The 57,671-nt window shown below is 60.1% G+C and carries 46 protein-coding genes and 2 pseudogenes (2 of these 48 cut by a window edge); 19 read left to right on the top strand and 29 right to left on the bottom strand.

The window, feature by feature from the left end; translation table 11 throughout:
• A protein-coding gene (locus tag BLQ41_RS01690; RefSeq protein ID WP_090176073.1) for a TcdA/TcdB pore-forming domain-containing protein crosses the window boundary here: on the top strand, positions 1-5,767 show its 3' portion. 1,310 nt of this gene lie to the left of the window's left edge; the window shows 5,767 of its 7,077 coding nt (coding positions 1,311-7,077); its start codon lies beyond the left edge, outside the window; the stop codon is at positions 5,765-5,767.
• 92 nt (positions 5,768-5,859) lie between these two features.
• Here the strand turns inward: BLQ41_RS01690 and BLQ41_RS01685 are convergent, their stop codons facing one another.
• Complete coding sequence (locus tag BLQ41_RS01685; RefSeq protein WP_090176070.1) at positions 5,860-6,507, bottom strand: hypothetical protein; 648 nt, start codon at positions 6,505-6,507, stop codon at positions 5,860-5,862.
• A gap of 257 nt (positions 6,508-6,764) precedes the next feature.
• On the opposite strand from BLQ41_RS01685, the gene BLQ41_RS01680 reads away from it, so the two are divergent.
• The gene (locus tag BLQ41_RS01680) at positions 6,765-7,592 is read left to right on the top strand and encodes a hypothetical protein (RefSeq protein ID WP_090176068.1); all 828 of its coding nucleotides are present in this window, start codon (positions 6,765-6,767) and stop codon (positions 7,590-7,592) included.
• 66 nt (positions 7,593-7,658) lie between these two features.
• On the opposite strand, the gene BLQ41_RS01675 is transcribed toward BLQ41_RS01680, so the two are convergent.
• The 14 genes and pseudogenes from BLQ41_RS01675 to gcbA all read right to left on the bottom strand — a co-directional run bounded on the left by BLQ41_RS01675 (position 7,659) and on the right by gcbA (position 26,232).
• A complete protein-coding gene (locus tag BLQ41_RS01675; RefSeq protein WP_090176065.1) occupies positions 7,659-8,255 on the bottom strand; it encodes a MarC family protein in 597 nt (198 codons plus the stop codon).
• 64 nt (positions 8,256-8,319) lie between these two features.
• Positions 8,320-11,097, bottom strand: coding sequence for a hybrid sensor histidine kinase/response regulator (locus BLQ41_RS01670; protein WP_090176063.1), 2,778 nt, complete (start codon positions 11,095-11,097; stop codon positions 8,320-8,322).
• Positions 11,098-11,196: 99 nt separating this feature from the next.
• Positions 11,197-12,492 carry a phosphoribosylamine--glycine ligase gene (gene purD / locus BLQ41_RS01665; RefSeq protein ID WP_090176061.1) on the bottom strand — a complete coding sequence of 432 codons (1,296 nt, stop codon included), beginning with the start codon at positions 12,490-12,492 and terminating at the stop codon, positions 11,197-11,199.
• 151 nt (positions 12,493-12,643) lie between these two features.
• On the bottom strand, positions 12,644-14,251 hold the full coding sequence (gene purH, locus BLQ41_RS01660) for a bifunctional phosphoribosylaminoimidazolecarboxamide formyltransferase/IMP cyclohydrolase (RefSeq protein ID WP_090176058.1): 1,608 nt from the start codon (positions 14,249-14,251) through the stop codon (positions 12,644-12,646).
• Positions 14,252-14,332: 81 nt separating this feature from the next.
• A complete protein-coding gene (gene fis, locus BLQ41_RS01655; protein WP_007907419.1) occupies positions 14,333-14,653 on the bottom strand; it encodes a DNA-binding transcriptional regulator Fis in 321 nt (106 codons plus the stop codon).
• The gene (gene dusB, locus BLQ41_RS01650; RefSeq protein WP_056746229.1) at positions 14,650-15,660 is read right to left on the bottom strand and encodes a tRNA dihydrouridine synthase DusB; all 1,011 of its coding nucleotides are present in this window, start codon (positions 15,658-15,660) and stop codon (positions 14,650-14,652) included. Before dusB ends, fis begins: the two co-directional genes overlap by 4 nt.
• Positions 15,661-15,845: 185 nt before the next feature.
• Positions 15,846-17,060 (bottom strand): DUF3426 domain-containing protein, encoded by a 1,215-nt coding sequence (locus BLQ41_RS01645; RefSeq protein WP_090176056.1) that lies wholly within the window; start codon positions 17,058-17,060, stop codon positions 15,846-15,848.
• Between the two features lie 30 nt (positions 17,061-17,090).
• On the bottom strand, positions 17,091-17,969 hold the full coding sequence (gene prmA / locus BLQ41_RS01640; RefSeq protein ID WP_090176054.1) for a 50S ribosomal protein L11 methyltransferase: 879 nt from the start codon (positions 17,967-17,969) through the stop codon (positions 17,091-17,093).
• A 205-nt stretch (positions 17,970-18,174) separates the two neighbouring features.
• Positions 18,175-19,533, bottom strand: coding sequence for an acetyl-CoA carboxylase biotin carboxylase subunit (accC, locus tag BLQ41_RS01635; protein WP_090176051.1), 1,359 nt, complete (start codon positions 19,531-19,533; stop codon positions 18,175-18,177).
• Between the two features lie 17 nt (positions 19,534-19,550).
• Entirely contained in the window at positions 19,551-20,012 is a 462-nt protein-coding gene (gene accB / locus BLQ41_RS01630; RefSeq protein WP_090176048.1) for an acetyl-CoA carboxylase biotin carboxyl carrier protein, read from the bottom strand.
• A 46-nt stretch (positions 20,013-20,058) separates the two neighbouring features.
• The gene (aroQ, locus tag BLQ41_RS01625) at positions 20,059-20,511 is read right to left on the bottom strand and encodes a type II 3-dehydroquinate dehydratase (protein ID WP_020797556.1); all 453 of its coding nucleotides are present in this window, start codon (positions 20,509-20,511) and stop codon (positions 20,059-20,061) included.
• Between the two features lie 131 nt (positions 20,512-20,642).
• Positions 20,643-22,388: a protein-disulfide reductase DsbD gene (locus tag BLQ41_RS01620; RefSeq protein WP_090176045.1), complete on the bottom strand. Its 1,746-nt coding sequence runs from the start codon at positions 22,386-22,388 to the stop codon at positions 20,643-20,645.
• Between the two features lie 174 nt (positions 22,389-22,562).
• Positions 22,563-23,069 (bottom strand): annotated as a pseudogene (locus BLQ41_RS31280) (methyl-accepting chemotaxis protein); the annotation flags it as partial.
• 1,492 nt (positions 23,070-24,561) lie between these two features.
• Positions 24,562-26,232: a diguanylate cyclase GcbA gene (gene gcbA, locus BLQ41_RS01610; RefSeq protein ID WP_090176039.1), complete on the bottom strand. Its 1,671-nt coding sequence runs from the start codon at positions 26,230-26,232 to the stop codon at positions 24,562-24,564.
• Positions 26,233-26,519: 287 nt separating this feature from the next.
• Here gcbA and BLQ41_RS01605 point away from each other — a divergent pair, with 287 nt between their 5' ends.
• The 6 genes from BLQ41_RS01605 to BLQ41_RS01580 all read left to right on the top strand — a co-directional run bounded on the left by BLQ41_RS01605 (position 26,520) and on the right by BLQ41_RS01580 (position 33,268).
• Positions 26,520-27,587, top strand: coding sequence for a DUF2333 family protein (locus BLQ41_RS01605; RefSeq protein ID WP_090176036.1), 1,068 nt, complete (start codon positions 26,520-26,522; stop codon positions 27,585-27,587).
• 3 nt (positions 27,588-27,590) lie between these two features.
• Positions 27,591-28,148, top strand: a complete 558-nt coding sequence (locus BLQ41_RS01600) for an NUDIX hydrolase (protein WP_090176033.1) — start codon at positions 27,591-27,593, stop codon at positions 28,146-28,148.
• A gap of 270 nt (positions 28,149-28,418) precedes the next feature.
• Positions 28,419-28,790, top strand: a complete 372-nt coding sequence (locus BLQ41_RS01595; protein WP_090176030.1) for a translation initiation factor Sui1 — start codon at positions 28,419-28,421, stop codon at positions 28,788-28,790.
• Between the two features lie 218 nt (positions 28,791-29,008).
• Positions 29,009-30,922 carry an arginine decarboxylase gene (gene speA, locus BLQ41_RS01590; RefSeq protein ID WP_090176027.1) on the top strand — a complete coding sequence of 638 codons (1,914 nt, stop codon included), beginning with the start codon at positions 29,009-29,011 and terminating at the stop codon, positions 30,920-30,922.
• 232 nt (positions 30,923-31,154) lie between these two features.
• Entirely contained in the window at positions 31,155-32,459 is a 1,305-nt protein-coding gene (locus BLQ41_RS01585; RefSeq protein WP_090176025.1) for a type VI secretion system Vgr family protein, read from the top strand.
• On the top strand, positions 32,456-33,268 hold the full coding sequence (locus tag BLQ41_RS01580; RefSeq protein ID WP_090176022.1) for a DUF4123 domain-containing protein: 813 nt from the start codon (positions 32,456-32,458) through the stop codon (positions 33,266-33,268). The genes BLQ41_RS01585 and BLQ41_RS01580 overlap by 4 nt, the downstream gene beginning before the upstream one ends.
• 39 nt (positions 33,269-33,307) lie before the next feature.
• On the opposite strand, the gene BLQ41_RS01575 is transcribed toward BLQ41_RS01580, so the two are convergent.
• Entirely contained in the window at positions 33,308-34,657 is a 1,350-nt protein-coding gene (locus BLQ41_RS01575) for an MATE family efflux transporter (RefSeq protein WP_090176018.1), read from the bottom strand.
• Between the two features lie 162 nt (positions 34,658-34,819).
• Entirely contained in the window at positions 34,820-35,113 is a 294-nt protein-coding gene (locus BLQ41_RS01570) for a hypothetical protein (protein ID WP_090176016.1), read from the bottom strand.
• Positions 35,114-35,257: 144 nt separating this feature from the next.
• Here BLQ41_RS01570 and BLQ41_RS01565 point away from each other — a divergent pair, with 144 nt between their 5' ends.
• The 5 genes from BLQ41_RS01565 (at position 35,258) to BLQ41_RS01545 (ending at position 39,771) form a co-directional block, all read left to right on the top strand.
• The gene (locus BLQ41_RS01565) at positions 35,258-35,563 is read left to right on the top strand and encodes a MazG-like family protein (protein WP_090176013.1); all 306 of its coding nucleotides are present in this window, start codon (positions 35,258-35,260) and stop codon (positions 35,561-35,563) included.
• Positions 35,560-36,309 (top strand): methyltransferase domain-containing protein, encoded by a 750-nt coding sequence (locus tag BLQ41_RS01560; protein WP_090176010.1) that lies wholly within the window; start codon positions 35,560-35,562, stop codon positions 36,307-36,309. The genes BLQ41_RS01565 and BLQ41_RS01560 overlap by 4 nt, the downstream gene beginning before the upstream one ends.
• A 12-nt stretch (positions 36,310-36,321) precedes the next feature.
• The gene (locus BLQ41_RS01555; protein WP_090176008.1) at positions 36,322-36,942 is read left to right on the top strand and encodes a DUF4136 domain-containing protein; all 621 of its coding nucleotides are present in this window, start codon (positions 36,322-36,324) and stop codon (positions 36,940-36,942) included.
• A gap of 55 nt (positions 36,943-36,997) precedes the next feature.
• Positions 36,998-37,555, top strand: a complete 558-nt coding sequence (locus BLQ41_RS01550; protein WP_090176005.1) for a DUF4136 domain-containing protein — start codon at positions 36,998-37,000, stop codon at positions 37,553-37,555.
• 233 nt (positions 37,556-37,788) lie between these two features.
• Positions 37,789-39,771, top strand: a complete 1,983-nt coding sequence (locus BLQ41_RS01545) for a pilus assembly protein TadG-related protein (protein WP_090176004.1) — start codon at positions 37,789-37,791, stop codon at positions 39,769-39,771.
• Here BLQ41_RS01545 and BLQ41_RS01540 read toward each other — a convergent pair.
• Entirely contained in the window at positions 39,741-42,509 is a 2,769-nt protein-coding gene (locus BLQ41_RS01540) for a PAS domain-containing sensor histidine kinase (protein ID WP_090176001.1), read from the bottom strand. The genes BLQ41_RS01545 and BLQ41_RS01540 overlap by 31 nt on opposite strands.
• On the bottom strand, positions 42,506-42,946 hold the full coding sequence (locus BLQ41_RS01535) for a TadE/TadG family type IV pilus assembly protein (protein ID WP_090175999.1): 441 nt from the start codon (positions 42,944-42,946) through the stop codon (positions 42,506-42,508). Before BLQ41_RS01535 ends, BLQ41_RS01540 begins: the two co-directional genes overlap by 4 nt.
• Positions 42,947-43,021: 75 nt before the next feature.
• Here BLQ41_RS01535 and BLQ41_RS01530 point away from each other — a divergent pair, with 75 nt between their 5' ends.
• The 3 genes and pseudogenes from BLQ41_RS01530 to BLQ41_RS01515 all read left to right on the top strand — a co-directional run bounded on the left by BLQ41_RS01530 (position 43,022) and on the right by BLQ41_RS01515 (position 46,097).
• Positions 43,022-43,492, top strand: a complete 471-nt coding sequence (locus BLQ41_RS01530) for a prepilin peptidase (RefSeq protein ID WP_090175996.1) — start codon at positions 43,022-43,024, stop codon at positions 43,490-43,492.
• A 123-nt stretch (positions 43,493-43,615) separates the two neighbouring features.
• Positions 43,616-44,392 (top strand): response regulator transcription factor, encoded by a 777-nt coding sequence (locus BLQ41_RS01525; protein WP_090175993.1) that lies wholly within the window; start codon positions 43,616-43,618, stop codon positions 44,390-44,392.
• A 1,334-nt stretch (positions 44,393-45,726) separates the two neighbouring features.
• A pseudogene (locus BLQ41_RS01515) lies at positions 45,727-46,097 on the top strand (DUF6124 family protein).
• Positions 46,098-46,196: 99 nt separating this feature from the next.
• Here the strand turns inward: BLQ41_RS01515 and BLQ41_RS01510 are convergent.
• From BLQ41_RS01510 to cpaB, 8 genes are read right to left on the bottom strand one after another with little or no spacing between them, the layout of a single operon-like run.
• A complete protein-coding gene (locus BLQ41_RS01510) occupies positions 46,197-46,466 on the bottom strand; it encodes a DUF3613 domain-containing protein (protein ID WP_090175988.1) in 270 nt (89 codons plus the stop codon).
• Between the two features lie 13 nt (positions 46,467-46,479).
• Positions 46,480-47,193, bottom strand: coding sequence for a tetratricopeptide repeat protein (locus tag BLQ41_RS01505; protein ID WP_090175985.1), 714 nt, complete (start codon positions 47,191-47,193; stop codon positions 46,480-46,482).
• A 10-nt stretch (positions 47,194-47,203) separates the two neighbouring features.
• Positions 47,204-48,094 (bottom strand): type II secretion system F family protein, encoded by an 891-nt coding sequence (locus BLQ41_RS01500; protein ID WP_090175982.1) that lies wholly within the window; start codon positions 48,092-48,094, stop codon positions 47,204-47,206.
• Entirely contained in the window at positions 48,091-48,975 is an 885-nt protein-coding gene (locus BLQ41_RS01495; RefSeq protein WP_090175980.1) for a type II secretion system F family protein, read from the bottom strand. Before BLQ41_RS01495 ends, BLQ41_RS01500 begins: the two co-directional genes overlap by 4 nt.
• A gap of 10 nt (positions 48,976-48,985) precedes the next feature.
• A complete protein-coding gene (locus BLQ41_RS01490) occupies positions 48,986-50,266 on the bottom strand; it encodes a CpaF family protein (protein ID WP_090175977.1) in 1,281 nt (426 codons plus the stop codon).
• Positions 50,263-51,453 (bottom strand): AAA family ATPase, encoded by a 1,191-nt coding sequence (locus tag BLQ41_RS01485; protein ID WP_090175975.1) that lies wholly within the window; start codon positions 51,451-51,453, stop codon positions 50,263-50,265. The genes BLQ41_RS01490 and BLQ41_RS01485 overlap by 4 nt, the downstream gene beginning before the upstream one ends.
• Complete coding sequence (locus BLQ41_RS01480; protein WP_090175972.1) at positions 51,450-52,718, bottom strand: type II and III secretion system protein family protein; 1,269 nt, start codon at positions 52,716-52,718, stop codon at positions 51,450-51,452. The genes BLQ41_RS01485 and BLQ41_RS01480 overlap by 4 nt, the downstream gene beginning before the upstream one ends.
• A gap of 21 nt (positions 52,719-52,739) precedes the next feature.
• Positions 52,740-53,687, bottom strand: a complete 948-nt coding sequence (cpaB, locus tag BLQ41_RS01475) for a Flp pilus assembly protein CpaB (protein WP_090175969.1) — start codon at positions 53,685-53,687, stop codon at positions 52,740-52,742.
• Positions 53,688-54,013: 326 nt separating this feature from the next.
• Here cpaB and BLQ41_RS01470 point away from each other — a divergent pair, with 326 nt between their 5' ends.
• Both BLQ41_RS01470 and BLQ41_RS01465 read left to right on the top strand, forming a co-directional pair.
• On the top strand, positions 54,014-54,226 hold the full coding sequence (locus BLQ41_RS01470; RefSeq protein ID WP_090175965.1) for a Flp family type IVb pilin: 213 nt from the start codon (positions 54,014-54,016) through the stop codon (positions 54,224-54,226).
• 72 nt (positions 54,227-54,298) lie between these two features.
• Positions 54,299-54,712 carry a response regulator gene (locus tag BLQ41_RS01465; RefSeq protein ID WP_090175962.1) on the top strand — a complete coding sequence of 138 codons (414 nt, stop codon included), beginning with the start codon at positions 54,299-54,301 and terminating at the stop codon, positions 54,710-54,712.
• Between the two features lie 91 nt (positions 54,713-54,803).
• Here the strand turns inward: BLQ41_RS01465 and BLQ41_RS01460 are convergent, their stop codons facing one another.
• Positions 54,804-55,658 (bottom strand): MaoC family dehydratase, encoded by an 855-nt coding sequence (locus BLQ41_RS01460; RefSeq protein WP_090175959.1) that lies wholly within the window; start codon positions 55,656-55,658, stop codon positions 54,804-54,806.
• 2 nt (positions 55,659-55,660) lie between these two features.
• Positions 55,661-57,013: a 3-oxoacyl-ACP reductase gene (locus tag BLQ41_RS01455; protein WP_090175957.1), complete on the bottom strand. Its 1,353-nt coding sequence runs from the start codon at positions 57,011-57,013 to the stop codon at positions 55,661-55,663.
• A 218-nt stretch (positions 57,014-57,231) separates the two neighbouring features.
• On the opposite strand from BLQ41_RS01455, the gene BLQ41_RS01450 reads away from it, so the two are divergent.
• Positions 57,232-57,671, top strand: the start of a protein-coding gene (locus tag BLQ41_RS01450) for an acetyl-CoA C-acetyltransferase (RefSeq protein WP_090175950.1). The gene runs 838 nt beyond the window's last position; only the first 440 of its 1,278 coding nucleotides appear in the window; its start codon is at positions 57,232-57,234; its stop codon lies beyond the right edge, outside the window.

The raw sequence follows: 57,671 nt of genomic DNA, 5'->3' as shown, positions 1-57,671 counted from the left end.
TCTCGATGCAGTGACGCAGCGGGCCGTCCAGGACGGGGTCCCTTTGTCCGATGATCGGGCGATGGGCAAGATCGCGCGGGACGTTGCGCTGCAAACGTTCGGCCCATTGGACAGGTTGCCCGAACTTGAAGAAGTGGCTATCGAGTTCTTGATGAAGGGTGTCGTCGGCTATTTTGGTGATGGCTTGCTGCCGGACGGTGACAGCACTATCTATCTCACCGGGCCCGCAGCGGTACGCCTCGCAATGGCGGATGCCTTGCAGATGCCTTACACCGCCGGACTGGTTGAACAATGGAACGCCGAGGCGTTACTCGCCGATAGCGTCAACCGCTTTACCGAAGAGGAGCAGGACCACTCCTGGAAAGAGGCCGAGGGCAATGCTCACAAATGGCTCGCCGAGGAAAAAAAACGCTGGAAGGCCGGGGCGTTCAAGGCGCGCTACGCCGGGGATCTGGTGCAGTTGCTCGACTATCAAAGCATTGATTTCGAGGAAGGCTGGCCGGTTATCGAAGGTCGCCACGTGCTGATCACCGATGTGTTGCAGCGCCTGGCCGATCATCTCGGCAAGCCGTTCCTGGAGGCCATGCGTCAACGCCATACCGGCAGCGTGACATTCGATCGATGGGTGTCCCTGAGCTTCGATGACCGGCAACTGATCATCGCGCAGCAGGCCAGTGTGCGGCCGCCGGCTTCGCTCCCCGACCCCGACACGCGAGATCTGGCGGTGGGGGAATTGCTCAACCGGATCGCCAGGGAGTCGTTGCCTATCGGTCAGGTGAATCCGTTGCAACGCCTGATGCTGGGGGCATTGTCGGGGGCCAGGATGCTGGATAACCGAAGCTTCGACGCCGTCAGCGCCAAGCTGGAAAACCTCGCCAATACGGTGGCGGAGCTGGGGCCGTCCCTCGCTTATTCGGCGATAGAACATGCAATGTTCAATGTGCACAGCCCCGCTTTCGAGGCCGGGTTGAGCAGCGTTACCGAGCACTCGCCGAGCTTCGTTGAAACGGCTACGCAGCTCCGGCAGCAAGCGCTTGCGCAGGACCTGACGCTGTATCAATGGGGCCAGTCAGTCTCCCGGATTCAGCAAGTGGCGAAGCTTGAATACCGGACCCGGATTGTCGAACGCGCAGAGGAGGTGCTGGGCAGTTTCGACGAAGGCTATTTCAAACTGGTGCCGCAGGATTTGTTGCTTGAAGGAACCGGCGACCGCGTGGCCGGACGTTGCCTGCCCTTGGCCTTGAGCATGGCCGGTGCGATCACCAAGGGCGGTCAGGCGGGCAATACGTTGCGCGAGCGGTTTTATCTGGGCGTCATCGCCCCCAATGACAGCGATTCCAAATCCTTCTTGAGCATGCTCGAGGAGCTTCGCGGCATTCAACTCAGCGAGATCGGCATGGCGTTGCCTCGCGCTGATCTGGCCGGTGTCGTGGCACGACTGGAGGCGCAACCCACGACCTGCACCTTGATGCTCAACACTGACAGTCATGCGATGTTGGTCGCCAGAACAATCAATGGTGAGCAGAGCACCTGGCATTTTTTCGATCCGAATTTTGGCGTCTTCGAATTCGATGGAGCGGATTCGTTCAGCAAGGCGCTGACCGCTTTTTTCATCCAGCACGAAATGGCCAGGAACTACTCGGCGTCCTTCGTCGGGGGCCACCCGCAGTTTGATCTGATCGCACTCGATGGCCAGGCACTGAACCGGAAGCAGTTCCATTCCGGCCTCCCGCTTTCCAGTCTGTTTGAACCCGGGCCGCTGCCGGAGCTGATGACACCCCCGCTGCGGCAACGGTTGGCCAGCGGTCGTGGCCAATCCCTGGTGAACAATGCCGCGCTGGGGCGTTCATTGCTGGAGCTTGATGCGCAGGGGTGGGGAGCGCAGATTGCGCAGGCGACCCGCCAGTTACAGACGCAGCATCAACTGTCAGCGGATACCGTACCGTTGTTTGAAACGCTGCACGTCACGCCGACCGGCGAGTACACATTGAGTCTGGTCAATCCCAAAGCCGAACAAGCCATTACGGTTGTCAGCACCGGCGATCATCGATTCATCGGGATCAAGCAATACCTGTCCCGGGTGTTCGAAACCCTGGGCGGCCGCCAGCCCGTCAACGAGGTTGATCCCACGGAGGCCGGCAGCGTCCACACTCTCAACGCCGGTTTTACCGTTCAAGCCTTGATGAACGCGTTGCGTCATCACGAAGGCGCCGCCAGCGAAGAGAACAATGCCCTGACCACGGCCATTCGCCTGCATGCCTATGTGAACCATGCCCAGTTGGTGCATGGCAATGTGGTGGATGTGTTGGGTGTTATCCAACTGGTCCGGCAGGCGCTGAACGACGAGAAGATTATTGCTCGAACCAGTGCTCCGTTAGTGCGCGGGGCGCTGGGGCATATCGGCAATGAAGGGGTGGGAACCGTGCTGGGGTTGGTGAATGTCGGGTTCGATATCTATCAGTTGAACCACGCGGCCAATGACATTCAAAAGGCGCAGTTTGGCACTCAGTTGGCCTTCGATTCCGCCAGCGCGGCACTGGCTGCCGCGGGCATTGGCGCCGGTCTGGTTGGGGCCGGTACGGCTGCGGCGGTGTTGGGCGGCGTGAGTGTCATTCTGGGCGGTCTGGCCGTGGGCGTTGCCGCGCTGGCCGAAGGGTTCGCCGCCATCGCAGAAGAAGCCAAACAGGTCGGGCTGTTTTTTGACCGCCTCGAAAAAGCTTACCGACAGGGCGGCTATCACCTGGACGGAGCCTCCAATACCTGGATCGCTCATCCACTGCCGGGATTCGCCGAACTGGACCTGCGCGCATCGACCGTGCGCTTCGACAGCCCGAGATTATTCCCGTTACGTGACCACCTGGGTGTCCCGGATTTCGATGTCGATTATGAGCGCGCCATCAATATCCGTCAGGGGCTTGGACTGCCCGGCACGGCTGCGTTCAAGCCACTGGCCGGCCAGACGATCGTGCTGCCCTGCACGCCCAAAACCTGGTATGGCTACGATTACACGTTGTTGCCTTTTGTCACGACCCGCCATGACGCCGGGTTTGATACGGCGCGTCGCCTGGAGCAGAAAGACAGCGATGGTCGATTGCAGTTTCTGTTTTCGTTTTATTCGTTTCCCGGCGAATACGTGATCAGTCGGCTGAACCCGGTCTACAAACCCACCGTGTTCAACGTCCGCCTCGACCGCCTCGACCGCACGTTGGTGGTGCCAGTGCTGCCCAAGGTGTGGCACGACCTGATTACCTACCGTATCGAAGGTGCCGGCGCCCAGTGCTCCGTCCTGCTCAACCCCGGGGTCAGCCTGGAGCTCGATGCGCCGGGTAATGGCGTCATGCGCTGGGTGATTGAGGCCCGCTGGCTCGACGAAGAGGCTCTCCAGATAACACATGCCGACCGATTCTCGGTCGGCATGGTCGACGTCAAGCTGACGGGGACCGCCCGGCGCGAAGTGCTGTTCAACCTGGCGGGCAACAAGGTGATGCGACTGGACCAGAACACCCTGCAATTGGTGTTGATCGAGGAAGAAGCCGACGTCACGCTTGATGAGCAGGCATTACTCGATCACTTCAAGATGCTGGCTCAAGCGCACAGGCTGGCGATGCCTTACACCCCGGTCCACGGGTTTGTCGTTCCCTTTGAAAAGCCGGACGAGCCCAGGACTGTCGTGGCTTTTTACGACGCGGTTCAGGATCGTTTTCTGTATATCCGTAACAACGACGTGTTGCTGGCCGACGAGGTAATGCTGGGCACCGTCGTGCAGGGCTGCGCCTACTTCTATCATCCCCAGGGTTATGAAATCTGGCAGGTCGACGCGACCACCGGCACGCTCATCCAGCGCTATCGCTTGTGGGTGACCAATGCCGATACACAGATCACCGGCGTTACTCTCCTGGCCAGCGGTGCCATTCAGATCGTCCAGAAGGTGTCGCGCCAGGACGGCACTCATGATGAACTTGTCTTTCTGATTCACGAGCAGAGGGCGTTGCTGTGCTCCATCACCCGCAACCTCGACCCTGCGTTAGCGAGATTGTTGGCGGGGGATACGCTGGCTGACTGGACGCCAATCCTGGGCGACTTTGTGCCGCCCAAGGCCAGCCATACGGTTGATTGGCAATTTGCGGCTTTGGTCTCTGTTTGCTGGCTGATTGAGGCCGATGTACGGGATCTGGTGTGGGTTCGCGACAGGGATCGCAGGATCATTCGCGCACCTGCCCGTGGGCACCGCGCACGAGGGTGGCCGGATTCGATCAAGACGCTGGATGACCTGGTGCTGATTGCCCCTGCCGGCGCCGATGCCGACGTGATGGTCATCTTTGATAAGACCCACCGCACTCTGGTGCGCCAGCAATGGTCAGTGGCAGGTGATCGCGGGCAATGGGTCAACATGCACATCGCGCCAACGGGGTTGAAGGAGGTGATTGCCCTTGATTCGGGTTATGTCGCCCTCACCGATACCGGACTGTTTTTTAATCTGAACGAACAAGGTCATCTGCAGTTCGGCGGGCTGGCCGACGTCTGGTTCCGGGATCGCCCGCAGTGGTGGTCGGCATTGCCCGGCATTGCGGTGCAGTACCCGGTCTCACGCTTTGCACTGTTGGGTTTGAGCAGCACCCCAGGCAACGCGAAGCTGTGCGCCTGGTATGTGGGCGATCGGCTCCTGCTCTCGAGCCTGGGCCATGGAAAACCGGTGCGATTGCTCAATGTCACCCCGGATGGGCAGGCTGTCTGGTTGTTTGATCTTTCAACGGGAGGCGTGTATCGGCAGGACTTCATCGACGTCGCGGTTCTGGATAAGGCGTTCGCCGAGGGTTCGCAACAGGTGTCCGCGACGACAGTGCCGGCAGCGCAGCAGGAGTGGGATTCGTGGCGCTTTGCCGAGGTGACGGTCGACGGCGCGGGCCTGCGGGCAACAACGCCTGAAGGCATCGAGCTGGCCTTGGATTATCGGGAGCCGGCGTTGGTTACCGGCGTCGACAGTCATTGGGTTGCCAGCCGTAACGGTGACTTGAGCGAGGCCTTGCTGGCGCTGGCGAACGAGCAGCGATGCGCCCCTTTTCTAACCGTTGCAGCGCCCGACAGCCACCAATGGTTCGTGGTTAAAACCGGGCGATTGATCAGCGTCCCGAATATCGACTTGAGCTCAGCCTACGAGTTGATAGGCACTCAGAAGCAAACCAGTGTGCTGCTGCATGAACGGCCAGAAGGACGCTTGAGCAGCTATCCGCAAAAGGGCCATGCCGGGCCGCTCGACTATGTCCAGCGAACGGCCGAAGTGCAGGTCATCGACGCTCCGGCGAGAAGTCAGGACCTGCTGCCGTTGCTTGCCGATGATGTCAGCATCCTGGTCCTCAGGATGGGACAAGGAGAAGTCGCGAGTCGGCTCACCCAGGCGATCTGGTTGAAACTTGAATCGGTGATTGTCGATTGCCGCTATGCATTGGGCCAGCCGCCTTTGATTCCAGGCAAGTTGATCTGGGATATCAAGGTCGCCGATCAGTTATGGGCGAGCCTGGTGGATGAGCACTTGGTGATTGTCGATGCGGACAGCGGGCACAGTTTGATATTCCGGGATGTGCACGGCGGCGATGTGAGTGGGCGTGGCGATGTGTTTCTTTCTATGGAGGGGTATGTATCTTGCGCGGTATCTACTCTGGTCGCCGCGCTGGTGGTGCAAAAGGATGACTCGCAGAGTATCGCGCTGAAACAACTCTTGTCGTTGAGCCGTGCGCCGTCGATGCCGGCGCTTTCAGCGCTGGCTTGAAGGTGCGGATGTAGGCTCCTTTCCACCAAGATGTGAAAACGCCCCTATTGGGGCGTTTTTGTTTGTGGAGAACAACAGCACTTTCCAGCCGTTTATGGCTGCCTCCTCCTCAAAGCAAATCGTTTCATGATCTTGTCGCGAAGTTTAGTCGCCATGAGTGCCCTTTTTGTGTCGAGCACATTTCTATCCAGTTTAAGAAACGCACTCTGCTGCACGAGCTTTGCTGATTGATTGTCCCAAGGCCAAAACAAAAAACGACTTTGTTGGGTATTGGCGACCAGCTCAAGATTAAAAATGGCCATGTGAAGATTCCCGCTTGAGTCGTAGCGAGATGGCGCTACCTGGAAACGCCGCCCTTTAAGACTTTCCTCGTCCAGTGACAGTACGGCCGGCTGATCGGACACCAACGCATCCAGGGTGTCGATCATGGCATTACCCTGTCTGGGGTTCATGGTATGCGCGCGCTGCACCAGAAAATCGGCAATGCTCCCGGAGACAGTGACGCGGGTGCGGGTCGTGATGGCCCCTTCATGGAGCGACCAGCCCAGAAACATCAGTGTGCGCACATATTCATCCAGCCAGCTTTGTGAGTTGCCAAAGCGATTGTGAGCGAGGTCAGCCGAACTTGTTGAAAGACGTGTGCAGTCAGTTAAATCGTCATAGTCTTGCAAGGATAGTTCGTCGATACAGGAAATAAGATTGTGGTGTGTCACCACGCCAGAAGGTGTTTCGTTACGCATAAGTCACTCTTGATTAACATGAATAGTTTGAAGTGTGCGAGCAGTATGTCGCTGATGCAGATTACAGTCGGCTAAGTAGGTGTGGGCATGAATGTGCTGTGATTATGTTTCTTGGTTTTAAATTGTTGTTGGTGCGGTGGGTGCGAAGTTGTTGTACATATACGGAATTCAAATTCGGTTTGTTGATGCGTGTGCGGTGCGTTAGATTTCAGAAGTGCCCCAGGGGCCTATATAAATCTACGAAAGGAATAATGAATATGGACGTTATGGAAAGTACTGTAAGTGTCGAAGAAAGCACCGCCTTGGTAAAGGCGCGCATTAATAAGCGCCGGTTATTACAGCCAGCGGTTGGTCGGGTTAAACGGATGGCGGTAGCCACCGATAGCGGTCATCCCACCAAAGAACTGGATGCGGTGGTATTGGCCGAGACCCTGGTGGGTTATGGGGCAAACATCTCCCTTGAGAACATGGCGATTATTGAAAACCTGATCAAGTTTTCAAAGCTGGAGGCGAGCTACGAAGTTCCAAGTGGTAACCCCAAAGATTGGTATCTCGCTTTTCTGAAATGCATGGATGAAGCAGGCTGTTTAGTCGCCGATTCTGGTTACACCTCCTATCAGAAGAGCGCGCATCAGTTAACAATGGATAACATCGTTACCGATATCGTCAAAGTCGGGCTTGATGCGGCGAAAGCGGCGCTGCCCGCTGCTGCAGTTCTCGGTGCGATTGCCGACACCGCATTGGGTGCCCTGAAAAAAGAACCTGAAGCCATCAAGTTGTTCAGCAGTGAAGTGATCAAAAAGAACGGGGTCAGGCTCGCGGTAATGCCTTGTGATCAAATGACGAACGGTATCATTCTCACTTCGTTGACTTCGATTGACTACATCGATGGCAGCAATAAAAAAGAGCCTCTATTTTTCGACTGGAAAACGTCGAATGCGGATATTTTTCGTGGCAGCGCGTACATGACCTTTAATCCAATTCGTTACGCCGAAATAAAGGATGATCTGGAAGAATACCTTGGGCAGTTTTACAAGGCCGCACTGAGCAAAAGGTTTCAACGACGCAAGAACGCAATCAGCTAAACAAACAGGGCCAATGGTGTCATGCCATTGGCCGCTTTTTCAGCACGCGCAGAAGACACTGTGGGCTCAGGGAACCAGATAGCCCTTGACCCCGGTAAAGATGATCTGAGCTGCAAGCGCACAGACAAACAAACCCATCAACCGGCTGACGATCTGCAAACCCTGGTCACCGAGAATCCGCTCGATCCGGTTCGACAGGTAAAGCACCACGCCAACCGTAAAACTGGCCAAGGCAATACTGAGAATCGCCGTGAGCTTGTCGTCCCAATGGGGCTGACTGATGCCCATCACCAGCAAGGCGCCGATGGTCCCGGGGCCGACTGTCAGGGGAATGGTCAGCGGGACGATCGTAACATCCTGCTGCACATTGTCGGTTTGTACCGCTGACTTGCCTTGGGCCATGCCCAATGCCGAGATGAACAGCACGCTGCCGGCACCGATGCGGAACGCGTCGACGGTGATGCCGAAGACGCTGAAAATCACGCGCCCGAACAGGTATAGCAAGATGCTGGACACCAGTGTGGCGGTGGCCACTTTCCAGGCCAGGCGCCGTTGTTCCTTGCGCGAATAGCCGCGGGTCAGACTGATGAAGCAGGACAACACGAAGAACGGGCTATAGAGCACCAGCATCTTCAGGTAAACGCTGAATAACACATGGAGCATGGTGCAGGCTCACAGTCTGGGAAAGTCGAGGGGGAGTCTATCAGGCGTTACGAGGTCTGTCGGCTCAGGTGGTTTGAGCCGTTGCCCGGTTTTGCTGATCCCGCTCCGCCACCCAGTGCTCAATCAAGTCGCGCAGCTGCGACAGCTCGACCGGTTTCGCCATGTGCCCGTCCATGCCAGCCTGGCGCGCGCGCTCCTTGTGTTCGGCGAGAATGTGCGCGGTCAATGCCACCACTGGTGTCCGAATACGCTGATTGCCGACTTCCCAGGCACGTAACTGCTGCGTCGCCGAGAACCCGTCGAGGATCGGCATTTCACAGTCCATCAACACCAGGTCATAGCGCTGGGCTTTCATCGCCTGCAAGGCTTCTTCGCCATTGCTGGCGGTGTCCGGTTGCAGATTGAGCTTGCCGAGCATGCCGCGAATCACTTTGGTCGAAATGCTGTTGTCCTCCGCCACCAGGATGCGGAAATCGCTTGGGACCTTGACCGGAAGCATCGGGCCGATTGGCGAGTTCTGCGACATGGCCTGGCCTTTGTTACGCTGGTTGAGCTCGTCCGCCAGGGTGGTCTTGAGGGTGTAGCCGGCCACCGGTTTGGCCAGAATGCGTTTGATCCCGGAGTTGCGCGCGATGATCTTGCTTGGTGCGTTGCTGATGCCGGTGAGCATGATCAGCAGAATGTCGTGGTTCAGGCTCGGGTCTTCCTTGATCTTGGCCGCCAGTTGCATGCCGGTCATGCCGGGCATGTTCTGGTCGAGCAGAACCACATCGAAATAGTCGCGCAAGTGCGCTTTGGTTCGCAGTAATGCCAAGGCCTCTTTACCCGATGGAACGGCACTGACGTTCAGGCCCCAGGCGCTGCACTGCTGCACCAGCACCTTGCGGCAGGTGTCGTTGTCGTCGACCACCAGCACGCGTGCACCTTGTAGCGGACCATCGAGGTCCGAGGTCGGATGCTCGAGTCGATCAGGGTCCAATGGCAGGGTCAGCCACAAGGTGCTGCCCTGATTGGCGCCGCTCTTGATGCCGAATTCACCCTGCATCAGGCGAATCAACTGACGGGCAATCACCAGCCCCAGATTACCGCCCAGGCTGGTCGCCGAGAGGAAGTGCTTGCTGTGCAGCTCGGCGTGCATCAGGGCATCACGCTCTTCGGGTTCCATCGGCACGCCGCTGTCCTGCACGGCGATGCGCAGGCGCGGTTTGGCGCTGCGGTCATCGAGGGCGACGACGATCAGGATCTCGCCTTCGTCGGTTTTCTTGAGGGCGTTTTCCAGCAGGCTCAGCAAGGTCTGGCGCAAGCGCGTCGGGTCACCGCTGATGACGCGTGGCACTTGCGGCTGGATGAAGCTGATCAGCTCGACGTTTTGCTGTTCGGCCTTGGCGCGGAAGATGCTCAGGCAGTCTTCGATCAGGGCATTGAGGTCGAACTGCACATCGTCCAGTTCGATCTGCCCGGACTCGAGCTTGGAGATGTCGAGAATCTCGTTGATCAGTGTCAGCAGTTCGTTGCCGGCGCTGTGGATGGTCTGCACGTAGTCGCGCTGTTTGACCGACAAAGGCGTACCCAGCAGCAGCTCGGTCATGCCCAGCACGCCATTCATCGGGGTGCGGATCTCATGGCTGATCTTGGCGAGGAATTCGGCCTTGGCGTTGATCTCGGCATTGCTGGCCGCCAGGTCTCGACTGACACTGAAGCGATCTTCAGTGATGCTGCGCTGACGTTCACCCAAGGCAATGCTCATCAACAGACCACTGATGCAGATGAACACGAGCAGGGTGATGATCAGGCCTTGGGGAGCCACTTGGGTCAGCCCCAGCAGGGCCGGCAATATGATCAGCGTGCCGATGTTGAACACCACCATCGCCGCAACGAACAGGCGAGCCGGGCGATAACCTTTTTGCCAATGATAAGCGCCGACGAACAACATGCTCAGGCCGGCCAGCGCAACCAGGGCGTAGGTCATGATATTGAGCGGCAGCGTGTTGACGAACAACAGCAACAAGCCGCAGACCACGATGAACAGGATGTCCCCCAGCAACAGCTTGTTCAGCGGATGAGGGCCGAGTGGGGCGAAGAAACGATAGGCGAACATCAGGCCGCAGGGCGCTGTGAGCAGCAAGGCGAGATAGGCGCCGGGCGTCTGCACGGCATGCCAGTCCGGTAACCAGGGGCCCGCCAGGTTCAGGAGCAACAGCAGGCTGAGCATCAGCAGCGCCTCGCATCCGGCGAGCCACACACTGCTGCGCGATCGCGTATACGCATAGCGCACGAGGTTGTGCAGGATCAGCATCCCGATGCAACCGAACAGCAGGCCGTAAATCAGTGTCTGCTTCTGGTTGGCGGCGGTCATGATCGCCGATTGCAGGGTGATGAAGGGCCGCAACTGGTGTTCGGACACGAGTCGCAGGTAGACATCGAGGGGCTTGTCGCTTTGTGGCAGCGGCAACATGAAGTCGCTGCTGGGCAGGGGACGGTTAGTCTGGGGCTGCGAGGTGCCGGTGTTCAATTGATCGATCAGCGTGTCGCCGTCGAGCACATACAAGTTGAGGTGCGACAGGTCAGGGGCGAATACTCGCAGCAATTGCTCGTGTTTGCCGGGCGCCAGCCTGAAGCGCAGCCACAACGCCCCCTCGGGCTCGGCCGCGGTAAGGCGGTCCAGTTCGATGGGGCTGAATTGATTGGTGTAGCGAGCGGAACGGATGTCGCTCAGCTGCAGGTCGCCCTGTTCATCAAGCAATACTGCCCAGCCACTGCCTTGCGCGGCCGACGCCGGGAGCATGCAGAGCAAGGTCAGCAATGTGACAGTGAAACCTATGGCAATCCTGAGCCAGCGCACGGCGAAATCCCTTCGTAGGTTGATGCCAGATTAGTACTATGCGCGGCGCCGGAATAGTCCGGCAAGGGCCTGAGGCCCTTGCCCGGCTGAATGGATCGCTTATTCCTGATTTTCGCCACGCTCGCGGGCAATGGCACGGTAGCCAATGTCCTTGCGATAGAAACAGCCTTCCCAATCAATCTTGGCCGCCAGCTTGTAAGCCTGCTGCTGGGCAGCATCGACGCTGGCGCCCATGGCGGTAGCGCAGAGCACCCGACCACCGGCCGTCACCACTTGACCGTCCTTGAGCGCAGTGCCGGCGTGGAAGACTTTACCTTCCAGAGCGGCGGCAGCTTGCAGGCCGTTGATGGCGACGCCTTTAGCGTAGTCGCCCGGGTAACCGCCAGCGGCCAGCACAATCCCGACGCTCGGACGTGGATCCCATTGCGCTTCGACCTTGTCCAGGGCTTGCGCCAGGGCAGCTTCGACCAACAACACCAGGCTCGACTGCAAGCGCAGCATCACCGGTTGGGTCTCAGGATCACCGAAACGGCAGTTGAACTCGATAACTTTTGGGTTACCAGCCTTGTCGATCATCAAGCCCGCGTACAGGAAGCCAGTGTAGACGTTGCCTTCCTCGGCCATGCCGCGCACTGTCGGCCAGATCACCAGGTCCATGACCCGTTGATGAACTTCGGCAGTCACCACCGGAGCAGGGGAGTAAGCACCCATGCCGCCAGTGTTCGGGCCGGTGTCGCCGTCGCCGACGCGCTTGTGGTCCTGGCTGGTGGCCATCGGCAGCACATTCTTGCCGTCGACCATGACGATGAAGCTGGCTTCTTCGCCGTCCAGAAACTCTTCGATCACAACGCGCGAACCGGCTTCGCCAAAGGCATTGCCCGCCAGCATGTCGCGTACGGCGTCTTCGGCTTCGGCCAGGGTCATGGCAACGATGACGCCTTTACCGGCAGCCAGGCCATCGGCCTTGATCACGATCGGTGCGCCTTTTTCACGCAGATAAGCCAGTGCCGGCTCGATCTCGGTGAAGTTCTGGTAATCGGCGGTCGGGATCTTGTGGCGAGCGAGGAAATCCTTGGTGAACGCTTTCGAGCCTTCCAGCTGAGCGGCGCCAGCGGTCGGGCCGAAGCAATCCAGGCCACGGGAACGGAACAGATCGACGACGCCTGCAACCAGCGGCACTTCCGGGCCGACGATGGTCAGGGAAACGTTTTTCTCGGCAAAGTCAGCCAGTTGCTCAAGGGCCAGCACGTCGATGGCGACGTTCTCGCACTTGGCTTCAGTGGCCGTACCGGCGTTGCCCGGGGCAACGAACACTTTCTGCACGCGCGGATCCTGAGCCACTTTCCAGGCCAGGGCGTGTTCACGGCCACCGCTGCCAATGATCAAAACATTCATTTCAAAAACCTCGGATGACGCTAATTCTGTGGGGGGCTGATCGTTCCCACGCTCTGCGTGGGAATGCCTCTACGGACGCTCTGCGTCCGAGGGACGCGGAGCGTCCCAGGCTGCGTGCCCACGCAGAGCGTGGGTACGATCAAGCAACAAATCAGTGACGGAAGTGGCGCATGCCGGTGAACACCATGGCGATGCCGGCTTCATCAGCTGCGGCAATCACTTCCGCATCACGCATCGAGCCGCCTGGCTGGATCACTGCGGTAATGCCAACCTTGGCTGCGTTGTCCAAGCCGTCGCGGAACGGGAAGAACGCGTCGGAGGCCATTACCGAGCCTGCCACCTGCAAACCGGCGTGTTCAGCCTTGATCGCGGCAATACGGGCCGAGTTCACGCGGCTCATCTGGCCGGCGCCGACACCGATGGTCTGACGGTTCTTGGCGTAGACGATGGCATTGGACTTGACGTACTTGGCCACTTTCCAGGCGAAGATCAGGTCGTGGATCTCTTGCTCGGTCGGTGCACGCTTGGTCACGACTTTCAGGTCATCGGCGCTGATCATGCCGATGTCGCGGCTCTGTACCAGCAGGCCACCGTTGACACGTTTGTAGTCCCACGCAGGGGCGCGGTCAGCCGACCACTCGCCGCAGGCCAGCAGGCGCACGTTGGCTTTGGCGGCGACGATGGCGCGGGCTTCTTCGCTGACGGACGGAGCGATGATCACTTCGACGAACTGACGCTCGACGATGGCTTTGGCCGTTTCAGCATCCAGCTCGCGGTTGAACGCGATAATGCCGCCGAACGCCGATTCGGTGTCGGTGGCATAAGCCAGTTCGTAGGCCTGACGGATGCCGCCTTCGGCGTCCGGGCTCACGGCCACGCCGCACGGGTTGGCGTGCTTGACGATCACGCAGGCTGGCTTGACGAAGCTCTTGACGCATTCCAGCGCGGCGTCGGTGTCGGCCACGTTGTTGTACGACAGCTCTTTGCCTTGCAGTTGGGTCGCGGTGGCGATGCCGACTTCGGCAGGCTTGGCTTCCACGTAGAACGCCGCGCTCTGGTGCGGGTTCTCGCCGTAGCGCATTTCCTGAGCCTTGACGAACTGGCTGTTGAAGGTGCGCGGGAACTCGCTGCGACCTTCGGTGCTGAGGGTCTCAGCGGCCTGGTTCACGGTGCCCATGTAGTTGGCGATCATGCCGTCGTAGGCAGCGGTGTGTTCAAAGGCCTTGAGCATCAGGTCGAAACGCTGAGCGTAGGTCAGGCCGCCGGCCTTGAGGTTTTCGAGGACGCTGGCGTAGTCGCTGGCGTTGACCACGATGGCCACGTCTTTATGGTTTTTTGCTGCCGAACGGACCATTGTCGGGCCGCCGATGTCGATGTTCTCGATGGCGGTCGGCAGGTCGCAACCTGGCTTGTTGATGGTGGCTTCGAACGGGTACAGGTTGACCGCTACCAGATCGATCGGCTTGATGCCGTGTTCGTTCATGATGGCGTCGTCGATACCGCGGCGACCGAGGATCCCGCCGTGGATTTTCGGGTGCAGGGTCTTGACCCGACCGTCCATCATTTCTGCGAATCCGGTGTAATCGGCGACTTCCACTGCGGCAACACCGTTGTCGCGCAGCAGCTTGAACGTTCCACCGGTGGAGAGGATCTCGACGCCCAGGGCTTCAAGCTCCTTGGCGAATTCAAGGATCCCGGTCTTGTCGGAAACGCTGATCAAGGCGCGGCGGATCGGCAGGCGGGTAGTCTGGTCGGTCATTTCAATTTCCATCAAAAGCAAAGGAGTCAGCAAAAAAGGCGACCGTTTTTACGCGGGCGCCTTTCTGGTTTGATTGAATGCTTACAGCAAATCGTACTGCTTGAGCTTCTTGCGCAGCGTGCCCCGGTTGAGTCCGAGCAGCTCGCTGGCCTTGGTCTGGTTGCCCTTGACGTAGTTCATCACGCACTCGAGCAGGGGAGCCTCGACTTCGGAGAGCACCAGGTTGTACACATCCGTGACGGCAGCGCCCTCAAGGTGGGCGAAATAATTGTGCAGCGCTTTCTCGACACTCCCGCGAAGGGTCTGACCTTCTTCGCTCGGCGTGTTGAGGTGCTGTTTCAAATTCACGTTGTCGCTCACGGGTGTTGTTCCACTCACTAAAGTCTCGGTCATCATCGTCATGCGGCCACCCCTTCTCCGTCCCCTGTCAGGCTCTTATAACGTTCGGCGAAGAAGCCCTGAACGTTGGCGCATTGTGCTTCCGTATCTTCCAAACGATTGAAGTGGGCGCGAAACTCCCTGGCGCCCGGCAAGGTTGCGAGATACCAGCCCACATGCTTTCGAGCGATACGGACACCCATGACGTCTCCATAGAAGACGTGCAGTGCAGCCAGATGCTCTAGCAGAATGCGTTCCACCTCGATCAGTTCCAGTGCCGGGAGTTTCTCGCCGGTCCGCAGGAAATGATCGATCTCACGAAAAATCCATGGCCGCCCCTGGGCTGCCCGGCCTACCAGCAGGCCATCGGCACCGGTCGCATCAAGTACGTACCGGGCCTTCTCGGGTGAGTCGATATCGCCGTTGGCAAAGACCGGAATCGACACTGCCTGCTTGATCGCGGCAATGGTGTCGTACTCGGCTTCACCGGTGTACAGGTCGGCACGGGTGCGGCCATGGACCGCCAACGCCGTGATGCCTGCCTGCTCGGCGATCTTCGCCACCGTCAAACCATTCTTGTTGTCCCGGTCCCAGCCGGTGCGGATCTTCAAGGTGACCGGTACATCGACCGCAGCCACTACGGCTTGCAGGATCTCGGTGACCAATGCTTCATCCTTCAACAGCGCGGAACCGGCGGCCTTGTTGCAGACCTTCTTCGCCGGACAGCCCATGTTGATGTCAATAATCTGTGCGCCCAGTTCGACATTCGCTCGAGCCGCATCCGCAAGCATCTGTGCATCGCCACCGGCGATCTGTACCGAGCGAGGCTCGGGATCACCTTCGTGAATCATGCGCATCCGCGATTTGCGGGTGTTCCACAAACTCATGTCGCTGGTGACCATTTCCGAGACTACAAGCCCTGCGCCCAGTCGCTTGCACAGCTGACGAAAGGGCTGGTCTGTGACGCCCGCCATTGGCGCGAGAATCAAGCCGTTGTGCAATGTATATGGACCGATGCGTACCGCCGACATAGGACTTCCCTGTTGTGGGGCCGGATCATGAGAGTTCGAAAAAGGGTTGGCATGATACCCGCTCTCGATGACTGGATAAAGGCTGAATTGAACAAAATCTGAACAGTAATTCTGTTATCGCCAGCGGTTTGGTATGAGCGGTCAAAGTCAGAAATATGCCGTCAAGCCTGTAACGGTGAACCGTTTCACTCGGGCGAGTGGAAGCTCAGGCTGTAATTCACCGCTTTGGAGCCTGGATCGAGAATATCCAGTGCGATGTGGATCGGCGTCTGCGGTGGCATTTCCGCCATCCCTTCGAGGTCGCCGTTGAGGTACTCGCCGGGCTTGAAGCGACGGCTGGCGATCAGGTGACCGTTCAGGTCGGCAAAGCGCAGTTCCAGCAGCGGGAACGGCTGGGAGAAGGGCGCGCGGTTGTAGATGATCGCATCGACCACCAGCGCACCATTGAACTCGGGGTGGCTGCGCACGACCAGGTTGCTGCTCTTGATTTTTGCGATGTCGACCTTGGACGGCACCGTGCAGCCGATTTGCGGACACAGTTGCTGGAACCACGGACGGTACTGGTCCTGGCGTGCCAACTCGTCGAAATGGTAAGCGATGTATTGGCCCGCCAACGCGGCTGCGCCGAGCAAGACCAGCAGGGACCAGAACAGCCGTCGGCCCCAGGGCGAGCGGCGTTTTTGCCAATCCAGTTGCAGCGGATCGTCGCTCAGGTCTTGCAAGGCCTCGGCACGTTCGGTCGATTCACTGCGCTCGTGTCGCTTGCGCAGGGGGACGATCGGGGGCAGGTCGTCGTCAGGAACATCGGTTGCCGACAGGCGATCTTGGTGCAAGGGCATGTCGAGCGGGTCATTCAGGCGCAGTTGTGGCACCTGGGGTTCGTCGTCCAGATCAACCGGTTCCAGCGAAAACGAAGGTTCGGTGCGCGCGTGCTTGCCCGATTCGGACCGCGTTTCCTTTTGATCGGCTTCGACCGCCTGGGCGCGATCAGCGGCTGATTCGCTGAAGAGGCTGTCGGACCACGGAACGTCGTGTTCGGCGTTATCCCGGCGAGCGCTCAGGGTGTCTTCGCGGTGCCGGCCGAATTCGGTGGTCGGCTGGATTTCCCGCTGTTCGAGACGGGCGAGTTCTTCGTCCAGGTCCAGGCTGTCCAGATCCAGCTCGGCGGCGGACCATTGCTTTTGGCTGATGGCGCGCTGTGCCGGCGGTTCGACGATGGCCGGGGCGACCGGTTTGACCGCTTCCTTGCCGGCCCGCTGGTCAAGCAGCTGCTTGGCGGCGTTGAACACCTGCAGGCACGAGCCGCAACGAACCACTCCACGGGCCACGCTCAATTGAGCGTGGCTGACACGGAAGCTGGTTTGGCAATGCGGGCACTGAGTGACGAAGCTATCGGTCATGCGGCGATCCGGTTTAGGCAGGCGCTCATTCTAGCGCCGACGGCCAGTGATGCGCACCCAGCCATCGCGATTGGCAATCGGGTCCAGATCGAAGTCCTGGGCATAGGCCTTGGCAACGTCTTCACCCTGCTCGGCGAGGATGCCCGACAGTGCCAGGCGGCCGCCAGGCTTGACCAGGCTGGACAGTTGCGGCGCCAGGGAAACCAGCGGGCCGGCCAGAATGTTGGCGACCAGCACGTCTGCCTGAACCTGAGGCAGATCTTCCGGCAGATACAGCGGAAAGAGTTCTTCGGCGATGTTGTTGCGCCCGGCGTTGTCGCGGGAGGCTTCCAGTGCCTGGACGTCGATGTCGGTGCCGACGGCTTGCTTGGCGCCCAGCAGCAGGGCAGCAATCGCCAGGATCCCCGAGCCGCAGCCGAAGTCGAGCACGTTGCAGTCCTTGAGGTCCTGGCCGTCGAGCCATTCCAGGCACAGCGCTGTGGTCGGGTGGGTGCCGGTGCCGAACGCCAGGCCCGGATCCAGCAACAGGTTCACGGCATCAGGTTCCGGGGCGGCGTGCCAGCTCGGCACGATCCACAGCCGCTGGCCAAAACGCATTGGCTGGAAACCGTCCATCCAGCTGCGTTCCCAGTCCTGGTCTTCGATGACTTCGCTGTGGTGCTCGGGCAGCGGGCTGCCGGTCAGCAATTCAAGATGGGCCAGCACGGAGGTGGCTTCGGTGCCGCCTTCGAACAGCGCCAGCAGGTGCGTGTGCGACCACAGCGGCGTGGTGTTGAGTTCCGGTTCGAAGATCGGCTGATCTTCGGCATCCATGAAGGTCACCGACACGGCGCCCACTTCAAGGAACGCGTCTTCGTAGGTTTCGGCTTGTTCTGGGCTGATGGCGAGACGGACTTGCAGCCAAGGCATGGCGGGCACCTTTGAAAAATATTGATTGCAGCCTAGCGGGCTGCGAGAAGCGCGCAAGTTTACGCGAGCGCGGAGGTTTTGTGGGAGTCGCCTGTGCTCACCGCACAGTTCCTGATGAGCACCATGCCCTGTGGGTGTGATGCTCGGTGAAATACCCAGAAACAACAAAGCCGCCCGAAGGCGGCTTTGTTGATGGGGTCGAAGCTTAGTGCTTCTCGCCTGCCAGCTTGTGCTCGAGGTAGTGAATGTTCACGCCCCCTTTGCAGAAGCCTTCGTCACGGACCAGGTCGCGGTGCAGCGGGATGTTGGTTTTGATCCCGTCGACAACGATTTCGTCCAGCGCATTGCGCATGCGCGCCATGGCTTCTTCACGGGTTGCGCCGTAGGTGATCAGCTTGCCGATCAACGAATCGTAGTTCGGCGGAACGGCATAACCGCTGTACAGGTGCGAATCGACGCGAACGCCGTTGCCGCCTGGAGCGTGGAAATGCTTGACCGTGCCTGGGCTTGGCATGAAGGTTTTCGGGTCTTCGGCGTTGATCCGGCATTCCAGCGCGTGACCACGGATGACCACGTCTTCCTGGGTGTACGACAACTTGTTGCCAGCGGCGATGCTGAGCATCTCCTTGACGATGTCGATGCCAGTGACCATTTCCGAAACCGGGTGCTCTACCTGGACACGAGTGTTCATCTCGATGAAGTAGAAGTGGCCGTTTTCGTAAAGGAACTCGAAGGTGCCGGCGCCACGGTAGCCGATGTCGATGCACGCCTTGACGCAGCGAGCGAGGACTTCAGCGCGTGCTTTCTCGTCGATGCCCGGTGCCGGCGCTTCTTCGAGAACCTTCTGGTGGCGACGTTGCAGCGAGCAATCGCGGTCGCCCAGATGGATGGCGTGGCCCTGGCCATCGGAAAGCACCTGGACTTCCACGTGACGTGGGTTGGTCAGGAATTTTTCCAGATAGACCATCGGGTTGCCGAACGCTGCGCCCGCTTCGGAGCGGGTCAGTTTCGCCGAGGAGATCAGGTCTTCTTCTTTATGCACAACGCGCATGCCGCGACCACCACCGCCGCCAGCGGCCTTGATGATCACCGGGTAACCGACTTCGCGACCGATGCGCAGAGCGGTTTCTTCGTCTTCAGGCAGTGGGCCGTCGGAACCCGGAACGGTTGGAACGCCCGCAGCGATCATGGCGTGCTTGGCCGATACCTTGTCGCCCATCAGGCGAATGGTGTCGGCTTTGGGGCCAATGAAAGCAAAGCCGGAGTTCTCGACCTGTTCAGCGAAATCAGCGTTTTCCGCAAGGAAACCGTAGCCTGGGTGAATGGCGGTAGCGCCGGTCACTTCAGCGGCGGCGATGATTGCCGGGATGTGCAGGTAAGAGTGCGCGGCCGAGGCCGGACCGATGCAGACGGATTCGTCTGCCAGGCCCAGGTGCATCAGCTCTTTGTCGGCCTTGGAGTAAACGGCGACCGTCTTGATGCCCATCTCTTTGCAGGCACGCAGGATCCGCAGGGCAATCTCACCGCGGTTGGCGATCAGAACTTTTTCCAACTTCGCAGTCATCAAAGTTTCTCCGCGGTTCAAACGATGGTGAACAGCGGTTGGTCGTACTCAACCGGCTGGCCGTCTTCGACGAGGATGGATTCGATCACACCGCTGGTTTCAGCTTCGATGTGGTTCATCATCTTCATGGCTTCGACGATGCACAGGGTGTCGCCTTTCTTCACGGTCTGGCCGACTTCAACGAAGGACGGCGAGGATGGCGAAGACTTGCGATAGAACGTACCGACCATCGGCGAACGGGCAACGGCGCCGTTCAGCGCGGGGGCGGCCGGAGCAGCAGGAGCGGCAGCGGCAACCGGGGCAGCAGCGACAGGCGCTGGAGCCGGAGCGTGCATTGGAGCAGGTGCGTAGTACTGCTGAGCCGGGGTTTTGCTATGACGGCTGATACGTACGGACTCTTCGCCTTCCTTGATCTCGAGCTCGTCGATGCCGGACTCTTCCAGCAGTTCGATCAGTTTCTTAACTTTACGGATATCCATGAATCATCAACTCCCAAGGGTCGGTCAGGGGCGTTACGCTTGTTGTTCAAGCTGTTGCCGGTCTTTCAAGCTGTTCTAGGGCGGCCTCCAGGGCCAGTCGATAACCGCTGGCGCCAAGGCCGCAGATCACTCCCACCGCTACGTCGGAGAAGTAAGAGTGATGGCGGAAAGGTTCGCGTTTGTGCACGTTAGACAAATGCACTTCGATGAATGGGATGCTCACCGCCAGCAGCGCGTCACGTAATGCGACACTTGTGTGCGTAAAAGCTGCTGGATTGATCAGAATGAAATCCACACCTTCGCTGCGAGCGGCGTGGATGCGGTCGATCAATTCATATTCGGCGTTGCTTTGCAGGTGCAGTAAATGGTGACCAGCTTCACGAGCGCGGCGTTCCAGGTCCTGGTTGATCTGCGCCAGTGTCGTAGCGCCATAGGTGCCCGGTTCACGGGTGCCGAGCAAGTTCAGGTTGGGGCCGTGCAAAACCAATAAGGTCGCCATCTGCTGATCCTTGTTATCTGTGTGCAATTGTCAGAACCCGGCGACTATGCCGCAAAGCCTTTGTGACTGTCCAGTTCTATGCAATAGCCAGCACGATGGCCGATGTTTGCGCGAAATATGTGACCGAGTGATTAAATCCGGTCATTTGCTTTGGCGACGCGTTCGGCGAAGTCCTTCGCGTTGATCTCGCCGATCACCCGCACATCGGCGCGTTCGACGCCGTCCTTGCCGAAAAACATCAGCGCCGGTGGACCGAACAATTTGTAGCGATCGAGCAGGGTGCGTTGCTCGGCGTTGCTGGAGGTGATGTCGAAACGGATCAGTCGATAGCCCTTGAGGCGTTCGACGACCTTGGCGTCGTTGAGCACTTCGTGTTCGATGACTTTGCAGCTGATGCACCAGTCGGCGTACCAGTCGAGCAGCAGCGGGGTGCCTGTGGACCGGGCGTCGGCGAGAACGCGATCAAGCTCGGTCGGGGTCGTGACGGTTTGCCAGGCACCGCTGTCTTGCGGTTGCTGGTTGCCGGCAATCATGTGCGGCTGGCCGATCGGATTGAACGGGTCAGTCTGACCGCTGAATGCGCCGTACCAACAGGCCAGCGCGTAAAACAGCAGGAACATCCCCAGTAATTGTCCGAGGCGTTTTCGCGGCGGTTTGTAGACGAACTCCAGCGCGCCCATGAACAACCCGACGCCTCCGGCCAGCAAGCCGATCAGCAACAAGGTGATCTGACCCGGCAATATGCGACTGAGCAGCCCGATCGCCAGACCCAGTAGCAACACGCCGATCGCATTTTTCACCTGGATCAGCCACGGCCCACTTTTGGGCAGCCAGGCCGCGCCGCCGGTGGCTACGAGCAATAGGGGCGCGCCCATGCCAAGGCCGAGCATGAACAATTTCAAACCGCCGCCGAGAGCATCACCACTGGCGCTGATATACAGCAGCGCGCCGGCCAGCGGCGCCGACACGCAAGGGGAGACCAGCAGGCTCGACACCACGCCCAACACCGCCGCGCCCCATAGCGAGCCGCCTTCCGTGCGGCCGGCGATACGATCCAGGCGACTGCTGATGGCGTACGGCAACTTGAGTTCGAACACGCCGAACATCGCCAGGGCAAACACTGCGAAAAACATCGCGAACGGCACCAGCACCCAGGCCGATTGCAGGCGTGCCTGAAGGTTGAGTTGCGCGCCGAACATTCCCATCAACGCACCCAGCAAGGCGAAGCAGGCGGCCATTGGCAGCACGTAAGCCAGGGACAGGTTGAAGCCGCGCAAGCCACCGACCTGGCCGCGAAGCACGACGCCGGAAAGGATCGGCAGCATGGGCAGCACACACGGGGTGAAGGTCAGCCCCAAGCCTGCGAGAAAGAACAACGCGAGTTCGCGCCAGTTCCAGATGTGCGCGGTCGTCGGGGCACCGAGGCCATCAATGCTGAGGCGCTCGGTCTCGGGTGGATAGCACAGGCCTTTATCGGCACAGCCCTGATAAGTCACCGCCAGCGTGAAGGCCCGTTGATCGGTGCGCGGCAGCTCTACGTCGAGAATTCCGTGGTAGACCTCGACATCGCCGAAGTACTCATCGTGTTTCTGCTCGCCCTTGGGCAATTGTGCGGCGCCGAGGCCGACATCGGCCGGATCGGCGCGAAATTGAAAACGATGGCGATAGAGGTAGTAGCCCTCTGTCGCGACGAAACGTAGTTTGATCGATTGCGGTGTGCTGTCTACCAGGCTCAGCTGAAACGCCTCGCGCACCGGCAGGAAGTCGGCACTGTTGTTGATCGAGCCCAGGGTGGTACTGGGACGACTCTCCAGCAACCCGGCGGCGGTAGCCGGCAGGGCGATTACTAAAAGCAGCAGGCAGAGCAAACGGCGCATGACAATCTCGCGTATCGGAGGTGCGGGAATGATAGCGGAGTCGTCTCGAATCCGTATGTATGTAGGAGCTGTCGAGTGAAACGAGGCTGCGATCTTTTGATCTTGTTTTTAAATAATCAAAGTCAAAAGATCGCAGCCTCGTTTCACTCGACAGCTCCTACAGAGGCTGGTTGGTCAGACGCGGAAGGCCTGGACGGCGGTGTGAAGTCGCCCACCCAACACCAACAGATTTTCCCCCTGCACGCGCCCCTCGCCGATGCGCAGCAAGTTATCCCCACCCAATTGGTGAATCCGCTCACTGTGATCGCGGATCTCACTGACGGCGCCGCTCTGCTGGGCGGTGACATCGGCGATGCGCACGGCGGTGTCGGAAATGGTCTGGATCGCGCCGACGATTTTATCCAATGCACCGTCGGCCGCCTGGGCCTGATTGGCTGTGGCTTCGGCGTGTTCGACCTGGGCACGCATGCCCTCTACTGATTGCCGCGCGGCGGTTTGCAGGCCTGCGATCAAGGTCTGGATCTCGGCCGTGGCGCCCGCGGTGCGTTGTGCCAGTGAGCGCACCTCTTCAGCTACAACGGCAAATCCGCGGCCCATTTCCCCGGCGCGGGCCGCTTCGATGGCGGCGTTCAGGGCCAGCAGGTTGGTCTGGTCGGCAATCGAGCGAATCACCGTGAGAACGCCGCCGATGGTCGCCGACTCTTCGGCCAGGTGTTCGATCATCTGTGCGTTGCCCTGCACTTCGCCCACCAGTGCATGCAGCCCGGTGAGGCTCAGGCCGATGACTTTTTGTCCATGCTCGACCGCCAGTCCGGCATGACGGCTGGCGTCGGCCGCCTGGCTGGCATCACCGGCGACTTGTTGAATCGTCGCCTCCAGTTCACCGAGGGAATCGCGGATCAGCGCCGTGTCGCCCGCTTGATGCTCGGCGCCACTGTGCAGGTCATTGCTCAGTTCGGCCAGGGTGCGGCTGCTGCCGGCGACCTGTTCGGCATTCAGGCGGATGGTCCCCACCAGGTCCACCAGATAGGCGCGCAAGCGATTGAGCGACGCTTCAATGTCATGCAGTTCGCGGTTGGTCTTGCCCAGTTGAATGTCTTGGCTGAAGTCGCCCTCGGCCCAGGTCGAGAGCGCCGGCGCCAAATTGGTCAGTGTCCTGGCCAGTTTGCGTTGCAAGGTGTCGATCAGCAGGGCGATCAGCAAAATCAGGCCGATCATCACGCCCTGCATCAGCCGCACTTCACCCTGGATCTGCCCGTGCTGGGCGCGGACCACCGGTTCCAGCCCGGCAATGGCCTGTTGCACGGCGGCGATTTTCAGGTGAGTCGCGGTGCTGAGATCGGCGCGTTTTTGAATCTGGTCTCGCGTGCGCGAGAGTTCGGCGGGGTAGCGCGTCAGCAGGCTATTGAGTTCCCGTTTCAGCCCAACGCCCGCGTCTTCGGCCACGGTTTTTTCGGTGTTCTCCAGGCCCATCATCGCCGAGAAATCGTCACTGCCCGATTCGCTGCTGCTGGCGACACCCAGCAGCGGTAACGCGCCAAGCAGCTCTGCCTGCGTGCGGATGTTGGCGACTTCGCGCTCGACATCGGCGGCCAACTCGCTGCGGCCGCTGCTGACCAGTTTGTCCCGGGCCAGAGACAGTTTGCCCACGTGCTGAGAGGCGGCGAGCAAGGGCGCCAGATAAGTCGAGTTTCCGCTGGCGTACTGGCTGAGTTGTTCGAGACTGCCGCCAAGTTCCCGTTCCGCTTGCAACAGCAAGGCCTGCGGATCGCCCGCCAGTTTGCCGGCGGCCAGCAGGTCGGTTTTACTGAATTCTTCCAGGTTCGACAGGCTCGGGCGCAGGGTTTCAGCCAATGCGGGCGGCAAATCACCAAGTTCCTTTTGTAGGCCGTCGATGGCCTGGCTGGCGCTGCTTAAACGCAGGGCATCACCGCTGGAGAGGTAATCCTCGATATTGCGTGCCACTTCATTCTGGAATTGCTGGGACAGGCCCAGATAGCGCTCCATCAGCAGATAGGGGCGTTCCAAAGCTTTTTGCGACCACCAGAGCGTCGCGCCGAGCGCCACACACACGGCCACTAAAAGGAGGGTATTGAGATTGGTCAGCAGCTTCAGGCGCATCGCGGGTCTACCAACGGCAGAATGGTAAGCGCTTGAAGTTATTGCGTTTCTGTTACAGCGTTATGACTGAATGGGTCCATTCCGATGAAAAGGTGGCACTTTGCTTTGACGTCCGCGCGGCCTGCACGCGGTTACGTCCGCCGTCCTTGGCGCGGTACAGCGCCTCGTCGGCCTGGCTGGCCATCATCAGGCTGTCGGAGTGTTCACAGAGCTCCACCACCCCGGCGCTGAAGGTGCACCACAAATCCTGGGGCTGCGCCGGATAGTGAATCTCGGCAAAGCGTTGACGGATTTCATCGAGCGCCCGGTGCGCCGATTCGAGATCGGTGTCCGGCATGACAATGGCGAATTCTTCACCACCGTAACGGCCGATGAAGTCGGTCTTGCGCAAGCGTTGCTTCAAGAACAGCGCCAGGCTCTTGATCACCCGGTCGCCCATGGGGTGGCCATGGCTGTCGTTGACGCGTTTGAAGTGGTCGATGTCGAGCATCGCAAAACTCAGCGGCTTGTTCTCGCGGCGGGCGCGGAAGCTGCAGTCTTCGAGCAATTGCAGGATGTGCGTGTGGTTATACAAACCGGTCAGGCTGTCGCGAACCATCCGCGCCTTCAAATTGCGCGCCCTAGCCGCACGGTTGCGCACGGTGGTGATCAGGTGTCGTGGCTTGATCGGCTTGGTCAGGAAGTCGTCGCCACCTTCGCTCATGGCGTCGAGCTGCTTGTCCAGGTCATCTTCGGCCGACAGGTAAATGATCGGCACGCTGACGTAACGGTCGTTGTGGCGGATCACCTTGGCCAGTTCCGTTCCCGTGCAGGTCGGCATGTACATGTCGAGGATGATCAGGTCCGGCTGAAAGTCCGCCAGCTCGGCCATCGCCTGAATCGGATCGATCAGCGTGCGCGTGACGATGCCGGCGCTGTTGAGCAGGCGTTCGGTGTGCAACGCCTGGGCACGGGAGTCGTCGATGATCAGCACTTTGTAAGGTTCGTACTGGGCGACACACGTCAGGACTTCTATCTTCTCCAACAGGCTCGAAGCTTCGAGGGTGCCGGTGAGGAATTCCTGACCGCCGGCGCGCACGGCGGCGAGGCGGGTCGGGGTGTCGGTTTCGTGCAGGCTGAAGAACAGCAGGGGTAACGGTTCGTCCAAGCCAACCTGAGCTTCGGCCGCCAGCGTCAGGCCGACGCCCGCGCCGCTGAAGTCCACGTCCATGACGATCGCCGCGGGCAAGCGCTCGACCATTGAGGAGCGAAACGCCGACACGCTGTCCAGGGACTGCGCGCTGAGTCCGAAAAATTCAAGTTGCTTGGCCAGGCGCTCGGCACGGTCGTGATCTTGCAGCATCACGTAGATCGGCTTGCGCAGCGGTGGTAGAAAAGTTTGTTCGAACTGATCGCCATGACGCAGGCCAGTGCGTGACAGGCGTTGCATCAAGCGATTGAGGTCAGTGATCAGCCCGCTGCTCAGGCGTCCGCGATTGGCGTCGACCGCCTCCAGCGACTGACCGATGTGGCGCGCGAGTTGAGAGTGTTCCGGTTGTTCGAAACGCTCGGCAAACCGTAGCAGGCGCAGGTTGGCCTCGCTCAGTTCGGACAAATCGGTAGTGGACCACTCGCTGCGTTGCAGGCGCTGCCATATCTCAAGAATTTGACGTGCTTGATGAATTACCCGCTGGGCAAAGTGGTGCTTGAGGCGCTCACGGCTGGGGTCTTCTGGCTCGGTCATATCCTGACTACTAGTTAGGGTGCATGCTGAGATCGACTGGTGGCTCTATGCTAGCACCTCTTTTGAATCCCATGAGTGTTGTGTGTCAATAATCTGCAAAGCGACGTCATTCAGTTTCTGACCGACTGGTCGCATAGGCTCAGCGCTGTGCTTCATTTATAGTGGCGGCTGGATCGCCTCGTTGGGTGGCTCGCCGTTTCGCGCAGGATTAATGCGCGGCAAACGAGGCACGATGGCGTAGGGTTGTGGTCGAACCGATGAACTCAAGTGATTGAAAGGATATCGCCATGCTGGACTGGAAGAATCGCGCGGGCAGCGCGCCTGAACGTGCCGCTGAACCGAAATCGGCCACCCGCAGTTACATCGGCGGCCTGTTGTTCAGCCGGGCGCTGGCCACGCTGATCGGCCTTTACCTGCTGGTGACGATTGGGCTGGGTTGGTATTGGAGCGAGGAGCCTGCGCTGTTTCCGGTTCAACAAAATGCCCAGGCGGCTGCCGAGAAAGAAGGCAAGCAGATGGTCATCGGGTACACCACGGTGGAAACCCTCAAGACCGTCGCCGGTACATTGCTGAACAAACCGGGTGGCTATATTGCCAACGACCGTTTCCCGCCGGGCCTGTGGATGGACAACATGCCGAGCTGGGAATATGGCGTACTGGTCCAGGTCCGCGACCTGAGTCGTGCAATGCGTAAAGACTTCGCCCGCTCCCAGTCACAGTCCGCCGAAGACGCCGACCTGGCCAAGGCCGAGCCGCGTTTCAACTTCGATAACAAGAGCTGGGTGCTGCCTTCCAGTGAGTCCGAATACCAGGAAGGCATCAATTCCCTGAGCCGTTATCAGGCACGCCTGTCCGATCCGAATCAGAAAAGCGCGCTGTTCTATGCCCGCGCTGACAACCTGAACAACTGGCTGGGCGATGTCGGCACCCGTTTGGGTTCGCTGTCGCAACGTCTGTCGGCCAGCGTCGGTCGGGTCAAGCTCAACACCGCACTGAAAACCGAAGTCCTGGCCCCGGGTCAGGTGCCGCAGGTCGATGAAGAAATCGTCGAGACCCCGTGGATGCAGATCGACAACGTGTTCTACGAAGCACGCGGTCAGGCCTGGGCGCTGTCGCACTTGCTGCGCGCCATCGAAGTCGACTTCGCCGATGTACTGGCCAAGAAGAACGCCACGGTCAGCGTGCGTCAGATCATTCGTGAACTGGAGGCTTCGCAAGAGCCGGTCTGGAGCCCGATGATCCTTAACGGCAGCGGTTTCGGGGTGCTGGCCAACCACTCGCTGGTCATGGCCAATTACATTTCCCGGGCCAACGCTGCGGTAATCGATCTGCGTCAATTGCTCAATCAGGGCTGAGTCATGGTTGATAACGCCAAAGAGGCCGCCCATCGCGCGGCCTCGGATGCCGAACAGATCGCCTGGGTCGACGAGCACGACAACCTGCTCGGCGCCCTGGTCCGTTCGGATCTGCGCGAGCGTGGGCTGATCGGGCGCGGCACCTACATCATGCTGTTCAACTCGGCCGGTGAACTCTGCGTCCACCGCCGAACGCTGAGCAAAGCCATTTACCCGGGTTTCTGGGACGTGGCGGCAGGGGGCATGGTGCTTGCCAGCGAAACCTACGCCGAGTCGGCAGCGCGTGAACTTGAAGAAGAATTGGGCGTGAGCGGCGTGGAATTGAGCGCCCATGATCACTTCTACTTTGAAGACACCGGCAATCGCTTGTGGTGTTCGGCGTTTTCGGCGGTGTGGGACGGCCCGTTGATCCTGCAACCGGAGGAGGTGCTTGAAGCGCGCTTCATCCCCATTGATCAGGTCATGCTGGAAATCCAGCAAAAGCCCTATTGCCCGGACTCTCTGGCCGCGTTGATGCGCTATCTTCGGGCTCAAGGGAACGACGTCGCAAAAGAGCTATAAATTGGCGCCGATTGGCTCTTAGCAAGTCGGCTTTTTGCCGTTACACTGCGCGGCCTTGTAGGAGCTGTCGAGTGCAACGAGGCTGCGATCTTTTGATTTTACCGTTGAATCAAAATCAAAAGATCGCAGCCTCGTTGCACTCGACAGCTCCTACACGCAAACACAGTGTTGAACGTTTCAGTAGCGCTGCCCCTGCCTGAGTGGGGCTTCGCGGTCGATAGCCTTGCCCAAGTGCTGCGACCAGTCTTTGTCCTCCCAAGAGGATTGCCGGTGGCCAAAAAAGCCGCATCCTTCGCCGCCCTTGGTGGCTTGGTATTTTCCACCGACGCAGGTCGTCATTGCCCGGATTGCAGTAAACCGGTGGACGCCTGTATCTGCAAACAGACCGTTATCCCGGCCGGCGACGGCATTGCTCGCGTGCGTCGCGAAAGCAAGGGCCGTGGCGGCAAGACGGTGACCACCATCACCGGCGTGCCGTTGGCCGAAGACGCGCTCAAGGACCTGGCGACCACGTTGAAGAAACGTTGCGGGACCGGCGGGGCGTTGAAAGACGGGATCATTGAAATCCAGGGCGATCATGTCGAGCTACTCTTGGCCGAACTGATCAAGCTTGGTTTCAAGGCGAAGAAGTCCGGCGGCTAGCAGCCTCTGTGAAAACCACCCTCGGCTTGATCCAGCCCTGATCCGATTCAGGCCTGGCGTCGCCTACATGGTTTTCACAGAGCCTGTTCTGACCGGTTTCTAAACTCACTGCGGTCAGCGAGGTCTATCCCCTCGTTGACGAACCGTCATTTTCATTCTTTAGAATGCGCCGGCCTGAACCCAGGCGACGCTCTATGACTTCTTTATAGGGGACTTCAATGTCCGTACGACGCACACGCAAAGACGATGGCAGCCAATGGACAGTTGCGGACAGCCGCAGTGTTTACGGGATTCGCCATTGGGGGGCCGGGTATTTCGCGATCAATGACGCCGGTCGCGTCGAAGTTCGTCCGAACGGTCCGACCAGTTCGCCTATCGACCTCTTCGAGCAAGTCGACCAGCTGCGCCAAAGCGGCCTGTCCTTGCCGTTGCTGGTGCGCTTCCCCGACATTCTGCAAGACCGCGTTCGTCAGCTGACCGGCGCGTTCGATGCCAACATCGAGCGTCTGGAATACCAGAGTAAGTACACCGCGCTGTACCCGATCAAGGTGAACCAGCAAGAAGCGGTGATCGAAAACATCATCGCCACCCAGAACGTGTCCATCGGCCTGGAAGCCGGCTCCAAGCCTGAGCTGTTGGCCGTGCTGGCCCTGGCGCCGAAGGGCGGCACCATCGTCTGCAACGGTTACAAGGACCGCGAGTTCATCCGTCTGGCGCTGATGGGCCAGAAGCTGGGCCACAACGTGTTCATCGTGATCGAGAAAGAATCCGAAGTCGCGCTGGTGATCGAAGAAGCGGCCTCGCTCAAGGTCAAGCCTCAGGTCGGCCTGCGCGTGCGTCTGTCGTCCCTGGCATCGTCCAAATGGGCGGACACCGGTGGCGAGAAGTCCAAGTTCGGTCTGTCGGCGGCGCAACTGTTGTCGGTGGTCGAGCGTTTCCGCGCGGCAGGTCTGGATCAGGGCATCCGCCTGCTGCACTTCCACATGGGTTCGCAGATCGCCAACCTGGCGGACTACCAGCACGGCTTCAAGGAAGCGATTCGTTACTACGGCGAACTGCGCAACCTCGGCCTGCCGGTTGATCACATCGACGTCGGTGGCGGTCTGGGTGTCGACTACGACGGTACTCACTCGCGCAACGCCAGTTCGATCAACTACGACATGGACGATTACGCCGGTGTCGTGGTCGGGATGCTCAAGGAGTTCTGCGACGCGCAGAGCCTGCCGCACCCGAACATCTTCTCTGAAAGCGGCCGCTCGCTGACCGCTCACCACGCCATGCTGGTGGTGCAGGTGACCGACGTCGAGAAGCACAACGACGACGTGCCGCAGATCGACAACAAGGAAGAGCTGCCGGAAACCGTGCAATGGCTGGTTGACCTGCTGGGCCCGACCGACATCGAAATGGTCACCGAAACCTACTGGCGCGCCACGCACTACATGAGCGACATCGCGACCCAGTATGCCGATGGCAAGCTGACCCTGGCCGAAAAAGCCCTGGCCGAGCAATGCTACTTCGCTGTGTGCCGTCGCCTGCATAACTCGTTGAAGGCGCGTCAGCGTTCGCACCGTCAAGTGCTCGATGAGCTCAACGACAAGCTGGCCGACAAGTACATCTGCAACTTCTCGGTGTTCCAGAGCCTGCCGGACACCTGGGCCATCGGCCAGGTATTGCCGATCCTGCCACTGCACCGTCTCGACGAAGAGCCGCTGCGCCGTGCCGTGCTGCAAGACTTGACCTGCGACTCCGACGGCAAGATCAAGCAATACGTCGACGAACAGAGCATCGAGACCAGCCTGCCGGTACACGGTTTGAACGAAGGCGAAGACTACCTGCTGGGTATCTTCCTGGTCGGCGCTTACCAGGAAATCCTTGGTGACATGCACAACCTGTTCGGTGACACCGACTCGGTGAACATCTACCAGAACGCCGATGGCAGCGTGTACCACGCCGGTATCGAAACCCACGACACCATCGAAGACATGCTGCGTTACGTGCACTTGTCGCCGGAAGAGCTGATGACCCACTACCGCGACAAGTGCGCCAGTGCCCGCATCACTGCCGCCGAGCGCACCCAGTTCCTCGACGCTTTGCGTCTGGGGCTGACCCGTTCGTCTTACCTGTCTTCTTGAGGTAAGGCTCGCTCTCATCGGGTTGTCTGAAAATGTTCCGTGCGCGACGGAAATTTCAGATGACCCGGTGCGAAGCTTCCCTGTTTTCTACCGAAATGACTTACATCATTGGTTATCCAAGCGATGTGGTCTTCTTTTCGCGTAGGTAATTTCCTAATTTGTACTTCGGCTCTCTACTCGGTCAACTCTCTCGGAGAGAATCCTCGGCCGCCCCTCCTGTAGAGAATCGCCGATGTTCGATCCAGTCAACGAGCCGTCCTGTCGTCTCGATGTAGAGGGTCTGTCCGACCCTGTCGAGGTCTTGGCCTTTACCGGCAGTGAAGCGATCAACGAACCTTTCGTGTTCGAGGTGGATCTGCTGATCGATGATCCGACACTGGACCTGGCAAGCCTGCTGTACCGCCCGGCTTTCTTGCACTTCGGACCGCAAGGAAACGGAATCCACGGCCATTTGCTTGAACTCGTCCAGCCTGGTCAAGGCGTCGGTTCGAGGCTTTGTCGCGTGCGCATGGGGCCGAAACTGGCATGCCTGGGACTGCGCGTCAGCCAACGAATCTTCAGCAATCGCTCGGTGCCGGACATTCTTCGTCAGGTGCTCAAGGAGCATGGCATTACCGGCAAAGGTTGCCGTTTCGATGTGAGTGGCGACTACACGCCGCAAGACTTCTGCACGCAGTACCGGGAATCGGACCTGCAGTTTCTCCAGCGTCTTTGCGCCCAGGAGGGGCTTCATTACTGGTTCGCGCATCGCGCAGATGGTCATTGCCTGGTTTTCGGTGATGAGCCGGAACAGTTTGGTCGCGGTGAAACCGTCGTCTTCACTGGCGAAGGCGAACGACCGGGTGTGCACCCGTTCACGCTGCAGGGGCGAGATGATCAGTTGGAGGGCCATACCCACAAGCCAACACTGCGCAGCGGTCAGTGGATGTCGCTGTCCGACCATCCGATCATGGAATGCAATCGTCGCTGGCTGCTGACCCGCGTCGAGCATCAGGCATCGGAATCTGGGTATCAAAACCGGATTCATGCAGTGGCGGGGGAGCGTTCTGTCCTGGCGACTCGTGCACTCGGCAAGCCGCGGATGCACGGTCTTCAGCGGGCATGGGTGGTAGCGATCGATGAACCGCAACCGGATTCGTCCCGGCCGGTTGCCGTACAGTTTGACTGGGTTTACCAAGGGGAAGGCGCGGCGCCGAGTCATTGCTGGTTGCCGATGGCGCCGGAGTTGGCAGACACGGAGGACCTGCCATTGCGTGAAGGGCTGCAGGTGCTGGTGAGTTTTATCGAAGGCGATCCGGACCAACCGTTGATCACTGGATTTCTTCCTGGACCTGTACCGATCAACGCATCCAGCGTGCCACCCCCTGCGGCGCCCGATGCGAGCCTGGCGTTCGGCGGTTTGCTGGGACAGTTGCAATCCAGCGAGCCGCTGGCGCTTCTGTGCCTGTTGCCCGCAGGCGGCAGTTTTATTCATTGCACCCAGCCTTGTTGCACCTGCCGCTTGGCGATGCAATCTGGCCAGAGCGGTGCGGCATGATCACCGTCCAGGCACCTGACTCGACGGCGCAATGGTTATTGCTTGATGTCCCGGGCGAACCACGGGCGGGTGCGGCGCTGCGCCAGCAGTTTGCGCAGGCTCGACAGTTCCTGCTGTTCGATGGCACCGAGTTCCAGCCGTTGCGCGAATACGGGCCAGTGTTGGTCGACCTTGAGCAATGCCCGCTGCTCGCCGGGCTGTGTCACCGTGAGCCTCACGTCTGGAGCGGATTGTTGCTGACCAGCGAGGCATCGCCGGCGCATTTGCTCGACCATCTGCGACGCATGCTGACGGTTTCCTTCGGCCTGCATCACCGTGCGTTGTTGAGCTATTACAACCCGCACACCGCCAGTTATTTTTTTGATGCCTGCGATGCCCTGGAACTGAGTCGCTGGCTCGGCCCGATCAGCCAGTTGCGCTGGTTTGGCGGAACCTGGGCCGACCGCGCCATCGGCAGTCAGGGCTGGCAGCAACTGTTCAATCCAGGGCTAGCCGTCAGTGCGCTGACTGTCGAAGAAAACCTGACGCCGCGCCAGCAGGGCACCTTGCAAACCTGCATGCTGGAACAGCACGTCTGGCATTGGAGCCGATCCACCGGGACCGACTACAACCGCTTGTGTTCCCATGTGCAGGAAGGGCTGGCGCTGGGCTTCAGTGAGCGTGCGGTACTGGATGGGTGGTTATGGCTGCGTTTGCAGTATCCCGACATTTTCCCCGTGCAGCCGTTGCCGGGAAACACTCAGCAGGAACGGCTCGATAACCTGCGCAACCTGTGGCAGGACGATCCCTCTGAGCAGCCAGACCCATGACACTGGTGCCAGGTGCTGGAGGTGCCAGGCCGGCCCGATTCAGTGAGCGTTGCCGGCGAACCAGCCGTCGTTGCGGCGCAGGTACCAGGCAAACGCACCAAGGGTCAGGCTGCGCAGCAGCATGAACAGCAAGAACGTTATCCACAGCCCATGATTGCCAAAACGGTGGAGCGCCCAGGCAAAGGGCAGCAACAAGAGCACCGTCAGCAGCATGCCGTTGCGCATTTCCCGGGCGCGAGTGGCGCCGATGAACAGGCCATCGAGCAGGTAACTCCAGACGGCAATCAGCGGCAGCACGGCGAGGTAGGGCAGGTAGACGAACGCGGTGTCGCGCACGCTCTGAATGTCGGTCTGCATCTCGATGAACAGATGCCCGGCCAGCGCGAACAGCACCGCAAATCCCAGGCTCGCCAGCAATGACCAGCCGCAAGCGACCACCAATGAGCGACGCAGCGCCTCTCGATCACGCGCACCGATGGCATGTCCGCACAAGGCTTCTACGGCATGGGCCAAACCATCGAGCGCGTGGGCCGTCAGCAGCAAACCGTTGAGCAGCAGCGCGTTGGCGGCGACGGTGGCATCACCCAGCCGCGCGCCTTGCACGGTGATCAGGAAAAACACTGATTGCAGCGCCAGGCTACGAATGAAGATGTCTCGATTGACCGCCAGCAGCGGACGCCAGCTCTTCCACAGCGCCAGCGCGGCCCAGGCGATATGGCCGGGATAAGCGCGCAGGGCGTGGCGCGTCATGTACAGGCCGATCAAGGCGCCGGTCCATTCGGCAATGACCGAGGCCCTGGCCGCACCGACCACGCCCCATTCCAGTCCGAGGACAAACCACAGGTTCAGCGCGATGTTCACCAGGTTGGTGCTCAGCAAAATCGCCAGCGGTGCCCGGGCGTTCTGGGTGCCGAGAAACCAGCCGACCAGCGCATAACTGGCCAGCGCCGCCGGCAAGCCGAACAATCGGGTGTGGAAGAATTCGCGGGTCAGTTGATCCAGTTCCTCCGAGGGTTGCATGAAGTGCAGCGCAACGTCGCTCAACGGCACACCCAGTGCCCCGAGGAGAATCGACAGGCCCATTGCAAGCAACAAGCCCTGCAACAGGATCTGCCGCAACGCTGCACCATCCCCTCGACCGGCCGCCTGGGCGGCAAAACCGGTGGAGCCCATGCGCAGAAAACCCATGGCCCAGGCGAGAAAGGTGTACAGGCTGGCCCCGACCGCCACGGCCCCCAACTGATGGGCGTGGGGCAGGTGGCCGATGACCGTGCTGTCGACCAGTGCCACCAGCGGTACGGAAATGTTCGACAGAATCATGGGCGCTGCGAGCGCCCAGACCCGGCGATGGGTAGGGCGGTCGCGCCAGTCGGCAATCAGGTTGGACATGCAGGCTCCTTGGGGAGCCAGCATTGTAGCGACAGTTTGTGATGATCGTTCCCATGCTCTGCGTGGGAATGACTCCTGTGACGCTCTGCGTCACGACGTTTGGGACGCGGAGCGTCCCGGGCTGCATTCCCACGCAGAGCGTGGGAACGATCAGTCAGGTTGTCAGTGGATGATCCAGCTCAGCAGCCACAGCCCCAGCACCAACCAGATGATCCCCATGATGATCGAGGCGCTCATGAACGCCCGAATCGCTGACCACAACAGCATCAACCCCAGAATCAACGCGATGATGCTGATGATCGACGTGTCCATGCCCAGCGCACGGGACAGCCCTTCGACAAAATTGCTGCCGGCATGGCTCAGCAGGTTGAACAAGCCACTGAGGCCATCAACGATAAAGCGGATGACCGAACCGAGTGCCTGACCGAGCCATTCGAAAAAACTTTCTACCTGCATGTCGTGAACGTCCTGATGTAAGGGGTTGAGGCTTGGGCCATTGATCGCGATGGCGAGTTCCCTGCAAGCATAGTGGTTTTACGGTGCGTGCCGCTTGCCTTCATGCAGCATCCCCCCGAAGCTATACGCCTTCAGGAGAGCCCGATGAACCTTGTTGAACTGACCGAACGCCTGCACGCCATCCGTGACCGCAATGACTGGCGGCAATTTCACAGCCCGAAAAACCTGGCCATGGCCGCGAGCGTGGAAATGTCCGAGCTGGTGGAGATTTTCCAGTGGCTGACCGAAGACCAGTCGCGCCAGTTGCCGGCCGACAAACTTGCCCATGCCGGGCAGGAAGTCGGCGACATCGTGCTCTATTTGCTGCTGCTGTGCAGCGAATTGGGGCTGGACATGGATGAAGTGGTGCGCAGCAAACTCGCGGACAGTGAAAAGAGGTTCGGCTCATGAGCGACCGTCATTTCGACCAGTTGGCGACCCGCTTCGCGGAAAAGATCTACGGGGGCGCCAAAGGGGCGATCCGCCTGGCAGTGCTTCAGGCCGACCTGGCGGAAACCTTGCCGGAGCGGCCGTTGCGCGTCCTGGATATCGGCGCCGGCCTGGGGCACATGTCGCTGTGGCTGGCCCAGCGCGGGCATGATGTCACGCTGGCCGAGCCCGCCGAACCGATGCTCGAAGGCGCCCGCCAGCGCTTCGCCGAGGCCGGGCAGAGCGCCACGTTCATTCAGGCGCCGTGGCAGGAGCTGCTCGGTCAGCTCACCGAACCTTATGACCTGGTGCTGTGCCATGCCGTGCTGGAATGGCTGGCAGAACCGCACGCGATCCTGCCGGTGCTGCATCAGTTGACGAAGCCGGACGGTTGGCTGTCATTGGCCTTCTACAACCGCGATGCACTGATCTATCGCAACCTGCTCAAGGGTCACTTTCGCAAAATGCGCAAGAACGACATGGCCGGTGAGAAGCAGAGCCTGACCCCGCAGCAGCCCCTTGATCCGCGTGAATTGGCGGAGCAACTTGAGGGTCTGTGGCGGGTCGAAACTCAGAGCGGAGTGCGGGTTTTTCACGATTACATGCCAGTGGAATTCCAGGCTCGCGCCGAACTGGTGGATCTGCTCGAAATGGAGCTGGCTCATCGTCGTCACCCAAGCTTTGCCGGGCTTGGGCGCTATTTGCACTGGATCTGTCGGCCGGTCTGATCGGAGCTCGAAATGAAAAGTCGTGCAGGGTTACTGGTGATCTGCCTCGGGTTGGTGGCGTGTCAGGGCAGCAACCCTTACGTGGCGACGTCCAACCCGTTGCCGCCGGCACCGCCTCAAGCGGCCAGTACCTTCGACCGTAGCGCCTACCCGGCACCGCCGCGTGACTACGGTCGTTACCGCAGCTGGGCCTGGCTCAACGGGCAACTGCCGCCGGGCAGCGTCTGGGCGGACTCGGCCCAGGTCGCTGAAGCGGTCAGCAACGCCCTCGATCAGCGCGGCTTGCGGCCGTTGCACGATAACAGCCGCCCGGCCGATCTGTTTGTCAGCGCCAACCTGCACCTGGAGACCCGCTTGCGCCAAGTGCAGGACGACTATGGCTACGGCGGCGGTTACTACGGCGGCGGTTACAACCATTACGGCAGCGGTTATGGCATGTACAACACGGTGCCGATCGTGCGCACTTATCAGGAGCAGGTCGTGGTTGTGCGGGTGGATTTGTTTGACGCGAGCACCGGTCAACCGGTGTGGAGTTCAAGCGCTGAAACCGGCAGTCGGGGCAGTCAAGGCGAGCGGGCCGACGCGATCCGGGAGGCTGTAGAAAAGGCGATGTCGGCGTATCCTCCTGGTTAGCTTCTAGGGTTTGGAAGCCGTTCACAGGTTCATGTCTTCAATCTGGAGAACCATCATGATCCGCCGTTTTACCTTACTGGCCGTGGCCGTGCTGCTCAGCGCTTGCGCCGCCAACCAGGTCAACAGTGACTTCGATGCCAGCCGCGACTTCGCCGCCTATCGCAGCTGGAGCTGGAAAGAGCCTGCTTTGCAATATCGCCCTGACGACCCACGGATCAAGAGCGACCTGACCGAACAGCGCATCCGCGAATCGGTTGCCGACCAATTGGATCAGCGCGGCCTGCGCCCGGCCGCTCCAGGCAGCAACGGTAACCTGAACGTCCAGACCTACCTGATCATCGAAGAGCGTCAGCAGCAGGTGACCACCAACTATGGCGGCGGCTGGGGTAATCCCTGGAACGGCTACTGGGGCGCACCGATGTACAACGAAACCCGTAACGTCAGTTACAAGGTGGCGACCATCCAGATCGACCTGCTCGATGGCAAGGACGGCAAACTGGTATGGCGTGGCAGCGATGAGCAGATCCTCAGCCGCACGACGAACCCTTCTGATCGCAGCAATGCGATACGCGAAACCGTTGGACGCATCCTCGCCAACTATCCACCGCATTAAACACCGCTCCCCAAACACCACAAAATCCTGTGGGAGCGGGCTTGCCCGCGATGGCGGATCGTCAGACGACATCCTTTTCGACTGAACGGCCGTCATCGCGGGCAAGCCCGCTCCCACATTGGGTGTTGTCGTTTTTTCGATGGCGTCTTGCCAGCGGTCTTTCCGAGCCTTGTCTACACTGCTTTTGACCCATGGAGGTAGCCCTCGGTTGTGCACCGGCAAAGGAGTGCGCGATGTCTTCCCGACTGCAGTTCTACGGCCCGACCCGACAACGCGGGGCTATCGGCATGATGGCGGCGTTGACGCTGGCTATGGCCCTGGTGTTTATGCTGGTGGTGGTCGACAGCGGTCGTTTGTACCTGGAAAAGCGCGACCTGCAGCGCGTGGCGGACATGGCCGCACTTGAAGCCTCGACCCGAGGCGGTGATTGCGCCGCCGGGGCCACGGCCACGGTGTATGCCAACGCCAGCGCCAACCGCAATGGCTTCACCTTTCCCGGCCCCAACCGCAACCTGCAGGTGGCTTGCGGTATCTTGACCCTGGACGCCAATAACCTTCGAGTCTTTGCCGGCGACCCCAGCAAAAGCGAAGCCATTCGGGTGATCGCCAGCCATGTGGTCCCGCAGAGTTTCGCCGGCGGCATCGGCGCACTGTTCGGTGGCGCGCCACGCGGGGCGACGGTCAACCTGTCCGCCACGGCGGTCGCCGCCTTACCGCCACCCCTGGCTTCGCTGACCATCCGCAGTACAACGTTGAGCGTCGATACCAGCAAATCGGCCACGCTCAATGCATTATTCGGTGGGTTGCTCGGCGGTAACCTGAATATCAATGCCGCGGGCTGGAACGGGTTGGTGAACACCAACATCAGCCTGCTCGGCTACCTCGACCGGCTGAAAGTCGACCTCAATCTCAGTACCGCTGGGTATGACCAGGTGCTGGGCAATACGATTGCCGTCAGCCAGTTGATCCAGACCGCCGTCAACGTGCTGGACCCCAGCGGCACACTTGGCGCGACGGCCACCATCGGCAGCCTTCAAGCGCTGAAAGTCGCGGCCGGCACGACCACCGTTGTGCTGGGTAACGTGCTGCACATTGAAACCGGCAGCAACGTGACGGCGCTGGCGACCAACCTGAAAGTGTTCGACCTGATCGAGGCCATCGTGCAACTGGCCAACAAGAAAAACGGCCTGGTGGCGACCCTGCCGATCAACCTCTCAGGGCTGGCGCAAATCACCGCTCGGGTGCAGGTCCTGGAGCCGCCCCAACTTTCCGCCATCGGCAATCCGAAAAACGCCGCGCTCGCGCCTTTGGGGCCCAATCGGATTTATGTAAAAACGGCTCAGATACGCACGCTGCTGTCGATCAACCTGCCCATTCTGAGCACCATCCAACCGTTGCTCGCGGCGGCAGCCGATCTGGCCGGCCCCCTGACCAATACCTTGAATGCCTTGCTTCATCTAAATCTGGTTGGTGTCATCGATTCATTGACCTGCGCGCTGGGGGCTGACTGTCAGACACCGTCAATCGTGCCACTTTCCAATGTCGTGGGCCTCGACGTCGCCGTGGACGTGGCGAGCGCCAACAGTTACGTCACCGCCTACAGCTGCCTTAGCCCGACCAGCAAGACATTGACCACCAATACCAGCACGTCCTTGGTGAATCTGAAAGTCGGCAAGATTGACCCGAACACGACGTTCGGCAGCAACACCGCGCCGCCAGCCGTGGTGGTGCAGCCGTTGAAGGTGATCGATATCGGGGTGAAAACCTGTCGCCGGTTTTTGATCTTTCCCGTCAGTTGCGACCCACGGATTCCCAGCGTCGGCGGCGGGATCGATATCATGGTCGACACCTCCGTGGCGCAGAACGCCAATATCCCTCACGTCTATTCCGCACCACCGGCAACCAGCCTGCCGGAGATCAACCAGCCACCGTTTTACTATTCCTTTTCCACCAGCAATATCGTCAGCAGCCTTTCCGACACGCTGACCAATATCAAGGTCAACATGTATGGCCCGACGGGCAGTCTGGTGAGTGGTCTGGGGACAATTCTCAGCGCCGTCACCAGCGTCCTGGTCGACACTATCAACGGTGTGCTCAGCCCATTGCTCGATACCTTGATCAATACGCTGTTGGTCAGTCTGGGCATCGACCTGAACAAGGTCGATGTCGGCGCCAACCTCAGCTGTCAATCCGGGCGCGCGTCACTGGTGATCTGATCGTCGTCGGCGATCGGCAGCTCGATACAGAATCGGGCGCCCTCGACCGTGTTTTTCACACTCAAGCGGCCGCCCATGTTCTCGACGATGCCATAGCTCACCGACAGCCCCAACCCGGTGCCGATGCCCGCCGGTTTGGTGGTGAAGAACGGTTCGAAAATCCTGTCGAGCAGCCGCGGATCGATACCGCCGCCGTTGTCCTCGACCCACAATCGCACCGATTGCTTATCCCTTTCGGCGTACAGCGAAATCCACGGTTTGAACTCACGATCGGTCTCGCGTTTGCTCAGCAAGGCGTCCCGGGCGTTGACCATCAGGTTGATCAGAACCTGTTCCAGTTGATCGATATAGCCACGCACCTGCACCTCGAAATCGGTCTGACTGATCCGCAACTCGACACCTTTGCCACGCATGCCTTCGGCCAGCAGTGACAGCGTGCCCTGGATCGCCTCGGCCGGATTGAAAGGTTGCTGCTCGATCTCCGAGCGGCGGCCGAACACCCGCATGTGATCCACCACCCGCGCGGCACGCTGGACCTGCGCGTCGATGCGGTTGAGCTTGTCGGTCAGATAATCGAGCTGTACGTCACCGCTGTTCAGGCGCTTGAGCACATTGACGATGGCCATGCGCATCACGTTCAACGGTTGATTGATTTCATGGGCCAGCCCGGTGGCCATTTCGCCGAGGGTGGCCATCTTCGCGCTTTGCGTAAGTTGTAGCTGGGAGCGCCGGACTTCGGTGTTGTCGCGGCCCACGGCCTGGACCTCGAGCAGACGGCCTTGATCATCGAACACCCCGCGATCCGACCAGACCCACCACGCATGTTCCCGTCCCGGCAATTGCAGATTGATTTCCGCGGTGCTCACCGGTACGTCCGGGCTCAGTCGGCTGAGCCGCTGGAGGAACGCGGCGCGTTGTTCGTCTGACATCCAGCTGCCCAGATTCACCCCCGGCAATTGCTCGGGCGAGCATTCCAGATACGTCGCCAGTGGCCGGTTGCCAAAGGTCAGGGTCAGGTCGGGGCGATACCGACAGATCATCGCCGGGGAATCCTCCACCAGTATTCGATAGCGCTCTTCGCTCTGTTTGACCTGCTCGGTGGCGAGGGTCGCTTCAGTAACGTCCAGCCACAAGCCAACGGCTTCCACCGGCAGGCCGAGGTCGTTGCGCAGCAGCTTGGCTTCGTCGAGCAGCCAATGGTAATCGCCACGACTGTCGCGCAGGCGATAGCGACTGCGCACCGAGCCTTCACGCAACAACAGTCGGGTGCGTTCAAAATAGCGATCGCGGTCCTCGGGATGAACCCGTTCTGTCAGTGCACCAGCACTGCAATCGGCGAGCTCCAGGCCGAGCAAGGGCTGCAGGCTGGCGCTAAAAAATGTCGGTAGCAGCGCACCTTCGACGTAACGCTGCACGTAGATCACGGCCGGGGAACTGGCGATCAGATTGTCCAGTCGGGCATGGGCCGTCGAGGCGTTCTGTTCTTGGGTCTTGATGTCGCTGATGTCGAGCATGAAGCCCACCAGTCGGCGGTTTTTTCCGGCGCCCAGGGTCTGGCCTTGCAAGCGATACCAACGCGGTGCTTGTGTCGCGTCAGGGCAATGCAAGCGTACGCACAGGAGCAACGGAACGCTGTCGTCCTGCCAGTCTTGCAGGCGACTGCGCAGTTCTTCGCGGTCGGCAGGATGCACGCGATCAAGCCATTCGTTCAGCGGCACCCGGGTCGCGGGCAAGCTCAGCGTGTTGGCGAGCGATGGCGCCAATTGCACTTCGGCGCTGGTGCTGAAAACCTCGAGCCATCCGGTGCCGAGTAACGCTTGCAACGAGTCCAGCCGTTCCAGTTGCAGGTGATGCCGATGCTCGCGCAACCGTTCCAGCAAGGGGCTGGCGAGGGCGGCGGTGAGCAGCAGCCAGTCGCTGTCGTTCAGATCGGCGGCGCAGCGCTGCGCTGCGTAACAACCACACAGCAGCCAGGCGACCACGCCGTGCGCATCGTAATAAGGCACCGCCAACCCTTCGGCATGACCGAAGATATTGTGCAGGCGGGGGAGCTCGCCGAGCGCCAGGTGATGCACGGCGGTGCCGCTCAAGCTGTCGAGTCCAGTGCCCAGGCGTTGGTTGTTTTCCCAGAGTTGCGGAGCGTCGCAGGCGGCGTAATGCTGGTGGATTTGCCATCCCTGTCCCTGCTCATCGAGCAACGCCACCGCGAGGCAGGGAATATGAAGTCGCTGAGCCAGGCTCTGGAGTTGATCTGCCAATACGTCAGCCAGCCGCGTGAGGCTGCAAAGGCGTAGCTGTTCGCTGATTTTTGCCGCGAGCAACTGATTGTGTTCGCGACTGCGCGATTGTCGACGCTCAAGCAACAAGTCGCCGATGTCCAGCAGTTGCAACAGCCAGCCGTTCGCCAAGGGCTGGACCCAGCCGCGCAAGTGCAGCGGGTGTCCGCTGAGGCTGTAAAAATCCAGGTCCAGCATCTGCCCCTGCCAGTCCGACGGTATGCCTTCGACGGCGAGGCTGCTGTGGGGCATGAGGTAATCGAGCAAGGGCGATGCCTGCGCGGCGGGTACTTGCTGGGCCAGGGCATGGCGCAGCGGACCGGTCAGGTGCAGCACCCGACCTTCGGCGTCCAGGTGCAATTGCAGGCCGACACTTGGCACGTTCAGGGTGTCTGGCGGCGCCAATGGCAGTAGCGGTTGGCGGTTAAGCAGGCGCCCGAAGAGTTTGTCCCCGGAACTCAAAATTGTAGGCTCGAACTGGCGGTGAGGTTGGCCGGCAGGTTGGGCACCGAGCCGATTCCCGGAAGCACCAGAAACGGGATCACCCGGTTCAATTTGCTGGTGGGGTAATTGATGGTGACCTTCAAGACTCCGCCCACATAAGTGGCACTGGCATCGGTGGCGACATTGAAGTTCAGCGCGGTGGGAATCCACGCCAGTTGCCGGCTCAACTCCGTGGTGGCAACGGTTCGCACGGCGGTGGCGTAGCCAGGTGTGCTTGGGTCCAGCGCTACGCTGCGACGCACCGCTTCGGCGGTCGACTGATTGAACGATTGCATCAGTAACAGCGGCAGGCTGTAACTCACAATCCCATAGAACACGGCGAAAAAGATCACGAACACCAAGGCAAATTCAATTGCCACGGCGCCTTTTTGCTTGCGGGGGAGGCCTGTTTTCATTAGCGCGTCTACCCTGACTGTCACTGCGTAATATCAGCATAGAATCATTCAGCCATAACGGATGTTTTTTACCGAATGCAGAGCTTTGTCCTACTGACCTGGCTGGCGTTATGCGCCGCCCAGGATGCTCGAGAAAAACACATCGCCAATGGCCTGACCCTGGGGGCCGGCGTGCTGGCGCTTGCCTATCTGCTCTGGACTGATACCACTTGGCTGGGCGCCGAGGCGGCGCAGGGTGGCTGGGCTTTTTTGCTGGCGCTGGCCTTCACCTTGCCCGGTTATGCGATGCGACGCCTGGGGGTCGGTGATGTGAAATTAATGACAGCCTTGGGTTTGGCGACAGACGGTAGGTTGCTGCTGGGCGTGTTCATCGGCGCCGGATTGGCCAGTGTCATTTGGCTGCTGCTCGCGCCAAAAGTCTGGCTTCATATGAGTCAAAGGGTTAGGGATTCTCTTCGGTATTTAGGGCCGGAATCGTCAAAAAAGCCGCCGTTTGCTCCGTTTGTGCTGGTCGGATGTTTGTTCGCGCTCGCCTGGATTCACTAGTCGCCAGGCGCCGGCACTTCCATGTACATAGTTGGAAAGTGCGTCTACTTTCAAATCAGTTGTCGTACGGCCTGTGGTTGCAAGTACAGGAACGGTCAGCCTTGACCCCGCAAGGAGTTGCTCGTGAACAAGTTTACATCGGCTGTAAAAATCCTCGTGGTGGACGATCAGCCTCTGGTTGTTGAAGAGCTCTGCGAGTTTCTTCAAGGGAGTGGTTATCGCTGTGTCCCTTGCGAGTCAGGCAGACAAGCCATCGAGTGGTTTCAGGATGATCTGGAGATTGGTCTGGTGCTCTGTGATTTGCATATGCCTGACAAGAATGGGATTGAGTTGGTTCAGGCGTTGCAGGTGTTGGCTGGTAAGCATCGTGCGTTCGAAGCGATCATGCTTACGGGGCGTGCGGATAAGCAGGATGTGATCAAGGCTTTGCGCGCCGGGTTTGCTGATTATTACCAGAAGCCGATTGATCTGGATGAGTTGCTCGAAGGTGTCCAGCGTCAGGAGGTGGTGTTGCAGGAGCGGCAGAAGAGTGTGCAGCTGGGGCATTTGGATCAGAAGCTGCAGTATCTGTCGGAGTCGATCGATGATCTGTATCAGGATCTGGATAGGGTTCGCCGGGGGCCGCAGCCTGCGGATTTTTCTGATGGTGATGTCGGGGATCGGGTGCGGCTTCCGGCAGTTTTCACTCAGTTGTCGCCACGGCAGTTGGAGGTGGCGCAGTTGGTGGGGAAGGGGCAGACCAATTATCAGATTGCCTGTGAGTTGGGGATTACCGAGAACACGGTGAAGTTGTATGTGTCGCAGGTTTTGCGGTTGACGCATATGCATAATCGGACGCAGTTGGCGTTGGCGCTTTCGCCTGGTGGGTCTGGGGGGCTTCGGCGGGTTACTGCTTACTGAGGTTTTGTGGGTTTTTGATGGGGGGCATATCCGTTGCTGCGGTAACGGCGGCTGGCGGTTTCGCCCTTACGGCGAGTCCCTTTTGGCAGACGCCCCAAAAGGAACCAAAAGGTCTTGCCCCGGCGTCCGGCCCCTCGCTAGGGCTCGGTGTTCCTTCGCTCCGGCATTCATCTGGGGGCATCGCCTCCGGTCTGCTTCGCTACGACCTCCTCTCGATGTGTTCGACTTCGTCGAACGGCGCTACGCGCCTACCCCCCAGATGAATGCCTCCACTCAGCCTGCCGAAGGGGCGGGTGGATCAAGATCAAGAGCTGCAGGCGAGCTACCGCTCGGCCTGTTGAGTGGTGAGGAGCGCGCGGTACGCCTCGATTTTTACTGTAGGAGCTGTCGAGTGCAACGAGGCTGCGATCATTTGATCTTGATCTTGAACTTGGCCGCCTAAAATCGACCAACTTCTTTCCGTTGGCCCGATTTTTTGTGTTGAGCGATGTGTAAAAAACACAGCGCTTTCCCACACATTTTTAAGGTTGCCGGGTAGGAAGCCGTGTCTCTAACCTCTGGCTGTCGCCATTGTCTGTTCACGCATAATCGCCGCCAGCTTGTTCGCTGCCAGTCAATGCGTTATGGCGGCTGTGTGCGGGCGGACTTCGGTCCGGCCGGGTGTCCATACCGGTCTTCTCACCTCGCACATAGCTGCCACCTCTTCGCCGTGTGAGAGGCGGCAAGTGGAGACAGCCGACCATTTTCTTCAAGTTGTACACTCATCCCCTGTGGGAGTGGGCTGCTCCGGGCGGCGTTCCGACGATGGCGACCTGCCGGCCAACCAATCTCGTGCGGCTGCACACAATTCAACTGTGGGAGCTGGCCTGCCAGCGATGGCGGTCTGTCATTCACCATCAACGTTGGATGACAGACCGCCATCGTCGGAACGCCGCCCAGAGCAGGCTCGCTTCCCGCAGCGAATGTGTGCTGATCCGTTGGCGTTGTTTAATTGTGTTTAGCGTTACTTCCTGAGAGCTACAGATTCTTGCGCCGTTGCCTACGGCTGCGCCAGAATCCGCTGGCTTGTGTGCTTTGACCCTGGTCTCTATCGTTTCCGCATCGCTGCTAACCAGCGGTCGGACTTCGCGGTCCATTCAACTGAGGCATAATCACTCGCCCGATTTACAGCACTTTCCGGTGTCTGTCATTTCGTGTCATGGCGTCTGTGCGCGGGATACCTTCGGGTATGCCGAGTTGCCTCAGAATCGGTCCGCGAACCCGCGTACAGTCGCCACCCCATTTTGCATCGCGGCAATTTGGACGTGGCTCCCGTTAACTTCTGAGGTGTCACCATGTTCAAAGCAACCCTCAATCCCCCGCAAGCCGACGACGTTTCCCCCTACGATCCCCTCGATCCGAAAAAACTCAACGAAGCCGCCGACCGCGCACTCGATCACTACCTCAATCCGTCTGTACTGAAAGCGCCTGTCATCCGCAAGCCCAGCACGATGTTCGTAGTCGCCCCCGATGTCGATAACGAAAGTTTGTTGGCTCACGCTTGTGAATCCCTGGCGTCGGCGAGTGTGATGGCAGGTGATTTTGCCGGGTATCTGGAGGGGCCGCAGCGGCATACGGCGCTGGCGATCCAGCAGATCATCATGCTGGCGAGTTGGCGGTGAATCGCGCGCTGGATAATGTGGATGTCCCGCTAGCTACGGTGTAACTCAGGCGACGTTTTCGTTCTTCGCGAGCAGGGTCCGCAATACCTGTGGGAGCGGCCTTGCCCGCGAAGGCGATGGATCAGGCGCCACACATCTGAAGATTATCCTCCCGACCCGCTGGACACTGTCCCTCCTTCATTCTGGTCGAAAAATTTCGGGATCTCATGCTCATAGCTTTTTAGCCACCGCTGCATGCTCAGCTCGCGCTCGGTCGCGGTTGAGGTTTGTGGTTTTTGCGAGGCGGCCTTGTTGCTGCTTTGCAGTTGCAGCCAGACTTCGGTTTCCTGTTGTTGCGCCGAGGAGGGGCCTTCGAGGGCGTGGGTTGTGAGGGGCAGGGCCAACAGGGCGAGGTAAACGAAGCTCGGTTTCATCGCAATGTTCTCTTTATTGAAGGGGCGCTGTTGTCACGGCGGCGACTTGATTCGTGGCGATCGGGCCCGTCTTGTCCGGGGCCTTGAGTTTTTGCGCGCGCTCTTGGGCTTCGGTGACTTGGGCGGGGCTCAGGCCGACGCGACTGACCAGTTCGGCGGCGCGGCTCCAGTCGTCCTGGTAGATCAACAGCGTCACAAGATTCAACGCCGCCAGTTGATCGCTCTGTTTGAGTTCCATGGCGGTCAGGAACTCGAAGCGTGCATCTTCGATGCGCCGTTGATTGAGGTAGACCACGCCGAGGTCGTTGCGGATTTTTTCATCGGTGGGCGCCAACTGGGCGGCGCGTTGCAAGTGGGTTTGGGCCTGACCGTTATCGCCCCTGGCAGCGGCGAGTTGGCCCAGGCCCTGTTCGGCTTCGGCGGCCAGGCAGGTGCCGACCAGGCTGCGGTACAACGGCTCGGCTTCACTGCGGCCCAGCAGACGGTAAACCTTGGCCTTGCGCAGGCGCACGTCGGCCAGGTTGTCGGGCAGGCGTTGCAGATTGGCCAGGCTGGCGTGCAGTTTTCCGTCCTTGGCCATGTCGTCGGCGAGGTTCATCGACAGTTGTTCGTCAGCGCCCAATTTGCTGCAACTGGCGGTGTTGGTCAGAGCGCTCCAGGGCGCCTGACTGTTCGTTGCGCAACCGCCCAGTAACAGCAGACTCAAACCGGCAATCATTGCTTTCATCCTGATCCCTCTATGAACCAATGGCCCGCGCCAGGGCGGTGAACCCGGGGCCGGCCAGCACGATCAACAACGCCGGGAAGAGAAACAGCATCATCACGACGGACATTTTGGCGGACATCTTGGAGATGTATTCCTGCAAGCGGGTCAGGCGCCGGTCATCGAACAATTGCTTGAGCGCCAGCAGGGATTTCATCGCCCCACCGCCCTGATGAAGCAACTGCTGCAGGATCACGCAGGTGTCGGTGAATTCATCGACCGCCAGCAGGTGGCTGGCCCTGTTCAGCGCTTCGCCCAGTTCCAGGCCCGAGTCGACACGGGCCAGCACCAGGCGCAGTTCCTGGGTCAGTGTGGGCAGAAGGGTTTTGCCTTCAAGGCTCATGACGCGCAACGACTGCTCCACCGCCATGCCCGACTCGAACAGGATGCGCAGCAGTGGAATGAAGGTGGAGATCTCGGTGGCCAGTTGTCTTTGTCGACGTTGGGCCGCTGCGGCGAGCAAGCGTTTGGGCAGCAAGTAGCCGATGGCGGTAGCGAACAGCGGGGCGATCCAGTGGTTCTCAACGTTGAGGTAGAAAACACTCTGGATCAGCAAGCTGATGGACAGCGCCAGCACCGGGACGCCGACCTGACACGCGGCAAACAGCGAGCGCCGTCGGGCGCTGCGCCAGCCCAGACGGTTGAGCAAGGTCTGGGTCTCGTTGTCCAGATTGACTACACGCTGACCGATAGAGCTGTTGCCAAGCGCCTGCAATAAGAGGCCCACGCGGTTTTTTTCGGCTCGTTTGCCGTCCAATCGCTGGGCCACTTGGTGTGTGCGCCGGCGTTGATCCAGCAGGGCGCTGAGCAGCAAAAGAGTTGCCCCCAAAAACAGCAGCGCACTGACCAGTAGGGCGATTTTCATACGCTACGCAACATGCGCCAGAGCAGCAGGCTGCCCACCGCCTGCAAACCGAACGCGGTGGCGAGCATGATTTGCCCCGAGCTGTCGTGCCACATGGCGAGCAAGTAGGCGGGGTTGGCGGCCAAAAAATAGCCGGCCAGGCCCACCGGCAAACTGCCCAACACCCAGGCGGTCACCCGGGTTTCGCCGGTCATGGCGCTCAGTTGTCGCGCGATCTGCTCGCGCTCGCGGATCATTTTGATCAGGTTCTCCAGCAGTTCACTGGCACTGCCGCCGTAGCGGTGATTGACCTTCAGCCCCAAGGCAAACAGGCGCAGTTCGTCTTTCTCATACAGTTCGGCAAAGTCGGTGGCCGCGTCCGGCAGGCTGACGCCCAACTGCACATTGCGCTGCACGCGGCCCAGGGCATTTTTCAACGGGTCCTGGGCGGCATCGATGGCGCCCAGCACCGCATCGGCCAAGGTGCGTCCAGACTTCAGGCTGCGCACGGTGTGATCGAGCAGCGGTGGCAGTTGCTCGATCATGCGCTTGAGGCGGCGTTGATAACGCCAGCTGATGTACAGCCGCAGAACCAGAGGCGGCACCAGCAGTGATACTCCGCCGCCGATCCATCCGGCGCTGGCGAAACCGATCAGGATGACCAAGGCCCACAGCAGCATCCACATGCCCAGGCGTTCGGTCGGGCGTCCGAGGCCGGCGCGCAGAAAGGCCCTTTCCAGACCTGCCCAGGAGGACTTTTCGACGGCCAGTTCCGGCTGCCCCTGAGTCAGGCGCTGCAGAACGCGTTCGGTCCCGGTCTGGCGCAGCCCGCTGAGCAGCAAACGGATCGACAGACCGAACAGCACCAGGCAAACAAGGATAAGCAGCACCGGTTTAAGCATGCCGTGGTCCTTAATAAGGTGAGAGCGGGAGCGCTGACTCGCGGCGCAGTTTGTCGCCAGCGGGGTTGACTGCCTCACGCAGAAAACCGAAGCCGGTGCGCCGGTCCAGTCTGAACAGCGTGTTGGTCACGTAGACGTCATCGCGCACGCCAATCACTTCAACCACTTCGGCGACGCAACGCCGGCCATCAGGCATGCGCGTCAACTGGATCACCACGTCCAGCGCCGCGCAGATCATTTGCCGCAGGGTCTTTTCGGCAATCGTGCGACCGGTCAGGCCGACCAGGGTTTCCAGCCTCAACAGAGCATCCTGGGCATTGTTGGCGTGTACGGTGCTCATCGAACCGTCGTGACCGGTGTTCATCGCCGTGAGCACATCGACCACTTCGACACCGCGGATTTCACCGAGGATGATCCGGTCCGGACGCATCCGCAGGGCGTTTCGGATCAAGTCGCTGGACTTCACTTCGCCGTGGCCTTCGGCATTCGGCGGGCGGGTTTCCAGGCGCACGACGTGCGGGTGGCCCAGCTGCAATTCGGCGACATCTTCGATGGTCACCAGTCGTTCGTGCGGGTTGATCAACTGGCTGAGAATATTCAGCAACGTGGTTTTGCCGGTGCCGGTGCCGCCACTGATCAGGATGTTGCAGCGCTTGCCCACGGCTTCCTGGATGAAATCGAAGATCGCCTGATCGATGGTTTGCATCGCCATCAGGTCGGTGCTTTTAAGCATGTCCTTGCGAAACTTTCGAATCGACAGACATGGACCGTCGAGGGCGATGGGCGGAATGATCGCATTGACCCTGCTGCCATCGGGCAGGCGTGCATCGACCATCGGCGACGACTCATCAAGCCGTCGGCCCAAAGGCGCGAGGATCCTTTGCATGACACGTTCGACGTGGTGTGCGTCGATGAAACGCAAGTCGCTCTGATACAGAACACCTTCGCGTTCGAGGAACACCCGGTGCGGGCCGTTGACCAGGATCTCGGTCACTGCCGGGTCGCGCAGCAGCACTTCCAGCGGGCCGAAACCTGTGAGTTCATCGACCAGTTCTTCGGCCAGTCGCTCCATTTCATAGCGGGTAATCGCCAGGTGCAGACGCGCAATGTACTCGGCCACTTTGTCGATGACGAACTGCGACAGCACCTGCCGCGAACCCTCCAGCAGATTTTTTCCGGACTCTTCAATGGCGTCGATGATGTAGCGGTGCAGGACCTGTTTGAGGCCTTCGTGGTCGGTGTTGCCGCTCGGCGTACGCTGAGTGGCGCCGAACAATTTTTCACCGTTCATTGCGCGCCCCTTAGCCGGTTGAACCAGCCCGTCTTGGGTTTGGACAGGCTTTCGGAGCGTTTGGCCAAGCATTCGCCGAGGGTGCGCAAGCTTTGGGTCAGGCCTTCGCGCGGGGCCAGTTCGAACAGGCTCACGCCCTGGTTTTTTGCGTTTAGCCGCACTTCCGGGCTGCAGGCGAGGGTGGCGATGACCTCCATGCCGAAGCTTTTGCCGAGGGTGTCGGCGTCCGGTGCGACGTTGCGCAAATAGCGGTCGATCAGCAGCCGGGCGTGGTCGAGCTTCATGCCTTTTTCGCGCCACAGGTTGAGCATGGCGAGATTGCGGCGACAGTCGAGGACGTTCTGATCGGTGTACCAGAGCAGCTTGTCGCAATGGCTGACAAAGGTGCGCAGCGCTTCGCAATCGGGTTGCCCGGTGAGATTGACCACGATGTGCTGGAAGTGTTGGCGCAAGGCGCTGAGCAGCATGTACAGCTCGGCGGCACTGGTGAGTTCCAGCGGTTCATCGTGGCCTGCGTAGGCAAGGATGCGCAGCCCGTCTCCGTCACTGGTAAAGGCGCTGTCGATCAGGGTCGAGTCCAGGCGTCGTACATGGCGCAGCGCGTCGCCGAAATGATACGAACTCTCCAGCCCAAGCAACGCCAGGCTGTCGCCGCGGGGCAAGCCGAGGTCCAGCAGCAAGGTTTGCTGGCCGCTCTTTTGCACCACGTGCGCCATGTGGTTGGCGAGCAGCGCGCCGTCGGCATTGCTTTGCACGCCGTACAGCACGGTCAGGCCCCCCAGATGATTACTCGGCGCTACCGGCGGCAGGCGTTTGCCGAGGCGCCGCACCAACCCGGCGACTTCACTGGAACGCGAGCCATACGCGACGAAGTCCCGTGCCCCGGCGCGCATGGCGTTGAGCACGAGCTGGTTGTCCATGCCGTCGCCCAGCGCAACGATTGCCAGCATCGGCTTGGCTTCCAGCGCGCCCTCGATCAAGGTGCTCTGCGCCACCACGTGCTCGCGATCCAGGCCGACGAACACCAGGCTGGCGAACGTCACATCGACCAGCGCCAGCAACTCGTCGAGGCTGCCACCGCCGGCGCTGACGACCTGGCCCAAGGGCGCGAGGGCGCCTTGCAGCCATTCGAGGTCGGTGCTGTTACGCGTGATCGCGAGGAAGGTTTGACTCAGGTTCTGGCTCATTGCGATAACCCGCTGCGTTTATCGAAGTTGCCGTTTTCCAGGAAGTACATGCGGTAAAACCCGGGGTCGTAGTTGCGCAGTTGTTCACCAGGCAGCGAGGGCAATTGCGCGTTGGCGGCCAGCGGTTGAACCAGGTGCGGGGTGACGATCATCAGCAGCTCGCGCTCTTCACGCTTGATCGAGGAGCTGCGAAAAAACGCGCCAATCACCGGGATGTCGCCCAACCCCGGAAACTTGTCGACCTGCGAGGCGTTTTGCGTACTGATCAGCCCGCTGATGACGAAGCTCTCGCCATCGGCCAGAGAGATGCTGGTGTCGGTGCGGCGAATGGTGAACGCCGGGACCGTGGTGCCACCGATTGTCACGCCGTTGTTGTAGTCGAGTTCGCTGACTTCCGGCGCGACTTTCAAGGCGATGCGATCGCTGCTGACAACGGTCGGAGTGAGTGTCAGCCGGATCCCGAATTCCTTGTACTCAATGGAGTAGCTGTTGCTGTTGGCGCTTGGGACCGGAATCGGTATTTCGCCACCGGCCAGGAAGCTCGCACTCTGCCCGCTGATCGCCACCAGGCTCGGCCGCGCCAGGGTGTAGGCGAAGCCGCTGCCTTCCATGGCGTTGATGATCGCGAGGAAATTGCCACCCCCGGCGACGATGTTGAACATGTCATTGGCCAGCGGGATGCTGGGCACGGCGATGCGCGGATCGATGTTGCGCAATGGCAAAACGCGCGGGGTCACGGCGGTGTTGGGCACGGTGCCAGGGGAGCCGAACAGGAAGTTCGAACTTTTACTGAAGATCGACGTGCTGGCTTCTTTGAGTTTGGTCCGGCTGACCTCCACGAAACGGATGTCGGTCTGCACTTGCGAGGGCAGCAAGGGATCTTCGGAGGGCATGGACGACGTGCGGGTCAACGCCGCAGTGGCCCGTCCCTGGACAAACACCATGCTCTGGCGCGGAGCGCTGGCGCAGGCAGTCCAGACCATCAGGCTGGTGGCTCCGGGCGCCATGCCGGTGACCAGGAAGGCCTGGTTGCCGTTGACTCGCACGTCGGCGATTTTCGGATCACCGACCGCCAGCCGTGTGATTGCTACGGGCGATTGCAGTTCTTGTTGCAGCCCTTCACCGACCTCCAGCACGGCAGGTAATGAACCCAGCGCGGCGCAATTGCCGGTGGCTGCGAAGGTCATGCTCAACGGCAGGCCGCTCATCAAGGAAGCCCAAAGCAGGCCTTGAAACACGGACATGGGCATGGAACGACTATGCATTGAGATGCATCCTTGCTCGACTCAGGGGGTTTGTTGGGTCACTTCATTACCGCGTATGACTTCCACCCGGGCTTGGCGTGGTGCAGCGCCGCCACCGAAGGTGAGTGGTTTGGGAGGGCTGACGAGGGCTAGCTGATTGAATTGCACGAGTTCGCGATTGGCATTGGCGAGGTTGGCCGGTGAACTGTTTGCGCCCGCCCAATACTGCGCCAGGCGTTTCTCTTCGGCGCTGCGCACGGCGAGGCGCAACACGCCGGCCTGGGCCGCGAGCATCAGGCGACTGAGCAACGGTTCGGGGACGGCGAGCAACACTGAACGGGCACTGGCGCGCAATTGCTCCTGCTTGAATTGTTCTTCCGTGCTGCGCGACGGATTGGCGGGTCGACCATCGTTGGTCAGCCCCAGTTGTTCGCCGACACCGAGCACGCGCAAGGCAGGGACCACGACCTGGGCCGACTGCTGGGGGTTGTTGGCGTCCGCGCGCAAAAACAGCATCACATCGACGTAGTCGCCCGGGCTGAGTTGCCCCCCCGCATTGATCACTTCATCAACCGCGACGGCGAGCGCGCGCTCATCGGGGTGGATCATTCGCGCCAGCGCGCTGCCGGCTTCGAAGCTTTCAGCATTGAGCCAAGTGCCCGCCGTCAGAGCGCGCCACGGCGTGCGGCCAATCGCTTGATCCAGTCGGGTCAAGCTGCCGACCGGGGCGGTGCGCAGTTTTTCCAGGGTCACATCGGCGGCAGTGATCTGAACGAAGGGCGCGACGTCGTGCAGCAGGACGACAACCGGTTGGCGGGTGGGATCGTCTGCGGGCTCCGGTGCGGGCGCGGTTGGCGCGACAGTGACAACGCCAGGTTGCATGACGGGTTCGGGAGCGGGTTGTCGGCTCAGTGTAAGTCCCCAGTAACCGGCGATCAGGGCACCGACCAAAAACAATCCGGCCAGGCCCATGGTGATTCGGCTGTTCATGACGGCTTCCCCTTCCCTGGTGCTTGATGACCCGTGCGGTGTGACGAGAAATTTTTTGCAGTCAGGCAGCTGAAAAATTGAACTATTTCGCTATTTGACGGTAGCGCAGGTAGAGCAAAACGCCATTAGTGCCCCCAAAAAAACGAACAAAAGGAAAGGGTTGACGCGCCCGGTGCTGTTTTCCGACGTCGACGGCCTGCGCTTACTACTAAAGTGTTAATGCGTTCTTACAGTTGTGGGGCCGGAGAATGGCGACAATGCTGGTGCTGGCACAGGGGAATCATGTTGCGACGGTGCAACACCCGCTGCTCTCAGGAGAAATCGTTATGTCCTTCACGAACATTGTTCAGAAGATCAAGTCCGAAGCTGCCTTCTACTTCAACCTGGCGAAAGACACCGAAGGGGCTTCGGGTATCGAATACGCCATTATCGCGGGCATGGCCGCCGTGGCACTGGCGGCTTTCATGACGCCAATTTCGGGTGCGATTACGCTGATTTTTACCGGGATCAAAAACGTGCTGGTGCCGGCGACCCCATGATCGTTACAGCTTGCCAGCGTGCCTGCCTGAGTGGTACTGACGTCAGCGCTTGGTCCATTGCAGGAGTTACCCATGAACGCTCACGCGCTGCCACGTCAACAGCTGCTGCTGGTCGATGATGAAGAGGACGCGTTGCTGGAATTGGCGGAATTGCTGGAGGGGGAGGGCTTCAATTGTTTCACCGCAACGTCGGTCAAGATCGCCCTGCAGCATTTGACCCGCCATCCTGATATCGCCTTGGTGATCACTGATCTGCGCATGCCGGAGGAAAGCGGCATGTCGCTGATCAGGCGCTTGCGCGAACATACCTCACGTCAACATTTGCCGGTGATCGTAACGTCCGGGCATGCGGACATGGAGGATGTCAGCGATATGCTGCGCCTGCAGGTGCTCGACCTGTTTCGCAAGCCGATTTACCACGTGCGGTTGCTGGAAACGCTGAATAATCTGTTTCCGCAGCCCGAGATGCAACGCCTCGTCCCTTGAGAGGGCGCCGAAAAAACAAAGCTGTATAGACGCAATTGAGCATGGCCTGAGGGTTGAAATTCGTTCCCACGCGAGCGTGGGAACGACCGGCTCAAGCGATGGGCCGCCAATGCCCCGTCATGTGTTCAAGATCCCCCGCACCCACCAGCTGAAAATCGCCGCTGGAGCCTGCCGCGCTGGCCAGCAATGTCACTTCGCTGGGCAACCGCACCGGTTTCTTGAACTGCACCTCGATCTCGACATTGGCGGTGGGCAGATGCTCGCTCAACGCGGCCAATGTGCGTGCCTTGTTCCACAATCCATGGGCGATGGCTGTCGGGAAGCCAAACAGTTTGGCGCTGGCGGCACTCAGGTGAATCGGGTTGTAGTCACCTGACACCTTGGCGTACTGGCGACCGATATCCGCCGGCGCTTTCCAGCGCGTCACTTCCATCATGTCCAGTGTCGAGGCCAGGACCTCTTCGACGGGTTCGCCCTCGAGTTTCACGCCCCGGCACAACATTCGGCTTTCAGCCTCCCACAGCGTTCCCAACTGATCGTCGAGCGAGGTCACCAGGTCGAACGTTGCGCCCTTGGCGTGCGGTTGCAGGTTCTGCACCTGAACGCTGGCCCGAACACGATGCACGCCGCCCATGGGCCGTAAAATCCGAATGCGGTTGCTCAGGTGGATCAGCCCCAGCAACGGGAACGGAAATTCCTTGGCCGTGAGCAATTGCATCTGCAGCGCAAACGCCAGGATGTGCGGGTAGGTCGGCGGTAGCAAACCGTTGTCGGCAAACCCGCAGACCTTGCGATACGCCGCCAAACGGTTGGGATCGACCTCGACCCAGCAGCGCAACCCGGAGTCGGGCAACGTGGTGCCGGTGATTTTGCGTCGCATCGCCGCCCGCACATACAGTGCAGGCAGGCTCGGTTCGCGGTTGAGCGTGTGCCAGTCAATGATCATGTCTACGCCCCCAGAACACTTTGTCCACAGACTCTCAACGCCTGTCCGGTGAAGGCGCCAGTGCCCGGTTGCGCCAGCCAGGCCACCGCTTCGGCAACGTCCTGTGGCAGGCCGCCCTGGCCAAGCGAACTCATGCGTCGCCCGGCCTCGCGGATGCCGAACGGCAGGTGTGCGGTCATTTGCGTTTCGATGAATCCGGGCGCCACGGCGTTGATGCTGATGCCGCGTTCACTCATCAGCGGTGCCCAGGCTTGAGCCAGACCGATAAGACCGGCCTTGCTTGCCGCGTAGTTGGTTTGCCCGCGATTGCCGGCGATGCCGCTGATCGAGGCCAGCAAAATCACCCGACCGTTGTCATGCAACGCGCCGCTGTCGAGCAACGCCTTGGTCAGCACTTGCGGCGCGTTGAGGTTGACCGCGAGCACCGCATCCCAGAATTCCGGGGTCATGTTGGCCAGAGTTTTATCGCGGGTGATGCCGGCGTTGTGGACCACCACGTCGATACCGTCAGGCAGCTGTTCGATTAATTGCGCGGCGGCGTCTTCGGCGCAAATGTCCAGAGTGATGCTTCGCCCGCCAAGGCGTGCAGCGAGCGCATCCAGATCGGCTTTGGCCGGTGGTACGTCAAGCAGGATCACCTCGGCGCCGTCACGGGCCAGGGTCTCGGCGATGGACGCACCAATGCCCCGCGCGGCACCGGTGACCAGCGCCTTGCGCCCAGCCAGTGGGCGAGTCCAGTCCGTGACTTGCGTATCGCAGGCCTTCAACCGGATGACCTGGCCGGACACGAATGCGCTTTTGGGCGAGAGGAAAAACCGCAGAGGCCCCTCCAGCTGATCCTCGGCCCCTTCGCCGACATAGATCAGCTGCAAGGTGCCGCCACTGCGCAATTCCTTGGCCAGCGAGCGGCTGAAACCTTCCAGAGCGCGCTGTGCGCTGGCGGCGAACGGGTCGCTCAAGGTCTCTGGCGCACGCCCCAGAATTACCAGGTGCGCGCTGTTATCGAGGTTTTTCATCAGCGGTTGAAAGAATTCGCGCAGCCGTTTCAGCTGATCGGTGTGCAGCACATCACTGGCATCGAACACCACTGCCTTGATTTTCGGACCGTGGCCGGGAATCCACGCGGTGGCCAGGGAAGGCTCGGCACCGTAGGCATAGATCGCGTCGGTCAGGCGATTGGCGAAGGCGCTGACGTTGTCGGCCAACGGGCCGCCGCCGATCAACAGCGCTCCTTCGACAGGCCGCAGCCGGCCTGCTTGCCAGCGTTCCAGGCGTACCGGAGACGGCAGTCCCAAGGCCCCGACCAGACGATGGCCGATGGACGAATTGGCGAAGTCGATATAACGGTCAGACATGGAACGCACTCCGGCAGCTGGGGTTCAAAGTGTGGACCACGAATGGCAATCAGTCGTTCGATCCACGAGATAAGGCCTACGCTTGAACTCAGCAGATTAGTTCGTCGCAGGACTTTCAGGCGACCGCAGACCTGAATTGGAATGCAACCCTGTGGGAGCGAGCCGGCTCGCTCCCACAAGGGATCGGTTCCCAAATTGAATTTTTCAAGGAGCTTTTCATGACTCAGCTGCGCCGCGTCGCGATTATCGGTGGTAACCGTATTCCTTTCGCACGTTCAAACGGGCCGTACGCCACTGCTAGCAATCAGGCGATGCTCACCGCAGCGCTCGAAGGCCTGATCGAGCGCTACAACCTGCATGGCCTGCGCCTCGGCGAAGTGGTGGCGGGAGCCGTCCTCAAACTGTCGCGAGACATGAACCTGACCCGCGAGTGCGTGCTCGGCTCGCGGTTGTCCCCCAGCACGCCGGCCTATGACATTCAGCAGGCTTGCGGCACTGGGCTTGAAGCGGCGTTGCTGGTGGCGAACAAGATTGCCCTGGGCCAGATCGATTGCGGGATTGCCGGTGGCGTCGATACCACCTCGGATGCACCGATCAGCGTCAGTGAAGGTTTGCGCCGGGTGTTGCTTGAAGCCAACCGGGCCAAGACCACGGGCGA

Origin of the sequence: Pseudomonas arsenicoxydans, assembly GCF_900103875.1 — a bacterium.
Taxonomy (GTDB): domain Bacteria; phylum Pseudomonadota; class Gammaproteobacteria; order Pseudomonadales; family Pseudomonadaceae; genus Aquipseudomonas; species Aquipseudomonas arsenicoxydans.
The sequence above is the reverse complement of the archived record's forward strand: the minus strand, read 5'-3'. Positions and strand labels throughout refer to the sequence as shown.

What these genes read in the sequence shown, in the direction of transcription:
- BLQ41_RS01470 (WP_090175965.1), top strand. Translation starts at nt 54,014, where the DNA reads ATGTCCTTCACGAACATTGTTCAGAAGATCAAGTCCGAAGCTGCCTTC.
- speA (WP_090176027.1), top strand. Translation starts at nt 29,009, where the DNA reads ATGTCCGTACGACGCACACGCAAAGACGATGGCAGCCAATGGACAGTT.
- accB (WP_090176048.1), bottom strand. Translation starts at nt 20,012, where the DNA reads ATGGATATCCGTAAAGTTAAGAAACTGATCGAACTGCTGGAAGAGTCC.
- BLQ41_RS01555 (WP_090176008.1), top strand. Translation starts at nt 36,322, where the DNA reads ATGAAAAGTCGTGCAGGGTTACTGGTGATCTGCCTCGGGTTGGTGGCG.
- BLQ41_RS01685 (WP_090176070.1), bottom strand. Translation starts at nt 6,507, where the DNA reads ATGCGTAACGAAACACCTTCTGGCGTGGTGACACACCACAATCTTATT.
- purH (WP_090176058.1), bottom strand. Translation starts at nt 14,251, where the DNA reads ATGACCGACCAGACTACCCGCCTGCCGATCCGCCGCGCCTTGATCAGC.
- BLQ41_RS01485 (WP_090175975.1), bottom strand. Translation starts at nt 51,453, where the DNA reads ATGAGCCAGAACCTGAGTCAAACCTTCCTCGCGATCACGCGTAACAGC.
- BLQ41_RS01645 (WP_090176056.1), bottom strand. Translation starts at nt 17,060, where the DNA reads ATGACCGATAGCTTCGTCACTCAGTGCCCGCATTGCCAAACCAGCTTC.
- gcbA (WP_090176039.1), bottom strand. Translation starts at nt 26,232, where the DNA reads ATGACCGAGCCAGAAGACCCCAGCCGTGAGCGCCTCAAGCACCACTTT.
- BLQ41_RS01680 (WP_090176068.1), top strand. Translation starts at nt 6,765, where the DNA reads ATGGACGTTATGGAAAGTACTGTAAGTGTCGAAGAAAGCACCGCCTTG.
- BLQ41_RS01465 (WP_090175962.1), top strand. Translation starts at nt 54,299, where the DNA reads ATGAACGCTCACGCGCTGCCACGTCAACAGCTGCTGCTGGTCGATGAT.
- purD (WP_090176061.1), bottom strand. Translation starts at nt 12,492, where the DNA reads ATGAATGTTTTGATCATTGGCAGCGGTGGCCGTGAACACGCCCTGGCC.
- aroQ (WP_020797556.1), bottom strand. Translation starts at nt 20,511, where the DNA reads ATGGCGACCTTATTGGTTTTGCACGGCCCCAACCTGAACTTGCTCGGC.
- BLQ41_RS01455 (WP_090175957.1), bottom strand. Translation starts at nt 57,013, where the DNA reads ATGTCTGACCGTTATATCGACTTCGCCAATTCGTCCATCGGCCATCGT.
- BLQ41_RS01565 (WP_090176013.1), top strand. Translation starts at nt 35,258, where the DNA reads ATGAACCTTGTTGAACTGACCGAACGCCTGCACGCCATCCGTGACCGC.
- BLQ41_RS01600 (WP_090176033.1), top strand. Translation starts at nt 27,591, where the DNA reads ATGGTTGATAACGCCAAAGAGGCCGCCCATCGCGCGGCCTCGGATGCC.
- BLQ41_RS01480 (WP_090175972.1), bottom strand. Translation starts at nt 52,718, where the DNA reads ATGCATAGTCGTTCCATGCCCATGTCCGTGTTTCAAGGCCTGCTTTGG.
- BLQ41_RS01580 (WP_090176022.1), top strand. Translation starts at nt 32,456, where the DNA reads ATGATCACCGTCCAGGCACCTGACTCGACGGCGCAATGGTTATTGCTT.
- dusB (WP_056746229.1), bottom strand. Translation starts at nt 15,660, where the DNA reads ATGTCGGCGGTACGCATCGGTCCATATACATTGCACAACGGCTTGATT.
- BLQ41_RS01500 (WP_090175982.1), bottom strand. Translation starts at nt 48,094, where the DNA reads ATGAAAATCGCCCTACTGGTCAGTGCGCTGCTGTTTTTGGGGGCAACT.
- accC (WP_090176051.1), bottom strand. Translation starts at nt 19,533, where the DNA reads ATGACTGCGAAGTTGGAAAAAGTTCTGATCGCCAACCGCGGTGAGATT.
- prmA (WP_090176054.1), bottom strand. Translation starts at nt 17,969, where the DNA reads ATGCCTTGGCTGCAAGTCCGTCTCGCCATCAGCCCAGAACAAGCCGAA.
- BLQ41_RS01535 (WP_090175999.1), bottom strand. Translation starts at nt 42,946, where the DNA reads ATGAAAACAGGCCTCCCCCGCAAGCAAAAAGGCGCCGTGGCAATTGAA.
- BLQ41_RS01510 (WP_090175988.1), bottom strand. Translation starts at nt 46,466, where the DNA reads ATGAAACCGAGCTTCGTTTACCTCGCCCTGTTGGCCCTGCCCCTCACA.
- BLQ41_RS01570 (WP_090176016.1), bottom strand. Translation starts at nt 35,113, where the DNA reads ATGCAGGTAGAAAGTTTTTTCGAATGGCTCGGTCAGGCACTCGGTTCG.
- BLQ41_RS01495 (WP_090175980.1), bottom strand. Translation starts at nt 48,975, where the DNA reads ATGCTTAAACCGGTGCTGCTTATCCTTGTTTGCCTGGTGCTGTTCGGT.
- BLQ41_RS01560 (WP_090176010.1), top strand. Translation starts at nt 35,560, where the DNA reads ATGAGCGACCGTCATTTCGACCAGTTGGCGACCCGCTTCGCGGAAAAG.
- BLQ41_RS01530 (WP_090175996.1), top strand. Translation starts at nt 43,022, where the DNA reads ATGCAGAGCTTTGTCCTACTGACCTGGCTGGCGTTATGCGCCGCCCAG.
- BLQ41_RS01675 (WP_090176065.1), bottom strand. Translation starts at nt 8,255, where the DNA reads ATGCTCCATGTGTTATTCAGCGTTTACCTGAAGATGCTGGTGCTCTAT.
- BLQ41_RS01620 (WP_090176045.1), bottom strand. Translation starts at nt 22,388, where the DNA reads ATGCGCCGTTTGCTCTGCCTGCTGCTTTTAGTAATCGCCCTGCCGGCT.
- BLQ41_RS01585 (WP_090176025.1), top strand. Translation starts at nt 31,155, where the DNA reads ATGTTCGATCCAGTCAACGAGCCGTCCTGTCGTCTCGATGTAGAGGGT.
- BLQ41_RS01490 (WP_090175977.1), bottom strand. Translation starts at nt 50,266, where the DNA reads ATGAACGGTGAAAAATTGTTCGGCGCCACTCAGCGTACGCCGAGCGGC.
- BLQ41_RS01505 (WP_090175985.1), bottom strand. Translation starts at nt 47,193, where the DNA reads ATGAAAGCAATGATTGCCGGTTTGAGTCTGCTGTTACTGGGCGGTTGC.
- BLQ41_RS01575 (WP_090176018.1), bottom strand. Translation starts at nt 34,657, where the DNA reads ATGTCCAACCTGATTGCCGACTGGCGCGACCGCCCTACCCATCGCCGG.
- BLQ41_RS01545 (WP_090176004.1), top strand. Translation starts at nt 37,789, where the DNA reads ATGTCTTCCCGACTGCAGTTCTACGGCCCGACCCGACAACGCGGGGCT.
- BLQ41_RS01550 (WP_090176005.1), top strand. Translation starts at nt 36,998, where the DNA reads ATGATCCGCCGTTTTACCTTACTGGCCGTGGCCGTGCTGCTCAGCGCT.
- cpaB (WP_090175969.1), bottom strand. Translation starts at nt 53,687, where the DNA reads ATGAACAGCCGAATCACCATGGGCCTGGCCGGATTGTTTTTGGTCGGT.
- fis (WP_007907419.1), bottom strand. Translation starts at nt 14,653, where the DNA reads ATGACGATGATGACCGAGACTTTAGTGAGTGGAACAACACCCGTGAGC.
- BLQ41_RS01605 (WP_090176036.1), top strand. Translation starts at nt 26,520, where the DNA reads ATGCTGGACTGGAAGAATCGCGCGGGCAGCGCGCCTGAACGTGCCGCT.
- BLQ41_RS01460 (WP_090175959.1), bottom strand. Translation starts at nt 55,658, where the DNA reads ATGATCATTGACTGGCACACGCTCAACCGCGAACCGAGCCTGCCTGCA.